Annotated in this window: 49 protein-coding genes and 1 tRNA gene (2 of these 50 running past the window's edge); 28 read left to right on the plus strand and 22 right to left on the minus strand. The window is 62.1% G+C overall.

Features of this window, described 5'->3' with window-relative positions:
- Together ACI5KX_RS11675 and ACI5KX_RS11680 are read left to right on the plus strand one after the other, a co-directional pair.
- Positions 1-100, plus strand: the 3' end of a protein-coding gene (locus tag ACI5KX_RS11675; RefSeq protein WP_406810831.1) for a GNAT family N-acetyltransferase. It extends 926 nt beyond the left edge of the window; only the last 100 of its 1,026 coding nucleotides appear in the window; the start codon falls outside the window, past its left edge; its stop codon occupies positions 98-100.
- Between the two features lie 42 nt (positions 101-142).
- Complete coding sequence (locus ACI5KX_RS11680) at positions 143-1,063, plus strand: acyl-CoA thioesterase (RefSeq protein ID WP_406810832.1); 921 nt, start codon at positions 143-145, stop codon at positions 1,061-1,063.
- Positions 1,064-1,069: 6 nt separating this feature from the next.
- On the opposite strand, the gene ACI5KX_RS11685 is transcribed toward ACI5KX_RS11680, so the two are convergent.
- Positions 1,070-1,690, minus strand: a complete 621-nt coding sequence (locus ACI5KX_RS11685; protein WP_406811367.1) for a DUF1190 domain-containing protein — start codon at positions 1,688-1,690, stop codon at positions 1,070-1,072.
- Positions 1,691-1,849: 159 nt separating this feature from the next.
- Here ACI5KX_RS11685 and ACI5KX_RS11690 point away from each other — a divergent pair, with 159 nt between their 5' ends.
- Positions 1,850-3,016 (plus strand): glutathionylspermidine synthase family protein, encoded by a 1,167-nt coding sequence (locus ACI5KX_RS11690; protein ID WP_406810833.1) that lies wholly within the window; start codon positions 1,850-1,852, stop codon positions 3,014-3,016.
- On the opposite strand, the gene ACI5KX_RS11695 is transcribed toward ACI5KX_RS11690, so the two are convergent.
- Complete coding sequence (locus ACI5KX_RS11695; protein ID WP_406810834.1) at positions 3,013-3,831, minus strand: universal stress protein; 819 nt, start codon at positions 3,829-3,831, stop codon at positions 3,013-3,015. The two genes, ACI5KX_RS11690 and ACI5KX_RS11695, sit on opposite strands and share 4 nt — an antisense overlap.
- 136 nt (positions 3,832-3,967) lie before the next feature.
- Here ACI5KX_RS11695 and ACI5KX_RS11700 point away from each other — a divergent pair, with 136 nt between their 5' ends.
- Together ACI5KX_RS11700 and ACI5KX_RS11705 are read left to right on the plus strand one after the other, a co-directional pair.
- Complete coding sequence (locus ACI5KX_RS11700; protein ID WP_406810835.1) at positions 3,968-5,461, plus strand: carotenoid oxygenase family protein; 1,494 nt, start codon at positions 3,968-3,970, stop codon at positions 5,459-5,461.
- 88 nt (positions 5,462-5,549) lie between these two features.
- A complete protein-coding gene (locus ACI5KX_RS11705) occupies positions 5,550-6,164 on the plus strand; it encodes a superoxide dismutase (protein WP_406810836.1) in 615 nt (204 codons plus the stop codon).
- Positions 6,165-6,534: 370 nt separating this feature from the next.
- On the opposite strand, the gene ACI5KX_RS11710 is transcribed toward ACI5KX_RS11705, so the two are convergent.
- Positions 6,535-8,826, minus strand: coding sequence for an EAL domain-containing protein (locus ACI5KX_RS11710; protein WP_406810837.1), 2,292 nt, complete (start codon positions 8,824-8,826; stop codon positions 6,535-6,537).
- A gap of 203 nt (positions 8,827-9,029) precedes the next feature.
- Entirely contained in the window at positions 9,030-10,973 is a 1,944-nt protein-coding gene (gene uvrC, locus ACI5KX_RS11715; RefSeq protein WP_406810838.1) for an excinuclease ABC subunit UvrC, read from the minus strand.
- 434 nt (positions 10,974-11,407) lie between these two features.
- Between uvrC and ACI5KX_RS11720 the strand changes: the two genes are divergently transcribed.
- From ACI5KX_RS11720 to ACI5KX_RS11730, 3 genes are all read left to right on the plus strand, one after another.
- Positions 11,408-12,598 carry an NAD(P)/FAD-dependent oxidoreductase gene (locus ACI5KX_RS11720; RefSeq protein WP_406810839.1) on the plus strand — a complete coding sequence of 397 codons (1,191 nt, stop codon included), beginning with the start codon at positions 11,408-11,410 and terminating at the stop codon, positions 12,596-12,598.
- Positions 12,599-12,762: 164 nt separating this feature from the next.
- Positions 12,763-14,352: a WS/DGAT/MGAT family O-acyltransferase gene (locus tag ACI5KX_RS11725; protein WP_406810840.1), complete on the plus strand. Its 1,590-nt coding sequence runs from the start codon at positions 12,763-12,765 to the stop codon at positions 14,350-14,352.
- Positions 14,352-15,170, plus strand: a complete 819-nt coding sequence (locus ACI5KX_RS11730) for an esterase/lipase family protein (protein WP_406810841.1) — start codon at positions 14,352-14,354, stop codon at positions 15,168-15,170. The genes ACI5KX_RS11725 and ACI5KX_RS11730 overlap by 1 nt, the downstream gene beginning before the upstream one ends.
- 22 nt (positions 15,171-15,192) lie before the next feature.
- On the opposite strand, the gene ACI5KX_RS11735 is transcribed toward ACI5KX_RS11730, so the two are convergent.
- Positions 15,193-18,192, minus strand: coding sequence for a hypothetical protein (locus ACI5KX_RS11735; RefSeq protein WP_406810842.1), 3,000 nt, complete (start codon positions 18,190-18,192; stop codon positions 15,193-15,195).
- Between the two features lie 310 nt (positions 18,193-18,502).
- Here ACI5KX_RS11735 and infA point away from each other — a divergent pair, with 310 nt between their 5' ends.
- From infA to ACI5KX_RS11780, 9 genes are all read left to right on the plus strand, one after another.
- Positions 18,503-18,748 (plus strand): translation initiation factor IF-1, encoded by a 246-nt coding sequence (gene infA / locus ACI5KX_RS11740; protein ID WP_007163491.1) that lies wholly within the window; start codon positions 18,503-18,505, stop codon positions 18,746-18,748.
- 15 nt (positions 18,749-18,763) lie between these two features.
- Positions 18,764-19,336 (plus strand): Maf family protein, encoded by a 573-nt coding sequence (locus tag ACI5KX_RS11745; protein ID WP_406810843.1) that lies wholly within the window; start codon positions 18,764-18,766, stop codon positions 19,334-19,336.
- On the plus strand, positions 19,329-20,300 hold the full coding sequence (locus ACI5KX_RS11750; RefSeq protein WP_406810844.1) for a ribonuclease E/G: 972 nt from the start codon (positions 19,329-19,331) through the stop codon (positions 20,298-20,300). Before ACI5KX_RS11745 ends, ACI5KX_RS11750 begins: the two co-directional genes overlap by 8 nt.
- Complete coding sequence (locus tag ACI5KX_RS11755) at positions 20,297-20,482, plus strand: DNA gyrase inhibitor YacG (RefSeq protein WP_406810845.1); 186 nt, start codon at positions 20,297-20,299, stop codon at positions 20,480-20,482. The genes ACI5KX_RS11750 and ACI5KX_RS11755 overlap by 4 nt, the downstream gene beginning before the upstream one ends.
- A 97-nt stretch (positions 20,483-20,579) precedes the next feature.
- A tRNA-Phe gene (locus ACI5KX_RS11760) sits at positions 20,580-20,655 on the plus strand.
- A 38-nt stretch (positions 20,656-20,693) separates the two neighbouring features.
- Positions 20,694-21,497, plus strand: a complete 804-nt coding sequence (purC, locus tag ACI5KX_RS11765) for a phosphoribosylaminoimidazolesuccinocarboxamide synthase (RefSeq protein ID WP_406810846.1) — start codon at positions 20,694-20,696, stop codon at positions 21,495-21,497.
- Positions 21,498-21,619: 122 nt separating this feature from the next.
- A complete protein-coding gene (locus ACI5KX_RS11770; protein WP_406810847.1) occupies positions 21,620-23,662 on the plus strand; it encodes a DUF3857 domain-containing transglutaminase family protein in 2,043 nt (680 codons plus the stop codon).
- A gap of 76 nt (positions 23,663-23,738) precedes the next feature.
- Entirely contained in the window at positions 23,739-25,076 is a 1,338-nt protein-coding gene (locus ACI5KX_RS11775) for a caspase domain-containing protein (protein WP_406810848.1), read from the plus strand.
- A gap of 73 nt (positions 25,077-25,149) precedes the next feature.
- Positions 25,150-28,071 (plus strand): M16 family metallopeptidase, encoded by a 2,922-nt coding sequence (locus ACI5KX_RS11780; RefSeq protein ID WP_406810849.1) that lies wholly within the window; start codon positions 25,150-25,152, stop codon positions 28,069-28,071.
- Between the two features lie 98 nt (positions 28,072-28,169).
- Here the strand turns inward: ACI5KX_RS11780 and ACI5KX_RS11785 are convergent, their stop codons facing one another.
- Complete coding sequence (locus ACI5KX_RS11785) at positions 28,170-30,392, minus strand: TonB-dependent receptor (RefSeq protein WP_406810850.1); 2,223 nt, start codon at positions 30,390-30,392, stop codon at positions 28,170-28,172.
- Between the two features lie 289 nt (positions 30,393-30,681).
- Between ACI5KX_RS11785 and purS the strand changes: the two genes are divergently transcribed.
- Both purS and purQ read left to right on the plus strand, forming a co-directional pair.
- Entirely contained in the window at positions 30,682-30,927 is a 246-nt protein-coding gene (purS, locus tag ACI5KX_RS11790) for a phosphoribosylformylglycinamidine synthase subunit PurS (RefSeq protein WP_406810851.1), read from the plus strand.
- Positions 30,927-31,631, plus strand: a complete 705-nt coding sequence (gene purQ, locus ACI5KX_RS11795) for a phosphoribosylformylglycinamidine synthase subunit PurQ (protein WP_406810853.1) — start codon at positions 30,927-30,929, stop codon at positions 31,629-31,631. The genes purS and purQ overlap by 1 nt, the downstream gene beginning before the upstream one ends.
- A gap of 30 nt (positions 31,632-31,661) precedes the next feature.
- On the opposite strand, the gene ACI5KX_RS11800 is transcribed toward purQ, so the two are convergent.
- From ACI5KX_RS11800 to ACI5KX_RS11815, 4 genes are all read right to left on the minus strand, one after another.
- Positions 31,662-34,025 (minus strand): putative bifunctional diguanylate cyclase/phosphodiesterase, encoded by a 2,364-nt coding sequence (locus ACI5KX_RS11800; RefSeq protein WP_406810854.1) that lies wholly within the window; start codon positions 34,023-34,025, stop codon positions 31,662-31,664.
- 117 nt (positions 34,026-34,142) lie between these two features.
- Positions 34,143-34,529, minus strand: a complete 387-nt coding sequence (locus tag ACI5KX_RS11805) for a GFA family protein (protein ID WP_406810855.1) — start codon at positions 34,527-34,529, stop codon at positions 34,143-34,145.
- Positions 34,526-36,361 carry a glutamine--fructose-6-phosphate transaminase (isomerizing) gene (gene glmS / locus ACI5KX_RS11810; protein WP_406810856.1) on the minus strand — a complete coding sequence of 612 codons (1,836 nt, stop codon included), beginning with the start codon at positions 36,359-36,361 and terminating at the stop codon, positions 34,526-34,528. The genes ACI5KX_RS11805 and glmS overlap by 4 nt, the downstream gene beginning before the upstream one ends.
- Before the next feature lie 100 nt (positions 36,362-36,461).
- Positions 36,462-37,376, minus strand: coding sequence for a DMT family transporter (locus ACI5KX_RS11815; RefSeq protein ID WP_406810857.1), 915 nt, complete (start codon positions 37,374-37,376; stop codon positions 36,462-36,464).
- Positions 37,377-37,545: 169 nt separating this feature from the next.
- On the opposite strand from ACI5KX_RS11815, the gene ACI5KX_RS11820 reads away from it, so the two are divergent.
- From ACI5KX_RS11820 to ACI5KX_RS11840, 5 genes are read left to right on the plus strand one after another with little or no spacing between them, the layout of a single operon-like run.
- A complete protein-coding gene (locus ACI5KX_RS11820; protein ID WP_406810858.1) occupies positions 37,546-38,571 on the plus strand; it encodes a glycosyltransferase family 2 protein in 1,026 nt (341 codons plus the stop codon).
- Position 38,572: 1 nt separating this feature from the next.
- The gene (locus ACI5KX_RS11825) at positions 38,573-40,249 is read left to right on the plus strand and encodes an ArnT family glycosyltransferase (protein ID WP_406810859.1); all 1,677 of its coding nucleotides are present in this window, start codon (positions 38,573-38,575) and stop codon (positions 40,247-40,249) included.
- Between the two features lie 56 nt (positions 40,250-40,305).
- Positions 40,306-41,331, plus strand: a complete 1,026-nt coding sequence (locus ACI5KX_RS11830) for a glycosyltransferase family 4 protein (protein WP_406810860.1) — start codon at positions 40,306-40,308, stop codon at positions 41,329-41,331.
- On the plus strand, positions 41,328-42,212 hold the full coding sequence (locus ACI5KX_RS11835; protein WP_406810861.1) for a hypothetical protein: 885 nt from the start codon (positions 41,328-41,330) through the stop codon (positions 42,210-42,212). The genes ACI5KX_RS11830 and ACI5KX_RS11835 overlap by 4 nt, the downstream gene beginning before the upstream one ends.
- Positions 42,205-43,086, plus strand: a complete 882-nt coding sequence (locus tag ACI5KX_RS11840) for a hypothetical protein (RefSeq protein ID WP_406810862.1) — start codon at positions 42,205-42,207, stop codon at positions 43,084-43,086. The genes ACI5KX_RS11835 and ACI5KX_RS11840 overlap by 8 nt, the downstream gene beginning before the upstream one ends.
- Here ACI5KX_RS11840 and ACI5KX_RS11845 read toward each other — a convergent pair.
- The gene (locus ACI5KX_RS11845; protein ID WP_406810863.1) at positions 43,068-43,769 is read right to left on the minus strand and encodes a class I SAM-dependent methyltransferase; all 702 of its coding nucleotides are present in this window, start codon (positions 43,767-43,769) and stop codon (positions 43,068-43,070) included. The two genes, ACI5KX_RS11840 and ACI5KX_RS11845, sit on opposite strands and share 19 nt — an antisense overlap.
- 237 nt (positions 43,770-44,006) lie before the next feature.
- Here ACI5KX_RS11845 and ACI5KX_RS11850 point away from each other — a divergent pair, with 237 nt between their 5' ends.
- On the plus strand, positions 44,007-45,536 hold the full coding sequence (locus ACI5KX_RS11850) for a CpaF family protein (RefSeq protein ID WP_406810864.1): 1,530 nt from the start codon (positions 44,007-44,009) through the stop codon (positions 45,534-45,536).
- A 305-nt stretch (positions 45,537-45,841) separates the two neighbouring features.
- Here ACI5KX_RS11850 and ACI5KX_RS11855 read toward each other — a convergent pair whose 3' ends face one another.
- Positions 45,842-46,084, minus strand: a complete 243-nt coding sequence (locus ACI5KX_RS11855; protein WP_406810865.1) for a hypothetical protein — start codon at positions 46,082-46,084, stop codon at positions 45,842-45,844.
- Between the two features lie 66 nt (positions 46,085-46,150).
- Here ACI5KX_RS11855 and ACI5KX_RS11860 point away from each other — a divergent pair, with 66 nt between their 5' ends.
- From ACI5KX_RS11860 to ACI5KX_RS11870, 3 genes are all read left to right on the plus strand, one after another.
- Positions 46,151-47,080: a DMT family transporter gene (locus ACI5KX_RS11860; protein WP_406810866.1), complete on the plus strand. Its 930-nt coding sequence runs from the start codon at positions 46,151-46,153 to the stop codon at positions 47,078-47,080.
- Positions 47,081-47,115: 35 nt separating this feature from the next.
- Positions 47,116-47,247, plus strand: a complete 132-nt coding sequence (locus tag ACI5KX_RS11865) for an Entericidin EcnA/B family protein (protein WP_406810867.1) — start codon at positions 47,116-47,118, stop codon at positions 47,245-47,247.
- A gap of 112 nt (positions 47,248-47,359) precedes the next feature.
- Entirely contained in the window at positions 47,360-47,491 is a 132-nt protein-coding gene (locus ACI5KX_RS11870) for a hypothetical protein (protein WP_406810868.1), read from the plus strand.
- Positions 47,492-47,500: 9 nt separating this feature from the next.
- Here the strand turns inward: ACI5KX_RS11870 and ACI5KX_RS11875 are convergent, their stop codons facing one another.
- The 10 genes from ACI5KX_RS11875 to ACI5KX_RS11920 all read right to left on the minus strand — a co-directional run.
- Positions 47,501-48,100 carry a DUF938 domain-containing protein gene (locus ACI5KX_RS11875; RefSeq protein ID WP_406810869.1) on the minus strand — a complete coding sequence of 200 codons (600 nt, stop codon included), beginning with the start codon at positions 48,098-48,100 and terminating at the stop codon, positions 47,501-47,503.
- Positions 48,101-48,115: 15 nt separating this feature from the next.
- On the minus strand, positions 48,116-49,696 hold the full coding sequence (locus tag ACI5KX_RS11880) for a fatty acid--CoA ligase (protein WP_406810870.1): 1,581 nt from the start codon (positions 49,694-49,696) through the stop codon (positions 48,116-48,118).
- Between the two features lie 69 nt (positions 49,697-49,765).
- Complete coding sequence (locus tag ACI5KX_RS11885) at positions 49,766-50,212, minus strand: ABA4-like family protein (RefSeq protein ID WP_406810871.1); 447 nt, start codon at positions 50,210-50,212, stop codon at positions 49,766-49,768.
- On the minus strand, positions 50,212-50,964 hold the full coding sequence (locus ACI5KX_RS11890; RefSeq protein ID WP_406810872.1) for an NAD(P)H-binding protein: 753 nt from the start codon (positions 50,962-50,964) through the stop codon (positions 50,212-50,214). The genes ACI5KX_RS11885 and ACI5KX_RS11890 overlap by 1 nt, the downstream gene beginning before the upstream one ends.
- Entirely contained in the window at positions 50,957-52,162 is a 1,206-nt protein-coding gene (locus ACI5KX_RS11895) for a deoxyguanosinetriphosphate triphosphohydrolase (protein ID WP_406810873.1), read from the minus strand. The genes ACI5KX_RS11890 and ACI5KX_RS11895 overlap by 8 nt, the downstream gene beginning before the upstream one ends.
- Positions 52,163-52,468: 306 nt before the next feature.
- Entirely contained in the window at positions 52,469-53,173 is a 705-nt protein-coding gene (locus tag ACI5KX_RS11900; protein WP_406810874.1) for an aspartate/glutamate racemase family protein, read from the minus strand.
- Positions 53,174-53,271: 98 nt separating this feature from the next.
- On the minus strand, positions 53,272-54,240 hold the full coding sequence (locus ACI5KX_RS11905; RefSeq protein WP_406810875.1) for an alpha/beta fold hydrolase: 969 nt from the start codon (positions 54,238-54,240) through the stop codon (positions 53,272-53,274).
- The gene (locus tag ACI5KX_RS11910) at positions 54,237-55,268 is read right to left on the minus strand and encodes an SO2930 family diheme c-type cytochrome (RefSeq protein WP_406810876.1); all 1,032 of its coding nucleotides are present in this window, start codon (positions 55,266-55,268) and stop codon (positions 54,237-54,239) included. The genes ACI5KX_RS11905 and ACI5KX_RS11910 overlap by 4 nt, the downstream gene beginning before the upstream one ends.
- Positions 55,265-56,467 carry a parallel beta-helix domain-containing protein gene (locus ACI5KX_RS11915; protein WP_406810877.1) on the minus strand — a complete coding sequence of 401 codons (1,203 nt, stop codon included), beginning with the start codon at positions 56,465-56,467 and terminating at the stop codon, positions 55,265-55,267. Before ACI5KX_RS11915 ends, ACI5KX_RS11910 begins: the two co-directional genes overlap by 4 nt.
- 58 nt (positions 56,468-56,525) lie before the next feature.
- Positions 56,526-57,220 carry the end of a hypothetical protein gene (locus ACI5KX_RS11920; RefSeq protein WP_406810878.1) on the minus strand. The gene runs 817 nt beyond the window's last position, so 695 of the gene's 1,512 nt are visible here — the last part of the coding sequence; the start codon falls outside the window, past its right edge; the stop codon is at positions 56,526-56,528.

A 57,220-nucleotide genomic window follows, 5' to 3' on the forward strand; every position in this document is an offset into this window, starting at 1 on the left:
GCGCCAGATGGGTGCGCACCAGGATTCGCCGGTGGCCGACCTGCTGTTCGTGCGTGGCAAGCTCTTGGCTGCGCTGTTGAAGCCGCTCTGGAGCCGCTGAGACCCGCTTGACCTCGCCGTCCGTCGCTCGCATGGCCGAAACATGAGCGACACTCCATCTCCCGAGCAACTGGTCGACGGGCTGGTCCGCCTGCTGACCGTCGAAAAACGCGCCGCCGACATCTACATGGGCAACCCGCAAAAGGGCGGCGTTGGACGGGTGTTCGGCGGGCAGGTGCTCGCGCAGGCGTTGCAAGCCGCGCAAGCAAGCGTCACGGACGGAAAACAGGCCCACTCGCTCCACGCCTATTTCCTGCGTGGGGGTAAAGAGGGCATTCCGATCGAATACCGGATCGAGCGCGACTTCGACGGGCGCAGCTTTTCGAACCGCCGCGTGGTCGCCGCGCAGGAAGACGAAGACGGCTCCTCGACTCCGATCCTCAACCTCACGGCGAGCTTTCAATCGCCAGAGGATGGGCTCGAGCATGCGGATTCGCCGATGCCCGACGTCGCCGGGCCCGAGGAACTCAAATCCGACATGGAGATGCGCCACCAGATGGCCGAGCGCATGGGCGACAAGCTTTCCGAAGTGCAACGCAAGCTGATGCTGCGTCCAAGGCCGATCGAAATGCGCACGCTCGACCGGTTGCACTGGATGAATGCCGAACCGCGCGAACCCCGGGCCCACACCTGGTTCAAGACCGCGGCACCACTGACCGACGATCCGGCGCTCCATCGCGCGGTCATCACCTATGCCAGCGACTTCACGCTGCTCGGCACCAGCGCGCTGCCGCACGGCCTGTCGTGGATGCGCGGTGAACTGGTCGGCGCGAGCCTCGACCATGCGATCTGGTTTCACCGCGAAGCGCGGGCCGACGAGTGGCTTCTCTACGCCACCGACGCCCCGTGGTCGGGAAGCGGACGTGGCTTCAATCGGGGCCGAATCTTCAATCGCGCGGGCGAGCTGGTCGCGAGCGTCGCTCAGGAAGGCATGATGCGGCGGCGGAAAGGCAAAAAGCCTTAATCGCGATCAACCGCCCTTGCTGCGCGACCCGTTCTTGCCGCTCGTAGAAGAATTGGAGGTGGTCGATGCACCATCGCGCGAGGCGAGGCTCCACGATCCGTTGCGCGTGCCAAAACCGCCGGCCTTGGCCAGCTTCGACGCCGCCTTGACCTTGGGCACGGACTTCACCCGCTCCATTGCGCGGTTCGATGCGAAATACTTGCCCGGCGCTCCGGCATAGCCCAGCCGCGCGCCATTGGCGGTCTGGTATCCGCCCGCCTTGCTCTTGAACAGCGGCGCACTGGAATTGCCCTTGCTCGAGAACCACGCGACGACGAAGGGCGAATAGTGGCGGCGGCCACTCTGCGCCTGTTCCTCGCCAACGCCGTTTTCAACGCATTGCCCGGCACCGTATTCGCTCTCGCAATCCTGCAGCGCTTCGAAACGCGGCGCTTCCTGTTCGGCGCGCGCGATCGCTTCGTCGCGCATTTCATCGCATTCCTCGCGCGATTTGCCGGTCACCTTGGCGCAAACAAATGCGTTCTCAAACACCTGGACCTCGGTCTTGTCCGAGTCCTTGGCGTTGGCGGAGGGCGCACCACCGCCACCGCAGGCCGACAGCATCGCGCCGCCGCCCAACGCGACCATCGTGGTCAAGGCGACTTTGGAAGAGCGCTTGGAACGCTTCGGCGAGACCGGTAATTGCATCAGATTTTCCCCCGTCCAGACGGATATGAAGGTTGGCTTAGGGAGAAATGGTTATCATTAGATGGACGCGGTCCGTTTTTGCCGCCGAAAGAGGGATTTATGCTGCGCAGATCGGTGAGCGAGCGCCCGGACTGGCAGGCCATTGCCGAAGCCAACGGTTTCATTTTCCACCACGTCGATGGCGAGATCTACTGGGACGAGCGCGCCTGCTGGCAGTTTACCCTGCGCGAGATCGAAGACGAAATCGAGGACCCCACGACCGAGCTTTACGCCATGTGCCTGCAACTGGTCGACGAGGCCTGCGGCTCGCAGGAGGTGATGGAACGGCTCGCCATCCCCCAGCCGATGTGGGACGTGATCGCCCATTCATGGCGCGGCGGCGAAGCCTCGCTCTATGGCCGGTTCGACTTCGCCTATGACGGCAGCGGCCCGGCCAAACTGCTCGAATTCAACGCCGACACGCCCACCAGCGTCTATGAAACCGCGTTCTTCCAGTGGCGCTGGCTGGAAGACATGATCGCGGCGGGCTTGCTTCCGGAAGAAACAGACCAGTTCAACCGGCTGCACGAGGCGCTGGTCGAACGATTCGGCCAGATGCTCGCCCCCGGGAGCCTGCTGCATCTCTCGGCGGTCGAGGACCATGTCGAGGATCGCGCGACGGTCGCCTATTTCGAGGACCTTGCGGGGCAGGCCGGTCTCGAGACGAAGTTCCTAGATATCGAGCGGGTCGGGATCGATGCAACCGGACAGTTCATCGACCCGGACGGCTACAAGATCGGAGCGATATTCAAGCTGTATCCGTGGGAAGACATGGTGCGCGAGGAATTCGCTGCACAGGTGGCAAGGTCGGATACGGCGTTCATAGAACCCGCATGGAAGGCGCTGTTGTCGAACAAGGCGATGCTGCCGCTGCTGTGGGAGCGCCATCGCGGACACCGCAACCTGCTACCCGCATTCGTCGCAGGATCGGATGGCGCGAAGGAATTGATGAAAGGGCCGCACGTCACCAAACCGTTCTTCAGCCGCGAGGGCGCGGATATCGAGCTGTTCGACGGCTCAGGCCATCACTCAGGTCCCGAGCAGGGCTATGGCGAGGAAGGCGGCATCGTCCAGGCCTATGCTCCGATCGCGCGGCACGGCGACAACCACGCGGTGATCGGCAGCTGGCTCGTAGGTGACGATCCGGCAGGCATGTCGGTGCGCGAGGATGCGAGCCCGATCACAAGGGACCTGGCCCGCTTCCTGCCGCATATCATTCTGGGTTAGTGGGCCAGAAATATTGGTAGCTGCGGATCGGTCAGCGACCGCCGGGTCACTCCGCCAAGCAGCATTTCAGCCAGCCGCGAATGGCCATAGGCACCCATCACCATCATCGAGCATTCGCGCATCTGCGCTGCCGAAAACAATGTGTCCGAAATCTTCGCTTCGCCGCGCGGAATCTCGACAATCTCTGCCCTGATCCCGTGGCGGCTTAGATATTCGGCAGCCTCGTCGGCACCGAAATCGGCGCGATTCTTGTCATTCGGCTCCGAAACGCTGGCGAGATAGACCTCGCTTGCGAGCGACAGCAGCGGCACCGCTGCGCGCAGTGCGACACAAGCTTCGGAGGAGCCGTTCCACGCGACGAGAATTGGGGCGCGAATATCGATCCGTTTGGTGTCCGCAGGGACGACCAGCACCGGCGCCGGAGCCTTGAGCGCAAGCTGGCCGACCATGGCCGAGGGGCGATGCATCCCGTCCTCGCCGACATCGTCGGGTCCGACGATGATGATATCGTGCAGAGCCGATTGTTCGAGTAGGCGGCTCTCGGCCATGCCGTAGAGGAACTTCCATTCCCAGTTGGCGTCCTCGTTGGCGAGGTCGGTCTCGGTCTTGGCGCGGAACTCCTCGGCCGCCTCCTTGATCTGCGGCAACGCAGCGGCCATCGCCGATCCGTAGAAATCGCCGGGCGCGAATACTTCGTAGCTCACCGATTGCAGGAAGGTGATGTGACCGCCCGACGCCCGCGCGATATCGAGCGCAACCTGCATACGCGCTTCCATCGAACTGTCGTCATTGGCGTGAACGAGAATCGATTTCATGGGGCTTCTCCTTATCTGACCCGGAGACGATGCGCGTGATGGTAAGTAGCTGCATTGATCCACGTCAATCTTTGAACGCATTCATACCCTTTGCTCCGGAACGGCGAACCGCTATCCTCGCGCTTGGGAGCAATTCATGCAGATCACACGCCAGCCGCCGGTCAAAACGACGCTCGAGCCGTCAAATCACCCTTATCTTTCGGGGCCGTGGACGCCGCTTCACGAGGAAGTCGACGTCGACGAGCTCGAGGTGATCGAGGGTCAGATCCCTACCGACATCGACGGGATCTACCTGAGAAACACCGAAAACCCGGTGCACCAGCCGCTCGGACGGCATCATCCTTTCGATGGGGATGCGATGATCCACCAGGTCAGTCTATCGGGCGAGAAGGCGAGCTACCGCAATCGCTTCGTGCGAACCCATTGTTTCACCGAGGAGCAAATTGCAGGCGGCGCGCTGTGGGGCGGCCTGATGGACCCGCCCGCGCTCTCGAAACGCTCCGGTTTCGGTGCCCATGGCTCGCTGAAGGACACCGGCTCGACCGACATCATCGTCCACGCCGGGATCGCCTACGCAACCTTCTACCAGTGTGGCGAGGCCTGGATGCTCGATCCGGTCACACTGGAGAATCTCGGCAAAGCCCCGTGGGGCCCGATCGACGGGGTTTCCGCCCATCCCAAGGTGGACGAAGCCACCGGCGAGCTGATGTTCTTCAATTACTCGAAGCATGCGCCCCACATGCATTACGGCGTGGTCGATCGCGCCGGCAAGCTGGTGCATTACGTGCCGATCCCCCTGCCCGGGCCGCGCTTGCCGCACGACATGGCGATTACGAAGAACTGGTCGATCCTCAACGACATGCCGCTGTTCTGGGACGAAGAACTGCTCAAGCGCGACATCCATGCCGCTCGTATCCATGAGGGCGTGCCAACCCGCTTCGCGCTGATCCCGCGTCATGGCCAGGCGCAAGACATCCGGTGGTTCGAAGCTTCGCCAACCTACGTTCTGCACTGGACGAATGCATGGGAAGAAAGCGACGAGGTTGTCCTGGAAGGTTATTATCAGGACAAGCCGATGCCAGATCCGATCAAGGAGGCGGGCGAGTACAGCCACATGATGGCCTATGTCGATGAACACTCGTTCCAGTCGCGGCTGCACCGTTGGCGCTTCAATCTCGCAACCGGCGAGACCATCGAAGAGCGTCTCTCGGACCGCATCGTCGAATTCGGCATGATCAATCCCGATTATCTCATGAAGAAGAGTCGCTACATCTGGTCGACTACGACCCGGCCCGGCTGGTTTCTGTTCAACGGCTACGTGCGCCACGACACAGAGACGGGGGAGGAGCAGGTCTACGAGCTGCCCGAAGGCGTCTACGCGAGCGAAAGCCCGATGGTGCCGAGCAAGGGCGCTTCGTCGGAGGACGACGGGTATCTGATCACCTTCCTGATCGACGAGAACTCGGGCACCTCCGAATGCGCAATTCTCGATGCTTCCGACATCGCGAAAGGCCCGATCTGCCGCCTTGCGCTCCCGCACAAGATTTCGAGCGGGGTGCATTCGACCTGGGTCGATCATGCGCTCCTTCGCGCGGACAGGGAATTGCAGCGGTCGCAAGTGGCCGTCTGACCGGCCTGCAAGCGACGAATATGCAACTTTTGTCGCCCCGACGCATTGTTACTATAGACATCGCAAATTCAACAGAAAGGCCCCGAAAATGGCATTCGAACTGATCGATCTTCCCTATCCCGACACCGCTCTCGAACCGGCGATCTCCGCCAACACGCTGTCGTTTCACCATGGCAAGCACCACAATGCCTATGTGTCGAAGATGAACGATGCGATCGAAGGCACGGCCCATGCCGATGCCTCGCTCGAAGCGATCATCGCGGCTGCCCGTGGCAGCAACCAGGGGCTGTTCAACAACGCCGCGCAGAGCTGGAACCACGGGTTCTACTGGCATTCGATGGCGGGTAGCGAAACCGCCCCGTCAGACGAGCTCAAGGCGAAAATCGACGCCGCCTTCGGCTCGGTCGACGCGCTCAAGGACCAACTCAAAGCACGCGGCGCAGGCCACTTCGCCAGCGGCTGGGTCTGGCTGGCCGAAAAGGGCGGCGAGCTTTCCATCGAGGAAACCCATGACGGCGATACGCTGGCAGATCAGGACGGCGTCAACCCGCTGCTTGTGATCGACGTCTGGGAGCATGCCTACTACCTCGACCACCAGAATGCGCGCCCGTCTTACCTCGATGCGGTCGTGGGTTCGAAAATCAACTGGGCATTCGCCAGCGAAAATCTCGCGCGCGGCACAACCTGGACCTATCCAAACTAATCCTCCAGAGAATCTTGCCCCTGGCAAGAAGAACGGCCCGGCCTGCATCTCGCAGCCCGGGCCTTTTCTTTGTAGAATCGCGCCGCGCCCAAGCGCCGCATGAGACAAATTTCAAGTAATTCGTTTCGCCAGCAAATATGGATCGCGCGCGTTAACCTTTTCAGGAAGTACTCACACGCGGCGATCCCAAGGAAACGTGCGCCGAAACGTAGCCTGCAACAAAAAAAGGCCTCCGCGAGGAGGCCTTTAATCGTTGTAGTCAATTAGCGTCTTACCGGAAAATCCAGTCCCAAATTGAACGCAGCATGATCCTATCTCCTGTTGCAAAAGGAGCATTAGGATTACGTTAAGAATAGGTCTTTGTAAAGTATTAACCTTGGCTGCTTCGCTGGATACCGCTACCCCTCTGTAAACGCATGGTTTCTTGGAAAAGCGAGAATGTCTGCGGTCGGGCGATGCAGAACCCCTGAGCAAGATCTCCGCCCATGTCGCGCAACATCTCGAAGGTCTCCATGTTGTCGATTCCCTCGGCGACCGATTCCATCCCCAAATCGCGGGCGAGTTGCAGCATGTTGCTGACGATCGCGCGGGCGCTCTTGTCCCTCGCAACCGAATTGGCAAACATACGGTCGATCTTCACTTCGGAGAACGGAAGATTGTACAGCGCGTCATAGTTCGCGCTGGCCACGCCGAAATCGTCGATAGAGAATCGGATTCCCGATTTGCCGATCTGTTCCATGATATCGCGCGCAACTGCGAAGTCCTCGAATCTGGCTGTTTCCGTGATCTCGATGAAGATCTGGCTCGGATCGGCATCGGTTTCGACCAAGGTGCGTTCGACGAGATCGGCAATCCGCTGGTCGACGAACTGGATAGCCGAAACGTTGACCGATGTCCGTGGCGGCAACCCTTCGTCTTGAAGCGAGCGCGACGCTTCAAAACTCAGCCGGAGGACTCGCTTGGTTAGCTCGTCGAGCCTTCCGACACGTTCGCATTGCAGGATGAAGCGCGCCGGCGAGATTTCGCCGCGTTCCTCGTCGACCCAGCGCGCAAGCGCTTCCGAGCCCACGAACAGGCCCGTTTGCAGATCTACCTGCGGCTGGAGCTTGATCCAGATTCGGTTGTCGGAGAGAGCGTTTTCCAGCCGCGATTGCAGCGAATAGTCCCAGGTTTCGCTATCAGCCTCGAAGTCGGTGATGATAAAAACCGGGCGATAGGCCTCGCGGGCCTGGTCCGCCGCAGCGATTGCCGAACTGATACGACTCGAAGGGGCCTTGTTGTCCGACTGGTCGACCCCGACCGTCAAGGATACATCGATCGCCCGCTTGCCGATCGTCACGGCTTGCGAAACGACAGCTCGCAAGCCTTCGAGGTGGGCTTGCAGATCAGGGTAGTCCACTTCGGCGAGCAGGAAGGAGAAGTACTTCCCGCCATCGTGGTAAACAGTAAGCGCGGCGTCGCCCAGCGTCAGCCGCGATGCGATCTGGCGCAGATACTGTCCCTGCTCATACTGGTTGAGGCTTGCGAGGATGGCATCGAGGCGGGCGATCTTGGCGACGACGATCGCAGTGCCATCAACTTCATCAGAAGATTCCAGATCACGGCGCAGCGCAGCAAAGTTGGGCAGGCGGCTGCGAGGATCGATGAAGAGATGGCGCCTGCGATAATTGTAGATCATGCGGGCGATCGCAAAGAAGATGGCCACGAACATCGGCTCGGCCAGCATGATCCGCCAACCGACAAGCGCGCTCATGACGAAGACCGCGCCGAAACTGCAAATCCAGAATGCGTAGAAGCGCCGACGGTTTGTCATACCGCGAAAGCGCATGAGACCAATCAGCAACAGCAATCCGAACGCGGGAATCGTGATCAGCGAACCGAAAAACTGGCCTCCTCCGCGTAGCGCGGTTTCCGCAGCGACCACCTGGATCAAACTCGCGGAAACATCGCCGTCATTCGCGTCCGGCGCCTTGAGCGAACGCCTGTCGCGCAGGAGACCGCCGATCACGACTGTTTTGCCGCGCACGGCATCCGCAATGTCGGGATCCAACGAGCCCAGCTCCGCCAGATCGATCCGCTTCAGTGCTGTCGTATCGATCGTGTAATCGGGATAAACCGCCTCGTCACCCTCGCCACGGTAGGCGAGCACGTTCCAGACTGCAGGGTAAGCGCGGCCGTCATCCTGGTAGATGGCCTCGATCCCCCAAACCAACCGAAGGAAATCGGGCTGGATGTCACTGCTGGCGATACGCATGCCGCGTTCGAAATAGGGGCTGCCCGCTTCGACCAGGTCGTTTTCGTCGATGTCATTGCGGACCGGTCGGCTGAGGTAAATCCGGTCTGCATTGCGTTCGAGCGCCGCCCGCAATTCGCGGTCGATTTCGTCGGAGCCGCTGCGCTGCAGCGAGGAATGGATAACAATCTGGTCGACCCCGTCCCGGTCGAGCTGGTCGAGAGCGCTGAGAAGCTGGCGATTGATGGCTTCACGCGAATTATCGTATTGCCCGGACTGGTTCTCGACCAGCACGATTTCCCCGCTCGGTGCTTTGCTGAAGAGCTTGGATTGAAGCGACCAGATCGCAACGTCGAGCGGACGCAAGATTGTGACGACAGCCAGCAGCGCCGCCACGACAATGGCGACGATTGCATGACGTATTCGCACATTTGCGAAGTCGCGTTGAACGTTATCCAGCAGCATTCAATCCTCAGCTGCGGAATTCCTACGACACGAAGGTAAATATGCCGTTTCCCATTGCCATTCATGCAAGTCGGGGATTTAAGTTTCATTATTTCAGCCACTTCGGACCGTGCGGCACGAACTTCCTTGACGCCCGAGACCTCCCGCGACGCCAACGATCAGGGGTTTCACCCGCTCGCGTGGTAAAAATCGTAAATTTGCCTGGCGACCTTGTCGCTGACCCCTGGGGCGCGCCGCAGGTCCTCCAATGCCGCCGCGCGGACCTTGCTGGCAGTTCCGAAATGGAGCAACAGCGCGCGCTTCCTCGCCGGACCGATGCCGGGGATCTCGTCGAGCGGCGATGCGGTGATCGCCTTCGACCGTTTGGCACGGTGCGCACCGATGACATAGCGGTGCACCTCGTCGCGCAGGTTCTGGAGGTGGAACAGCAACGGCGAATTGGTCTGCAGCGTCTTTTCGCGGCCATCGGGAAAGTGGAACACTTCGCGCCCCTCGCGCCCGTGGTGCGGGCCCTTGGCGATGGCGATAACCGGCACGTCGTCGATGCCGAGTTCGCCCAGCACCTCCTGTACGCTCGACAACTGCCCCTTGCCGCCGTCGACAAGCACCAGGTCGGGCCACACGCCCTCACGCTCGCGGTCGGGATCGTCCTTCATCGCGCGGGTGAAGCGGCGCTCCATCACCTCGCGCATCATGCCGAAATCGTCATTGGTCTGAGCGGACTTGATGTTGAACTTGCGGTATTGCGATTTTTCGAAGCCTTCGGGGCCTGCCACGATCATCGCGCCAACCGCCTTCGCGCCCTGGATGTGGCTGTTGTCGTAGACCTCGATCCGCTGCGGCGGGGCCTCGAGCTCAAGGAATTCGGCAAGCTCGCGGTTTATTTTCGCCTTGGTGCCGGTCTCGGCCAGTCTCCGGTCGAGCGCATCGACCGCGTTGCGGCTCGCCTGCGCCATCAGCTTGCGCCGATCGCCGCGCTGGGGGACCGAAAACTGCACCTTGCGATCCGCCAATTCGGTCAACGCCGCTTCGATCAGCTCTACCTCTGGCAATTCGCGGTCGACCAGCACGGTCGGCGGGGGCGGCACTTCCTCGTAGAATTGCAGGATCACATTCGCGAGCACCTGCGGCTCCTCCACGTCCTTGGTATGGCTGGGAAAGAAGGCGCGGTGCCCCCAATTCTGCCCTCCGCGAACGAAGAACGCCTGCACGCCGATATGCCCGCCCTTGGCCGCAAGCGCGAAGACGTCGGCATCGCCCAGACTCTTCGCATTGATCGCTTGGCTGCCCTGGATGAATGTCGCCGCGCGGAGTCGGTCGCGCAGGATTGCGGCGGTCTCGAAATCGAGTTCCTCGGCGGCCTTGGCCATCTGCTTTTCGAGATCGGCCTGAACCTGGCTGGACTTGCCCGCGAGAAAATCCTTCGCCTGACTCACAAGCGCGTCGTAATCGTCCACACTGATCCGGCCCACGCACGGCGCCGAGCACCGCTTGATCTGGTAGAGCAGGCAAGGTCGGTCGCGATTGTTGAAAAAGCTGTCGGTACAGGACCTTAAGAGAAAGAGTTTTTGCAGGGCGTTAAGCGTAGTGTTGACGCTCCCGGCGCTGGCGAAAGGGCCGTAGTAATTGCCCTTCGCCTTCCTCGCCCCGCGATGCTTGTGAATGCGCGGGAATGCGTGGTCTGCGCGAAGCAGGATGAAAGGGAAGCTCTTGTCGTCGCGCAGCAGCACATTGAACGGCGGGCGGAAGCGCTTGATCAGTTGCGCTTCCAGCAGCAGCGCCTCGGCTTCCGAATTGGTGGTGACGATCTCCATGCTGCGAGTCTGGCTGACCATCCGCTGCAGCCGATTGGTCAGCTGCGCCACCTGCGTGTAATTGGCCACCCGCGCCTTCAAGCTCCGCGCCTTGCCGACATAGAGCACATCGCCGCGCGTATCGCACATGCGGTAAACGCCTGGCACGGGCTTCAGGGTCTTGACCGTCTCCCGGATCGCATTGACTCCGACGTCAAGATTCGGCTGCGCACGAGCGACGGTATAGGCCGCGCGCTCCTCGTTGAAACGTTCGGCCCCTCTTGGATCGTGCGGAGAACCGGCGGGGGTTTTAGCCATAGGCTGACAGATAGGACGCACATCGGCGAGATGGAAGCGCCGCGATTGGCGGCACCAGAATCGCCGGTTCGCTATGAAATACAAGAAATGAACGGTCTCTTATCGGCAAAAATGCACAGTAAGTCGCAATCTTATCGCTGATTTCTGCACTATTTCATATTTACGTCGCGAACCGATCAATAACGGGTTGCACAGCGTTATCTAACGGCCTGTAATGTCGTAATATGATTATTTGCGCATTTCAGGTGAAGCGAAGCGGTCGCCTCCAGCATGGAGTGGCAGCAACTTCGCGGGATTGAGACGGTGGCACAGCCCTAACCGGCCACCGTCACATTGAGCGGAGCAGAGCCCACGTTCTGCCCCAACGCGGCTCTGCTCCGCCCTTTTTCGTCTCTCCCGTTGGCAAGACCGGGCCGCGGCCCTATCGCGGCACGATGGCCGATACACCTCAGAGCTATGACGCAATTGTCCTTGGCGCAGGAGCGGCAGGTCTGATGTGCGCGGCGATTGCCGGGCAGCGCGGCCTCAGGGTTGCGGTGCTCGAGAAGGCGGAGAAGCCAGGTAAGAAGATCCTGATTTCGGGCGGCGGGCGGTGCAATTTCACCAATATCGACGCCGGGCCGGGGAATTACCTCTCCGCCAACCCGCATTTCGCCAAGTCCGCGCTGGCACGTTACACCCCGCAGGACTTCATCGATCTCGTCGAGAAGCACGGCATCGCATGGCACGAAAAGACGCTCGGCCAGCTGTTCTGCGATGGCTCGGCGAAGCAGATCGTCCAGATGCTGCTCGACGAATGCCCCGACGGGTTCGTGGATGTCATCTGTAGCGCGGATGTGACGGCGGTAGCGAAAGACGGCGACCGGTTCGGCGTTTTGGCGAACGGTCAGGTCTACAGCGCTCCCAACCTGGTGATTGCGACCGGCGGCCCCTCGATACCCAAGATGGGCGCAACCGGTTTCGCTTACGAGCTCGCAAGACAATTCGGGCTCAAGGTTGTCGAACCGCGCCCCGCCCTTGTCCCGCTTACCCTCGGCGGAGAGGATGTCTTGTTCCGCGAATTATCGGGCGTTTCCACTCCGGTGCGGGCGCGCGCGGGAAAAGCGAGCTTCGACGAGGCCGCGCTCCTGACACACAAAGGGCTCTCTGGTCCGGCGATCCTGCAAGTCTCGTCCTTTTGGCGACCGGGAGAAGAAATCGGCATCACCTTCGTCCCGCAGGCCGAGACCGACTGGCTGCTCGATCTCAAGCGCGACAATCCGCGCGCTACCGTGCGCAGCGCCCTGCGCGAGCACCTGCCCGACCGCCTGGCCGACGCGCTTGCGGAAAAGCTGGGGATTGAGCGCGAGTTGGGGAATGTTCCCGACAAAGCTTTGCGGGACGCGGCTAAAAAGCTCGCCGACTGGCGCTTTTCGCCCACAGGCACCGAGGGCTTCGCCAAGGCGGAAGTGACGATCGGCGGCATTTCCACCGCAGAGCTTTCCTCGCAGACGATGGAGGCCCGGAGAGTTCCGGGCCTCTATGCCATCGGTGAGGCGGTGGATGTCACCGGATGGCTCGGCGGCTACAATTTCCAATGGGCATGGGCCAGCGGCGTCGCCTGCGCGCAGGCGCTCGCAACGTAATAAAGTTGCGCAAGACCCTTCCGTAGCGGCAATGCCTCACGCGCGCGTGAGGTTGTTTTGTCAATGAAATGTGCCTACCTCGGCTGACAGAGCCCGAAAACGGGCCGAAGCGAGCCAGCTTTCCGGTTCGCCTGCGGGAGAGAACCTTGCGGCAATTGCAGGGCATGGATTCCTCGTTCGTCGCGATGGAATCACCGAATTCGCCGATGCATATCGGCAATCTGTTGATTTACAATCCGGCCACCGCCCCGGGCGGATTTGTGCGGTTCAAGGACATCCTGAACTTCATGGAAAGCCGGATGCAGCTTTCGCGGACGATGCGCCAACGTCTCGTCCGGGTCCCGCTTGATCTCGATTATCCTTACTGGATCGAGGATCCCGATTTCGATCTCGAATACCATGTCCGCCACGTTGCTCTGCCGAAGCCCGGCGACTGGCGCCAGCTGTGCATCCTTACCGCGCGCATTCATGCGCGACCGATGGACCTGACCCGACCGCCTTGGGAGTTCACCGTGGTCGAAGGGCTGGACAACGTCCGCGATTTTCCGCCGGGTTGCTTTGCGTTCGTCACCAAGGTCCACCACTCGGCGATCGACGGAATGAGCGGCATCGACCTGATGGAGGCGCTGCATACGATCTCGCCCAACACCGCGCCTCCGAACGAACCCGATGACTGGAAGCCCGAAAAGGTGCCCAGTGCGGTCGAGTTGCTAGGGAAATCCTATGTCAATTCGCTGCTGAACCCGCTCAAGCAGGCGCAGGTGGCCGCGCAGGCGGTCCCCGGCGTGGCAAAGGCGATCCGCGGGCTCTTGTCGCGCGATTTCAAGCTTACGACCGATTACGTCCCGCCGCGCACTCGCTTCAACCAGTCGATCTCGCCGCACCGCGTGGTCGAAGGACGCAGCTTCTCGCTGACCGAACTCAAATCGATCCGCGCCCTGCTGCCCGAAGCCAAGGTCAACGACGTTGCGCTCGCGATCATCGGCGGAGCTCTGCACAAATATCTTGCCGCGAAGGACGACCTGCCCAAATCGACCATGACGGCGATGGCTCCGATTTCGGTCCGCTCGAAGGACGAAAAAGGCGACATGGGCAACCAGGTTGCGGCGATGATCGCTCCGCTCGGAACCCATATCGCCGATCCCAAGGAACGGCTCGAGTATGTTTACGGCCAGACGAGCAATTCGAAGGCGCTGACCAATGCGCTCGGCGCGCGCACCATGACCGAAGTGAGCAAGGTCAACCCGCTGCTCTACATGGCCTTGGGCGCACAGCTCTTCAGCCGTGTCGGCCTCGCGCACAAATACGCGATGCCTTTCAACACCGTCGTCACCAATGTGCCCGGCCCGCCGGTGCACATCTACTCCGCCGGCGCGCGGATGGAGAGCATGGCGCTTTCGCTCATTTGCCTTACCGACGGTCTGGGGCTCGCGCACATCGTCCAGAGCTATGTCGACGAAGCGATCATCAGCTTCACCGCATGCCGCGACATCATGCCCGATCCCGAATTCTATTCGCAGTGCATTCAGGACAGCTTCGACGAGATGCTGGCCGCGGCAAAAGCGGTCGATGCGAAACCTGCCGCGAAGAAACCCGCCGCGAAGAAGGCTGCGACGGCAAAACCGGCGGCGAAGAAGACCCCGGCCAAAAAGGCCGCCACTGCAAAGACAACGACGAAAAAGACCACCGCGCGCAAGACACCGGCGAAGCGGAAGCCAACGACAACGATCGGTCGCAAGAAGGAGACGAACTGATGGCAAGCATCGCACCGAGCCCCCATGCCAATGGGCACGACCTGCCAGCGGCGGTTCCGCCCAACCGGTTCTGGACCTTTGCCGAAGGCCGGGCCTTCTTCGAACTCGGCGCCTTCTACGCAATGCGACCGCTGCTTTCCGGGCTGACCAAAGGCGACGGCCACTCTGTGGTCGTCCTGCCGGGCTTCATGGCTTCGAACAATTCGACCGCGCCAATGCGACGGTTGCTGAGCGAGCTCGGCTACGACGCGCATGGCTGGGATTCGGGACGAAATGTAAGAGTGAACGAAGCGCTTATCTCTCGTCTCGAAGCGCAGCTGGAGCGGCTCCGCGACGACAGCGGTCGCAAGATCTCGTTGATCGGTTGGAGCCTTGGCGGTGTGCTCGCGCGCGAGATTGCCAAACTCAATCCAGACCTGATCCGCATGGTGGTGAGCCTCGGCAGTCCGATTTCAGACGATCGCAATCACACCAATGCGGCGCGGCTGTTCAAGTTCTTCAACGGCGACGAGCCCGAACGGTTGCGTGACGGACAATTCAAGGGTCTCGACATCGCGCCGCCCGTACCAACGACCTCGATCTTCACCAAGACCGATGGCGTGGTCCACTGGCGTGGCAGCGTGCAGCATCCCCACAAGACCCCTGCCAAGCATCCGAGCGAGAATATCGAAGTCTATGCCAGCCACTGCGGGCTCGGGGTCAATCCCAGCGTGATGATCGCGCTCGCAGACAGGCTTGCGCAAGACGAAGGCGAATGGATGCCGTTCGAGCCGAAGCCGCACCAGCGCCTGCTGTTTCCGCGGCCCAGCCTGAACTAGGCACACCGCTGCTGCCGGTTCGCTAGAACAGTTTCCGAATATCGATCCCGACGTACCGACCTGTCGGGTCGATCAGGAACGGCTGGTAATTGACCGGTGTGTCGCCGTTTTCGTCGGTGACGCTGCGCCGCGCGTCGAAGATGTTGTCCGCGCGCAGGCTGACGCGCAGGTTCTTCAGCACGCCCTCGTTCTTGTCGAACAGCTCTCCGAGGTTGGAGAAGACCCTGAGGTCGAAAGTCACCAGATCGTCGAAAAACAGGTCGGTGCTTCCCGGCAGCCCCGATCCGTTGAGCCTGGTCGAACCGGTGTAAACGCCCGACAGCCGCACGCCCAAACCCTGTCCGAAGAGACCGGCCTCCAGGCGGGAATTGTGTCGCGGAAGGCCGAAAGCGTTCAGCGCGTCGCCCTCAAGCTCGTCGATTGGTTCCAGGCCCGGCGCGATCAGGATTTCGCTTTCAAGATTGATGTTGTGGGTGAGGCTGACGAAGTAGCCCCAGCCCGGCCGGCGGCCCTGCGCAAAGGGATTTCCACCCCCCAACGGGCCTCTGACCGTGTCGCTGCCCTGGCCGCCTTGCGCCGAGCAAACACGCTCACGAAACCGGTCGAGCGCTTCGGGCGAGATTGTTCCGTCTTCGCCGCGAGCACGATCGAGCATGCGCTTCAGTATCTCCGGATCCATCCTGGGAAGCAGTTCGGACAGATCCTCGCCGTTCTCTATCGCGGAGACGATCTTCGCCAGCTGATCGGCACCATCATCGCCGCAGATCTTCTCTCGCAATCCCGCAAAGGCCTGGCGCATGCCGCTGCCCGGCCCTTGTTCGCTATCCGGACGCGAGCCAGCGCCTGTGCCCGGCCCACCACGCCCGCCGAACATCGCCGGATCAATGCTGCACAGGCGCTCGCGGAAAGCAGCAAGGCGTTCGGGAGAGATGTTGCCGTCCTCGTCGCGAGCCCGAGCAAGCATGCGCTCGAATCGCTCGCGGTCGAAGCCCGGCACTTCACTCGAGACGTCTTCTCCCGCTTCGACGCGCTCCATCAGGCGGGTGAGGAAGGCGAGCCCGTCATCGGCGCAGATGCGGGTGCGGAACTGCATGAATTGCTCACGCTGCTCGCCGCCGGGAGGTCCACCGCTACCCGCGCGACCGCGCTGCGGCGCACCATTGCCGCCCCGCTCGCTCTCTCCGCGTTCGGGCCTCCCGAAATTGCCGCGGGTGAAGAGGTTGAACTGCAAACGGTCGGACTTGGTCTCGGCATAGGTGACAAAGCGTCGATCGAGCTCGGTCAGTCTGCCGCCAGCGTCTCTCGTAACGCGATCCGGGAACGCGGCCTCGATCTCGGGTGTGATCTGCGGAAACCCCCGTGTGACGTCTTCCGAACGGTTGCGGGTGTATTCGACCGTGAAGCGGGTGTTGTCGATAAACGGGAGTTGCCAGTTGGCCGCGAAGCGCCAGTCACGCTGCGTTTCAGCGAGCAGGTCGGGATTGCCGCCCGAAGTCACTGTCGCAAGAACCGTCTCGCCGGTGGTGAAATCGAACACTGGGACATTGAAATCGATCACCTGCGGATCGCCCAACGCGCTTAGCGAAGGCGCGACTTCCCGCACGATGTAGTTGGCAGTGAAATTGAGCCGGTCGGTCGGCGCCCAGTTCAGGGCGACGTTGTAATCGCCGAGCATGCCGAAGTCGGACAGGTCCTCGAAACCTGCCTGCAGGGTAAGCGTAAAGCTCCCCAGTGCATCGGCAAAGCCCTCGCGGCGGCTGGTGATCGGGATGATAAGGTTTGCGCCGGATGAGAGACGTCGGCGGGTGAGCCGGGTTTCAAGCAGCGTGCGCGTATCGGCGCTTTCGATCCGGCGCCAATCGGCCCCGATATCGAAGGTTGCGTTCAGTGCGCCCGCCGGAAGGTAAGCGATCGGACCTCGTAGGGTCGTCTGCGAAACACCTGTAATCGTGCGCCGGTTGGCGACATCGAACCCGGCATCGACCGCGTTGGGCAACGGAGCATCAAGCGCCAAGAGGCCCGCCGCTGCATCGGCCTCCAACCCGCTCGTGTCGAAACGGCGATCGATTTCGGTCTCGGTCTCGCTGAAATTCGCGTCGAACGTGCTGGTGAACTGGTAACCGTTGATCGATTTGCCGAGCGAACCCGAAGCAGACAGAGCATCCGTCGAACTGCGACGCTCGAGCGGAGACTCCTCCGCGAAGGTCCGGATTGCGCTATCGCCTCCCGCGTCGGTCAGCGTCACCGTATTCAGGCCGGACAGGCTCAGGCTGTCATTGCGGTCGTAATTGAGGTTGGCAGAGACCGAGGTCCCGCTGTCGAGGAAGGCTTTGGCCCAGCTGAGATTGGCCTCGAGCGAGCGGCTATCTCCCACTAGCGTTCGATATTCCGCCTGGTCGGGGTCATCTTCCAGATCGGAAACCGAACCCGGGGTCTGGATGAGATCGCGCTCGGACTCGAGCAGCGGCGAGGTGTCCCGCGCCTCGAAATTGAAATTGATCCGGCCCCCGTCCTTTATCTGGAGATACCCGAGCTCCTGTTCGTTCACCGAATAACCGCCCCGCGTCGGCCCTTCGAATTCGACTTCGACTTCGCGGCTGGCGAAGTTTTCCTTGAGGATCAGGTTGACGACCCGCTGGTCCGGCGAAAAGCCGAAACGCTGCGCGACTTCCTCGGGGAACACTTCGACCCGTTCGAGTGCTTCGGGCGGATACTGGAAGAATTCGCGGAAGGAGCCGACGCGGATGCCGTTGATGAGGATCACCGGGCGACCACCCTCGCCGCGTCCGCGCGAGGATCCGGTCTGGTTGGTAATCTGGGTAATGAGTTCCTGGATCGACGATACGCCCTCGGCTGCAATCTGGTCCGCATCCAGCTCCAGCAAAGGCGGGACATCAACATCAAGCTGCCCCTTGAGTCTCTCGCCCTGGACCACGATCTCGCCGCCCCGCGCCGGAGGAGGAGGTGCGGGTGCGGGGCGTTCGGTATTGTCCGCATCCTGCTGCGCGGCGGAAAGGGGCATCGCCGCCAGGCAAGCCAGGAGCGAAATGGCACCAACACCGGTGCGCAGGATCGCGCGGGGACTGGGGGAGAGGATCATCTGTGCCCTTTTGAGCGTTTGGATCAGGCGGACAACCACCTGAATTGTATCGAATTGCACCGGAGTGTACGGTTTGGGATATGAACCGGACGCATCGGTGCCGGTTCCCGTCTTGCAGGCACATAACGCTCAAGACTTCCAATTTGTTCTCGGCATCGCTAAATGCCCGCCCAGAGCCGACGAGCGGCTTTTATCCGGTGCAATTTTGCACATTCATTCGCAAAGGAACTACATGGCCAAGGAAGAACTCCTCGAAATGCGCGGGCGCGTCGTCGAGCTGCTGCCCAATGCGATGTTCCGGGTCGAGCTTGAAAACGGTCACGAAGTTCTGGGCCACACGGCGGGCAAGATGCGCAAGAACCGCATCCGCGTGCTGGTCGGCGACGAAGTGCTGTGCGAGCTTACCCCTTACGACCTCACCAAGGCACGTATTACCTATCGCTTCATGCCGGGCCGCGGCGGTCCCGGCCCGCAGTAAACCGCAGCGCCGCTGATGGGCGCGCCGCACCTCACCCTTGCATCCGCAAGCCCTCGCCGAAGGGAATTGCTCGCGCGGCTGGGCATTGCGCCTGACGTCGTGACCCCCGCCGATATCGACGAGACGCCGCTCAAGGGCGAACGTCCGCGCGATTATGCGCTGCGCATGGGCGAAGAAAAAGCCGCTGCGATCGAAGCCCTCGGGTTCGTGCTGGCGGGCGACACCGTGGTTGCTGCCGGGCGCCGAATCCTGCCGAAGACCGAAAGCGTCGAAGAAGCGCGGGCCTGCCTCGAACTTCTTTCGGGGCGACGGCACGATGTGCTGTCCAGCATCGTCCTGCGCGCACCGGACGGCTCGATGAAGACGCGGCTCAGCCAAAACGTGGTGCGCTTCAAATCCCTCAGCCGCGAGGAGATCGACGCTTATCTCGCCAGCGACGAATGGCACGGCAAGGCGGGCGGATATGCGATCCAGGGGTCCGCCGAAGCGCTGATCCAGTGGATGCGCGGTAGCCATTCGAGCGTAATGGGTTTGCCGCTTTACGAAACGCGTGCGCTGCTCAGGTCGGCGGGGTTTGCAATTGCGTGAAGCTGAAGCAGAGGACTGGATTATCGAGCGCGGCATTGGCGAAGACCGTGCGCTTCTGACGATAGACGGGCGGGTTCTCGCCGCCAAAATCCATTGGCCAGGAGAAATGGTCGCGGGCGAGCTTGTCGAAGCCCAGCTCACGGTAAAACGGGGCGGGAAACGCCGAGGGACTGCGACGACAGCGTCAGGGCAAGAGATACTCGTCGATCACCTGCCAGAGGAGCTGACCGAGGGTCAGCACTTCACCGTCGCAATTGTCCGTGCGCCGATTGCCGAAAAAGGCAGGTTCAAGAAGGCTCAGGGCCGTTACGCGCCCCAAACTGCGTCGCAAGCCCCGTCATGGCGTCACCATGGGCAGAGTGTCCGCGAGTTCGCCAGCGGATGTTGGGAGGATATCTGGGACGCCGCTGCGGCCGCTGTAGTCGAATTCGGGGGCGGATCGCTGGTCTTCAGCGTCACGCCCGCCATGACGCTGATCGATGTCGACGGAGATGGATCGCCTCGTGAGATCGCGCTTGCGGCGGTCCCTTGCATTGCATCGTGGCTCAAACTGTTCGACCTCGGCGGCAACATCGGGATCGACTTCCCGACGATCGAGGCAAAGGCGGATCGCAAGGCGATCGATACAGCGCTTGGCGAGGCTCTGGCCGATTGGCCGCACGAACGCATCGCGATGAACGGCTTTGGCTTCGTCCAGATCGTCGCGCGGCTGGAAGGGCCATCGCTGCTCCACCGCTTCGCCACTTCACGCACCGGGATGTGCGCCCGTATGGCGCTGCGCCGGGCGGAAATGGTCGAAGGCACAGGCGCGGTGCTGCTGTTGACAGTCCACCCAGCAATCAAGGCAAAGCTCAAGCCGGAATGGATCGAGGAACTCTCCCGCCGCACCGGCAAACAGGTGCGGATCGAGACCGAACCCGGCCTTGCGCTGGAAGCCTCTCAAGCCCAGTTAGTCGCACTATGACCAAACCTGCGAAGCCCTGCCCGATCTGCAAGAAACCGCGCGTGCCCGAATTTGCGCCCTTCTGCTCCTCGCGGTGCAAGGATCGCGATCTCGCGCAGTGGTTCGGCGATGGCTATGCCGTGCCCGGTCGCCCCGCCAACCCGGAAGAAATCGCGCAATCCGATTGGGATGCACAAGAGTAGAATTTACCCGGATTTCCCCTTGCCAAGCGGGCGGCCTTTCGCCATAGGCCCGCACTCGTTCGCTTGCCGGTGCGCGCTGCACCGGAGATGGCGCGTTGCCTCGGTAGCTCAGTTGGTAGAGCATACGACTGAAAATCGTAGTGTCGGTGGTTCGATCCCGCCCCGAGGCACCACTTTCCCTACAGCGAACCGGCTTTGAAGGATCGTTGCCATGTCCCGTCGCCGCCAGATATACGAAGGCAAGGCCAAGATCCTCTACGAGGGTCCTGAGCCGGGCACGATCATCCAGTATTTCAAGGATGATGCGACTGCGTTCAACGCGGAGAAGAAAGGCACGATCAACGGCAAGGGCGTGATCAACAATCGCATCAGCGAACACGTCTTCACCCGCCTTTCGCATATCGGCATCCCGACGCACTTTATCCGCCGCCTCAACATGCGCGAGCAGCTGGTGCGACAGGTCGAGATCATTCCGATCGAAGTGGTTGTCCGCAATGTCGCTGCAGGGTCGATCTGCAAGCGGCTGGGCCTCGAAGAAGGCGAACCGCTGCCCCACACGCTGATCGAGTATTACTACAAGGACGATGCGCTGGGCGATCCGCTGATCGCCGAGGAGCACATCGCCTGCTTCAATTGGTGCAGCCACGAGGAGATGCACGACATCTCGTCGATGGCGATCCGGATCAACGATTTCATGTGCGGCATGTTCGCCGGGATCGATATCCGTCTGGTCGATTTCAAACTCGAATTCGGACGACTCTACGATGGCGACTACAGCCGCGTGATCCTTGCCGACGAGATCAGCCCCGACGGCTGCCGTTTGTGGGACATGAAAACGGGTGAGAAGCTCGACAAGGACCGCTTCCGGCGCGATCTCGGCGGCGAAAGCGAAGCCTATCAGGAAGTCGCCCGCCGGCTCGGCCTGCTGCACGATGAAGACAGCGGCCCGGGCGAAGTGTTCGATCTTTCGCACCACCGCTCGCGCTTGCGTGGCACTCCCCCGCCGAAGAAATAAGGCCGTTTCTCTTGTGGCGCTCGGGCGCTGCAGGAAAGAAAAACCCAGCGAACAAAACGGTTTGTTCACCGCTCGTCCCTCTATAGGAATAGGGGATCAAGAGTCGCACACCGGGGTAATTCATGCGTTTCAAACGGGGTTTCACAGCCATCCTGATGGCTACAGCGGCGCATGCCGCGCACGCTTCCAATTCGGAGATCGCGATCACACCGACGCCCGAATGGGTGACGCCGACCGAGGCGCTGCCCGTTCCCGATGGCGCTCAGGGAGGGATCTTTTTCCGCAAGCAGGCCTCGATCGTGCGCCTCACCGAAGACGGCGAGCGCGCCTACCAGGCGCAGGTCGTGCGCATCCTCCAGCCGCAGGCGCTCGAAGCGGGCAATGTCGCGATCAGTTGGAACCCTGCAGCGGGCGAGGCGGAGGTCCACTCGCTCAAGATCTATCGCGGCAGCCGCGTGATCGATGTGCTTGAAAGCACCGAATTCGAAATCCTCCGCCGCGAGGACCAGCTTGAGGCGGCGATGCTCGACGGGATGCTCACAGCAGTCCTGCAGGTCCCCGATCTGCGCGTCGGCGACGATCTCGAACTCGCTTTCACCGTTCCCTCGCACGATCCGACGTTGCGCACGACAAATCACGGATTGTTGTTCCTAGGCGAATCTCCGCCGAGCGGTCGCTTCCATCTGGAACTGCAATGGGCGGAGCAGCAGAAGCCGACCATCCGGCTCACCCCCGAATTCGCCAAGGTCGCCAAGCGTGATGACAACCGCATCGCGCTCACCTTCGACAATCCGGAGGTGCTCAGCCCCCCGCGCGACGCACCGCCGCGTTTTGGCTGGTCACGCATTCTCGAATACTCGGACTTCGGGAACTGGCCGGCCGTCTCGCGCCGTTTTCACGCGCTCTTCGACGAAGCGCGCGCTCTTCCACCGAAGTCTCCCTTGCGCGACGAGGCCGCGCTGATCGCGGAAACCCACACCGACAAGCTCGCGCAGGCGCAGGCCGCGCTCAAACTCGTGCAGCAGCAGGTGCGCTACATCTACATCGGGCTCAACGGCGGCAACTTCACGCCTGCAACCGCCGAGCAGACGTGGGAACGCCGCTACGGAGACTGCAAGGGCAAGACGGCGATGCTGCTTGCGTTGCTCGACGAGTTGGGGATCGAGGCTCAGCCTGTGTTGGTCAACAATTCCGCATCGACCGATGGGCTCGACGATCGCCTCGCCAATCCGGGCCTGTTCGACCACGTGCTGGTGCGCGCGCGGATCGGCGGAGAATGGATCTGGCTCGACGGCACGCTGCCCGAGGTGATCGAGGGACGCGGCGCCCCCTTCCTGCCCTACAAATGGGTCCTGCCACTGACCGAGACCGGAGCCGAGCTTGAACAGCTCCCGCAAAAGCCATTCGAATTTCCGCAGGACATGGGCCTTTACGAAGTCGATGCCCGAGCCGGCTTCGAAGCTCCCGCGAGACAGGTCTACACCACGATCAAGCGCGGGCCTGCCGGACTGGAGGAGTATTTTGCCTTCTCCGCAGTCGCACCGAACCAACTTGAGACTGCGTTCCGCAACCAGCTGGCCGGAAGTCAGGGATGGGACACGGTGGAAGACGTCACCTACCGCTACGATCGGGAAACCCAGGCGAGCATCCTGACCATCGAAGGGACCGGACCGGTCGAATGGGAGGAAAACGGAATTGACGGTCGGTATTTCTTCCTGCCCGGCGGCGGCTTCAGCCCGCCCACGCGGCGCCAGCGCAGCGAAGAAGCCGACAAGGACATCCCGTTCTATCAGGAACCTATCTACACTTGCTACGTGACCACGGTCCGGCTGCCTGACAACACTGCGCTCGAAAACTGGGGCTTCAACTCGACCTTCGACACGATGCTTTTCGGCGAAGTGTATTATCGCATGATGGAACGGCGAGACGATCGCACGCTTCGTATGGTCCGCGGCAACCGGGTAGAAACCTTCGAGATCGATCAACAGCGCGCCCAGCGCGACAACGGGCGGCTGGCCGATTTCGACAATTCCAAAGCGATCCTGAGCTACGATCCGAACGAGACCATGGAGCCATGGGGCAACCTGAGGCCCGTGCCCGCCACCGACGAGATCGACTGGACCGCGAAGGACGTCCCCTGCCTGCCGCCCGACATGCTCGATTAGGACAGCGGAGCCGGATCAAGCGCATTCGTTGATGTTTCTCGCCAACGGGTTACTATCGCGCCGGGAGGGGCACTGCATGGCGCGCTTCATACTGTTGATCGCGATAGGTTTCGGCCTCGTCCTCGCCCCTGCCGCACACGCGAGGCAGGTCGCGCTGGTTATCGCGAATTCTCAATACGCCGCCACAAAATCGCTCACCAATCCGCCGTCCGACGCGCAACTGGTTGCCGGGGCGCTTGAGCAGGTGGGCTTCGAAACCGTGACGATCGCCAACGACCTTGGCTTTGACGAGTTCGTTTCCCAACTGCGAAACTTTCGACAATTGGCCGAGGGTGCCGATACGGCGGTGGTCTATTTTGCCGGGCACGGCATAGAGGGTAAAGGGCGCAACTGGCTGCTGCCGGTCGATGCCGCGCCCAGCCAGGAAGAGGATCTCCCCTTCGAAGCGATCGAGCTTCAACTTGCGATGGAAGCGCTGTCGGGCGCGCGGCTCAAGATCGCTCTGCTCGATGCGTGCCGCAACAACCCTTTCGCCAATAATTGGTCCTCGACGACTCGCAGCACGACGCAAGGTCTCGCGCCGGTCGAGGTGGACGACGTGCTTGTGATCTATGCCGCGGCGCCCGGTGCAGTCGCCTATGACGGCAAAGACGGCAATTCGCCCTTCGCCAAGGCCCTTGCCCGCCGGCTGATACAGCCGGGGCTGCCGGTGCAGATGCTCGGCGGGATGGTGCGCGACGACGTGCTGGCCGAGACCAAGGGCAGGCAGCGGCCGTTCATATCCGCTTCCATTACCGGGCAACCGCTTTACCTGGTGGAGGGTCCGCAGGAGGCTGGGGCTGTTGCAGCGCCCGACAGCGCAGCCGATCGCGCGGCATGGGACGCTGCCCTCGCGCTCGATTCGATTGCCGGTTACCGCACCTATCTGCGCCAATGGCCGACCGGCCTTTTCACCGAATATGCCCGAGCCAATGTCGCACAGCTGCTCGACCCCACAGCGCACGGCGGCAAGGTGACCGGCTCGAAACGCGGGCTAATTTCTGCCCGCTCCGCCCTGGCGGATCGCTACGATGTCCCGCGCAGCGACCCACTCGCTATCGACGGGATTTGGACCATCACCTCGATCGACAAGCGTATCCGCATCGAAGGCGGCCGGGCCTTCGCGGTCGACGGCTGGAACCACCTCGGCGTCCTGCGGGTCGAACCCGATCAAGTCGTGCTGACCGATCTCAGGAGCGGAGACGATGGCGCCTTTGTCGGCTTTGATCAGGTCCTTCAGGCCAAGATGACCCTCAAGATCAGGAGCGATGGCAATCTCGACTATCGCGCGTCGACCTTTCCCTTTCCCACCAAGCTCGTCTTCAACCAGATCGGGGTGGACGATCCAGACGCTTTCGCGACGCTGGAACCCTAGAAAACACCTGACACGTCCGGTTCATCCGCTAAGCTGTCTGATACATGAGGATGCAAGAAGTCAGCCTGAATAGATGAAATCCATTGCTTATTCCTGGGCGGCAGGGCTTGCCCTCGCCCTGCCCAACATCGCCATCCCCGCCCATGCCTCAGAGGAACGCGAACCGGTAGCGGTCGTCACGGCTGAAGCGACAGAACCAGTCTGGCCATTCCAAGAAAGCGATCTCGAAGTCGATTCCAGCTATGTCTTCGGGCAGCTCGATAACGGCATGCGATACATCCTGCGGCAGAATGGGACCCCCGAAGGCACCGCCCTTGTCCGGATGCGGATCGATTCCGGCTCGCTCGACGAGACGGAGTATGAGCGCGGGCTGTCACATTATCTCGAACACATGGCCTTCAACGGATCGAAGGGCATTCCCGAAGGCGAAATGGTCAAGCTGCTCGAACGCGAAGGTCTGGCTTTCGGCGCCGATACCAACGCCTCGACCGGCTATCAGGCGATCACCTACATGCTCAACCTTCCGCGCAACGACGAGGCTCTGCTCGATACAGCGCTGATGTTGATGCGCGAAACCGCAAGCGAGCTCACGCTTGATCCCGACGCCATCGACCGCGAGCGGGGCGTGGTGCTTGCCGAGCGCCGCGACCGCGCCGGTTATGCCCAGCGCGCCCGCGAGGACAGTCTCGAATTCACCGCTCCGGGTGCGCGTTTTATCGAACGTTTGCCGATAGGCACGCTCGAGAGCCTCGAAGCCGCAGATGCCGACAAGCTGCGTTCGCTCTACAAACGCACCTATACGCCGGCCAATACGGTGCTTGTGATCGTCGGCGATTTTCCCGTCGAGGTCGTGGAAGCGGCGGTGCGTGCAAAGTTTTCCGACTGGGAAGCCGCCCCCGCCCCGGTCGATCCCGAGACCGGCCCAATCGACGTCACACGCAAGGGGCTGACCAGCATATACCTCGATCCCGCGCTGTCCGAAGCCGTCAGGGTTTCCCGGCTCGGCCCGTGGATCGACAGACCCGATACGATCGCCAATCGGAACGCGCAGGTTCTTCACGGGATCGGTTACGCGATCATCAATCGGCGCCTGTCCCGGCTCGCACGCGAGGCCGATGCTCCGTTCCGCGGCGCCAGCTTCGGCACGGGCGACCTCTTCGAAAACGCGCGGAGCACGAGCATTTCGGTGAGCAGCGTCGATGGCGAATGGCGCGAGGGGATGATGGCCGCCGTGCAGGTGGTCCACGAGGCACTCACCCACGGCTTCACCGAGGCCGAAGTCGAGGAGCAGGTGCGCAGCCGCCGCACCGCTGGCGAGAATGCCGTTGCGGGCTATGCGACCTTCAGCAACAATTACTTCATGGGTCAGGCGCTCGGCCTGGTTTCAATCGATCGGGTGCCGGTGACGCCGTCCTATTCGCTCGCACGGTTCGAAGAACTTGCGCCTTCGATTACGCCGGAAGCGGTGTTGGCGGCCCTGCGCGAGCACGCCGTCCCGCTCGACGATCCGCTTATCCGCTTTACCGGGCGAACCGCTCCGGAAGGCGAGGAGGAAGCGCTGCGGAGCGCCTTCATCGAAGCCATGGCGCTGCCGATTTCACCACCGGAGGAATCCGGCCCGATCGAGTTCGGATACGGCGATTTCGGCGAACCGGGAGTGATTGTCGCCGATGATACCGACGAGCGACTCGGTATTCGCATGCTGACATTCGCCAACGGCGTACGGCTCAATCTGAAGCAGACCGATCTCGCCGCCAATCGCATCCGTGTTTCGGTGAATGTCGATGGGGGGACTTTGATGCAGACCCGCGAGGACCCTCTCAAGGTCCGGCTCGCCGGGTCCTTGCTCGCAGGCGGGCTTCAAAAGCACAGCTCCGACGAATTGCGAAGCGCCCTGGCCGGTCGCAGCGTGGTCTATTCCTTTGGCGCCAGCTCCGACCGTTTCACGATGGGCGGCAACACCACTCCGCGCGATCTCGATCTGCAAATGCGGGTGATCGCCGCAATCCTTACCGATCCCGGCTATCGCAGCGAAGGGGTGGAGCGGTTTCGCAAGGGCATCGACAATTTCTTCGAGACGCTCAAATCCTCACCCAGCCGGGCCTATAGCTCCGTTTCCGGCGCGCTGCTATCAAACGGCGACCCGCGATTTTCGCTGCAGCCCAAGGAAGCCTACCTCGCGCTCGATTACGACAAGCTGGAAGCCGCAATCGGAGACCGGCTGGACACCGGCGCAATCGAGGTGGCGATGGTCGGGGATCTCGATGAAGACGCTGCGATTGCAGCGGTCGCTTCGACGCTGGGAGCCCTGCCCCCACGCGAGACGGACTTCCTGCCGCGCGAGGACGCCCGCAAGCGCAGCTTTACCGACAAGCGCGGCCTGACCGTGATCGAACACGAGGGCGAAGCCGATCAGGCGCAGGTGCGGATGATCTGGCCGACCACCGACGACGAGGATTTCGCCGAGGCGCTGCGTCTGGCGATCCTCGCCCGTTTCGTCCGGCTCGAACTGACCGAGCGCGTGCGCGAGGAATTGGGACAGGCCTATTCTCCGTCGGCATCAAGCTCGACCAGCAGCGTTTACGAGGGCTACGGCACCTTCCGTATTCTCGCCTCGGTCGACGTCGGCCAGGTCGAAACGGTGCGCGGTGCCATCCTCGACCTCGTGGAAGACCTGCGCAGCGCGCCGGTTGATCCCGACGTGCTCGAACGCGCACGCAAGCCGCTGCTCGAATCCTATGACAATGCGCTGAAGAGCAATGGTGGCTGGATGAGCCTTGCCGTGCGTGCCCAGAGCGAACCGGAGAGGCTCGACCGCTGGTTTGCCGCGCCCGATCTTCTTACCGCGATTACGCCCGACGATATTCGGGAGGAGGCGCTGCAATATCTCGATCCGGCAGCTGCAGTCGAGGTGCATGTCGTCCCCGGTCCGAACGCACGGGCGACCGGTGACGTTCGGGCCGAGCCGGAGGAGGAATCCGAAACCGAAGAGTAGGTTTGCCAAGAAAAGGGGGCTGGCAGGTCGCCTCCTGCCAGCCCCGATCTTCAATCCCGGTTATGTTTTCGCGTTAGCCGGGCCCCCTTGGATATCCGTCAGTAATTGAAACCGAGCGAAACGCCAATAACGCGCGGCTCGTTCACGAACGCCGTGTTGTTATTGAAGTCGACCACGCCCAGGACGTTGTCCTCATCGGTGATGTTGCGGGCGAAAACGGCGATCTCATACTCGCCGTCGTTGCCGCGATACCCGACCCGCAGGCCGCCTTCGATGCGGCTGTCGGCGTTGAATTCCACGCTTTCGTAAAGCAGGAAGTTGGTCTCGCCGAGATAGGTCCAGTCGGTGAAGATGAAGAATTCGTCGTTATCGCCGATCGGCAGCGTGTACTGCGCGGTCAGATCGCCGCTCCACTTTGGTGCATTGGGGAACGGGTTGCCGTCCACCGCCGCAAAAACGACCGGGCCGAAGGGGCCCGCGATGGTGCGGGTCGGATCGGTAACGGTGCACTGCGCACAGGTGCCCACTTCAAGCGCTGTGTCGTTGATCTGCGTATCCGCGTAAGCAACGCCCAGAGAAATCTCGAAGTTCGGCGTGATCTGGAATGCACTGTCGAGCTCGAAACCGAACGCCTCGCCTTCATTGGCGTTGATCAGCTGGACGAGGTTGCCCGTTCCGCCGACAGCGGTGAATTGCGGATCGTCGACCGTGTAGTAGAACACCGACCCGTTGAGGCGCACCCTGCGATCGGCAAGCTCGGTCTTGAAGCCTGCTTCATAGGACATGATGTTCTCGGATTGAGCGACGCTTGGCGGATTGAAGAACGCGACGTCGCGGCCCTGAATGGTCGGCCCGCGGAATGCGTCGGCGACCTTGGCGTAGACGCTGAAATCGTCGGACAGATCGACAAACAAACTCACATCCCAGTCGAGCTGGTCATCCTGGACGCTTACCGGTTGCGGGGCCGCACCCGAAACGACGATAAAGTTCTTCTCGTCATCGGTGTAGCGCAGACCGCCGGTCAGCCGCACGGCATCGGTAAGCTGGTAGCTCGCCTGTCCGAACACGGCCCATGCTTCGTTGGTGTGGTTGACCGTAACGGGAGGCGGGAAGGTGAAGCCGACCGTGGTCACGTCGAAATCGCTTTCGAAGTAGAACGCGCCGACCTGCCAGGTCAGCGGACCGTCGGTGTTCGAAGCGAGCCGAACTTCCTGCGTGAACTGCCACAGATCGATCGAGTCCTGCGTGTCCGACGGGAACGGGATGAAGCCCGGTCCGGTCACGAGGTTACCGCCGTCTACGTCGCCGCGGCTCGATCCCTGGCTCTCGTAATAGCTGGTGATCGAGGTGAAGGTTGCACCGCCGAAATCGTGGCTGATGTTCAGTGTCGAACCCCATTGCTGGTAATCGGCGCGGTTGCCGCCTCCGGCATCGTAAAACACGGTATCGCGATCGTAGTTGCCGTTGAGCTCGTTGGTCGGGCCAAGCACGTTGGCGCGGAAGAAGGTCGAACTGCCATCGAGATCGCGGAACTGGACCTGCGCGAGAATGTCGGTGTTGTCGCCCGGGGTGAGCAGCAGCTGGCCGCGGATCGCAAAGTCGGTGTAGCCGCCAAGGACGTCTTCCTGACCGGTAAATCCGTTGTCGATCCAATCGCTGCGACGCTGCAACTGGGTCGAGACGCGGAACGCCAGGATGTCGTCGACGATCGCGCCGCCGACCGCGCCATTGAGCGAGATCGTGCCGTATTCACCGGCGGACAGTCCCATGCGAATATCGGTTTCCTGGCTCGGCTTGACCGTGTCGATCTTGACGATACCGGCCGGGGTGTTGCGGCCGAACAGCGTGCCCTGCGGCCCGCGCAGAACCTCGATACGCTCGACGTCGAAGATCGGGAAGCTCTTGAGCGTCACGTTTTCGAGCACGACATCGTCCATTATCACCGAAACCGGCTGCGATGCGGCAAGGTCGAAATCGGTGTTGCCGAGACCGCGGATGTAGAAACGCGGTGCGACGCGACCGTTCGAGCTTTCCACGTTGAGGCCAGGGACCGAGCCTGCGAGCGCGGTCGTGTCGGCGGCGGCGGCAAAAATGTTGTCGATCCGGCCCTGGTCGAGGATGTCGGCCGAAACGGCGACGTCCTGCAGGTTTTCCTCACGCCGGTTGGCGGTGACGATAATCGAGGGCAACTGGCCGCTAGCGGCCTCCGCTGCGGTTTCACTGTCCTGCGCGGCGGCAGGCGTTGCAAGTCCGAATGCGGCTGCGGCGAGAATGGTCGAGCTTGCGAGCAAGCTGCGAGCGGTGAGGAAGCGGTATGACATCGAACGGGGTCCTTGTCTGGTCGCGGATAGGAAAGGGTGCAAAGCTTTGAAGCTGAGCAGCGCGTGGCAGATTCGAACGATTCTCGCGAGTTTGCAGGTGCGAAATCCGGCGGCACTCGCGCGCTTTTGTCGCGCGCGGCACGCAATTGTTGCGGTTTGGATACACAATGTGAGGGGAAACCGACCGCGGCGAGGGTTGCGGAAACCGCCGCGACAGCGATTGCACCAGGTTTCAGGGCCGCTATAGCGGCGACGAACACCCTGTACCCACAGCATCGGGAACCCGACCATGAAAGTCCGCATCCTCGTCCGCCTCAAGCCCGGTGTACTCGATCCGCAAGGCCGCGCGGTGCATCACGCACTCGAAGGTCTCGGCTTTGACGGGGTCGAGGACGTGCGGGTCGGGCGGATGATCGAAATGGATGTCGCGGACGACACCAGCGACGAGGCGCTCAGGACCATGTGCGAGAAACTCCTCGCCAACATGGTGATCGAAGACTTCGCCATCGAGAAGCTCGAGCAGGAGCCCGCCTGATGGCTTTCCCGTCCAACAATTTCCGGGCGGGGGTCATCACCTTCCCGGGATCGAACTGCGATCGCGACATGGCGGTCGCACTGGAAGCGGTTTCGGGCGAACCCGCGATCCGGATCTGGCATGGCGACGCCGACCTTCCCGAAGGTCTCGATTTCCTCGCCCTGCCCGGCGGCTTTTCCTACGGCGACTATCTCCGTTCGGGTGCGATGGCGGCAAAGAGCCCGATCATGCGCGCAGTCGTTAAGGCGGCAGAGCGCGGTGTTCCGGTGCTGGGCGTGTGCAACGGCTTCCAGGTCCTCACCGAAAGCGGATTGCTGCCCGGTGCGCTGATGCGCAACGCCGGACAGACCTTCATCTGCCGCACCGTCCCGCTGACAGTCGAAAACACCGACTCGATCTTCACCCGCGGCTTCGAGAAGGGCGAAACGCTGCGGGTGCCTGTGGCCCACCACGACGGCAATTACTTCGCCGACGAAGATACGCTCGACCGGCTTGAAGGCGAAGGCCGTGTTGCCTTCCGCTATGCCGAAAACTGCAACGGATCGCGCCGCGATATCGCCGGGATCCTGAGTGCAAACGGCCGGGTGCTCGGCATGATGCCGCACCCTGAACGTGCGATGGAACCTGCCGCGCATCCCTCGCTGGGCAGCGCGGATGGCAGGCGCCTGTTCGAAAACGTGGTCGGAGCGCTGGTCGACGCGTAAACGGGGTACGCGCCACGCCGACAACTCTCGTCAACTGGCCTTTAGTTGCCTTCCGTCGGCTGCGAACAGCCTGCGCGCCTCTTCCTTCGACATCGGGCGCCCGAAATAGAACCCCTGGATCTTGTCGCAACCGAGCCTGCGGATCAGATCGGCTTCTTCGGCAGTTTCCACCCCTTCGGCGGTGGTCGTCATCTCGAGGCTTTTCGCCATTGCGACCACGGCGTTGATGATCGCCAGGCTCTCATTGCTCTGTTGCGCGGCCCCCTGCACGAAGGTCCGGTCGACCTTGATGGTCGAGAACTTGAGCTTGCGCAGGTAACCGAGCGAGGAATAGCCGGTACCGAAGTCGTCGAGTGCGACGGAACAGCCGAGCGCCATGATCCGCTCGAGCGCGGTGCGCGCGGTGGTCGCGTCGCGCAGGAAGATGCTTTCGGTCACTTCGACTTCGAGTCTCTCGGGCCGCAGCGCGGCGGCGGCGAGCGCATCGACCACTTCCTGCGGAAAATCGGGCTCAAGCAACTGCTCGGGCGAGACGTTGACGTTGACCTTCACATGTTCGGGCCAGGTGCGCGCCTCTTCGCAGGCCTGTTGGAGCACCCACCTGCCGATCGGAACGATCAGGCGTGTATCTTCCGCAAGTGGGATGAATTTGCCGGGACTGACGAAACCGTGTTCGGGGCTGTTCCAGCGCACGAGAGCTTCGAAGCTGACGATTTTTTCGCTGCGCGCATCCACCACCGGCTGGTAATGCAGCACGAATTCGTCAGCGGGAACCGCCTTGCGCAGCGACACCTCGAGCTGGCGGCGCTCCTCCGCGGTAGCATGGAGAACCGGCTCGAAGCGGCAATGCTCGCCGCCGCCAACATCTTTCGCCTGGTAGAGCGCGAGGTCGGCGTTGCGCATCAGTTCCTCGACCGTGTTGCCGTCGCGTGGTCCGACTGCGGAGCCGACGCTGGCCCCGACATAAAGCGTATGGTGATCGACTTCGTAGGGTTCGGACAAGGCGGCGATAACCCGACGCGCAATCGTGTCGATTTCCGGACTGTCGCTGGCATCGCGGATGACGATAGCGAATTCGTCCCCGCCGAGCCGTCCACAAAGGTGTTTTTCGCCGACAATCGATTGGAGACGGGAAGAAACCTGCGCCAGCATCTTATCGCCGGTCATATGGCCGAGCGAATCGTTGACCGCTTTGAACCGGTCTAGATCGACCATCAGCAGGGCGCAGCGGCCTTTCCATTGTTCGGCATAGCGGAGGGCCTCGCCGAGCGCTTCGTTTAGCTGGAGCCGGTTGGGCAGCGATGTGAGCGTGTCATAGCGCGCGAGATAGGCAATCTTTTCGCTCGATTCGCGCTGCGTGGTGACATCGGAACCGACCCCGCGAAAGCCGATGAACTTGCCGCGCTCGTCGCGCATCGGTGTGCCCGAAAGTTCCCACCAGCGAGCCTCTCCGCGGATCGAGACCTGCACGAGCAGGTTCGAGAAATTTTCGCGGTTCTTCAATCGCTCCGCGAGTTCGCGCAGGCTCGGAGGGTATTTCTCGGGCGGAGAATTCTTTTTCGCAATCATTTCCAGCAGCGGCTTGCCTTCCGCTTCCGACTGGTTGGCCGCAAGCGCAAAGGCAAACCGGGGGCTCACCGATCGCAAACGGCGCATCGTATCGATTTCCCACAGCCAGTCGGCCTCGTTCTCCTCGAACTCGCGCAAAAGAAGGGAAACCACCTCTTCCTTTTCGAAGACGGTTTCTTCGGCAATTCGCGCGACGAGGCGAACGCGCCCCACTTCGATGGTGCCGAGCAAGGCGGAGACAACGAAGACGCCCGTTGCCGCGAGCAGTACCCAATGCGCGTTGACGGCCAAATACCCTAGCGTCGCAATCCCGAGCACGACCGAAAAGGAAAGGGCCCTCATTGGAGCCGACGAGAGGAAGAATACCGAGCCGGAAATGAGGATCGCGTTGATCATGAGGAGCGCCGCAAGGTCGAACGTCGATCCCAGCGGTGCGAATACAAGGATGGGTATCGTCCAGAAGGCTCCGGCAAGCGCCGACGAGCGCGTCTGCCTGGAGATCTCATCACGTGAGACCTGGCGACTGTCGGCGTTGACGAGCTTGCGATCGGCAAAGAAGTTGTGCGCCTGTACCAAGGCGAGAGCGAGCACCCAGGCCGCCAGCCAGGTCAGCGCGATCACATCCATGTAGATGCGGGCAACGAGCAGGCCGAGGACCGGGTGGGAGGCAGCGCGCGCAAAGCTGATCTGGGCCGCGCTCGAATATTGCAGACCGCGCAGGCGCGACCAATCGACGCTGTCCCTGTCCGATAGACCAAGAACTGCGGAGACCGACAGACCGGATGGGGGGGTCTTCGGGGGAGAGGAACGAACCGGCTTGCTCACAGTGAAAGCGAATTAACCGGTAAAGGTTAGGGCGACGTAAAGCGGAGGGGCCGATCGCGAAATTTCCGGCACGTCGCGACCGCTAGTATTTATACCTATGTTTCAGGCATTTGTAACTTAACCCAGACCCTTTTCCGCTGCCGCTTCGTCCCAGCTTCGACCATCGAATTTCATGACGCTCGGCCTTAACGCATCAGGCTGGTCGAGACAGGCGAAATGGACGCTCCAGCAATCCGGATGCGAACGGGGCTGGTAGAAGCTCTTGATACCGCAGGTATTGCAGAACAGATGCTCGGCCTCGCCACTCCCGAAACGATAGGACGTGAGGTTATCGCCGCCGCTATCAAGCGTGAAACGCTCATGCGGAATGAACAGGTGAAGGTAGCCGGTTGCCGCGCAGATCGAGCAGTTGCAGTCGAGCATCTCGGGTTCGGGATCGGAAAGCGCGGTAAACCGCACCGCCCCGCAATGGCAGCCACCTTTGACGGTGACGAAATCGCTCATTCCACCGTCACCGATTTGGCGAGATTGCGCGGCTGGTCGACATCCGTGCCCTTCACCACGGCCACATGGTAGGCGAGCAGCTGAACCGGTATGGCATAAACCAGCGGCGCAATAAGCGGGTGAACCACGGGCATCTCGATGGTGGCGATGCACCCCTCTCCCGCCTGCGCGATCCCGTCGGCATCGGAGATGAGCACCACCTGGCCGCCGCGTGCGCGGACCTCTTCCATGTTCGAGACGGTCTTCTCGAACAGCGGACCGGATGGCGCGATCACCACCACCGGCACCTCATCGTCGATCAGCGCGATGGGGCCGTGCTTCATCTCGCCCGAAGCATAGCCCTCGGCGTGAATGTAGCTGATTTCCTTGAGTTTCAGTGCGCCTTCGAGCGCAAGCGGGAAATCCTGCCCACGCCCGAGATAGAGCACGTCGCGCGCCGGCGAAATCAGATGTGCCATAGCCGCAATATCGTCGTCATGATCGAGCGCGGCGTTGAGCGCGGCGGGCGCTTCGAGCAGGTGCTCGACCACCCTGATCTCTTCCTCGCGGCTCATAAGGCCCTTCTTGACCGCCATGTGCGCAGCGAGCGCGGCGAGCACCGCCAGCTGACAGGTAAAGGCCTTCGTCGAAGCGACGCCGATTTCGGGGCCGGCATGGGTCGGCAGCAGCAAGTCCGCCTCGCGCGCCATCGTGCTCGTAGGCACATTGACGACCACGCCGATGGTCTGGCCCTCTTCCTTGCAATGGCGCAGCGCCGCGAGGGTATCGGCCGTCTCGCCGCTCTGAGAGATGAACAGCGCTAGGCCGCCATCCTCGAGCACCGGCTCGCGATAGCGGAATTCGCTGGCGACATCGATGTCCACCGGAACGCGCGCGAACTGCTCGAACCAGTACTTGGCGACCATCCCCGCGTAATAGGAGGTGCCGCAGGCGACGATCGTCAGCCGCTTCACCGAGGAAATATCGAAATCGAATTGCGGCAGCGCGACCGAGTTGTTGTCGCGCCTCAGATAGGACGTGAGCGTCTGCGCCACGACCGTCGGCTGCTCGAAAATCTCCTTCTGCATGAAGTGGCGATAGTTGCCCTTTTCGACCGCCGCCGCCGATGCTCCCGAGGCCTGGATTTCGCGAGTGACTTCGTTGTTCTCGGAATCGAAGATCTGCGCCCCCGAACGGCCAAGCACCACCCAGTCGCCTTCTTCGAGATAGGCGATCCGCTGGGTCAGGGGGGCAAGCGCGAGCGCGTCCGAGCCGAGATACATCTCCGCATCGTCGCCTTCCGGACCGTAGCCGACCACCAGCGGAGAACCGAGCCGCGCGCCGATCAGCAGATCGGGATACTCGCGGAATGCGATTGCGAGGGCGAATGCGCCACGCAGGCGCGGAAGCACCTCGCGCACCGCCGCGACCGGATCGAGCCCGGCTTCGATCTGGTGTGAAACCAGATGCGCGATCACCTCGCTGTCGGTTTCGCTTTCGAAGGTGCGTCCCTCGGCAGCAAGCTCGGCGCGCAATTCCTTGAAGTTCTCGATAATGCCGTTGTGCACGATGGCGACTTCGCCGGTCGCATGCGGGTGCGCGTTGCCGGCGGTCGGTGCGCCATGGGTGGCCCAGCGGGTGTGGGCGATCCCGACGGTCCCTGGCGCGGGCTCATTGGCGAGCACGCCTACGAGGTTGGCGAGCTTGCCTTCCGCGCGGCGGCGCACCAGCTTTCCATCGTGAAGCGTGCAGATTCCGGCGCTGTCATAGCCGCGATATTCCATGCGCCTGAGGCCGTCGACCAGACGATCGGCGACTTCTTCCTTCCCGACAATTCCGATAATTCCGCACATGCTCGAACAAATCCCCCTTTGGTGCGCAGCAACTGTTCCCGCCGCCCCTTACGCGAGACCTGTGAACACAGGCTTGCGCAGCATCGCGCTGCTCTACTCTTCAAGGGCCTTCGGACACAACCGGCTGCGGCGTTGAAACCCGCAGGCCGTCGCGCCAGAGATAGAGCCCGGCTGCGATGATGAGAGCCGCCCCCGCCAAAGTCAGCGCATCAGGGCGTTCGTCGAAGAACACCCACCCAAGCGTGATCACGACCAGCATCTGCACATAGATCGCCGGTGCGACCTGCGCTGCGCCCGCCTTGGTCGTACCGATATAGGCGAGCCAGTGCGCCGTGCTGGCGGTCACTGCGACGATGGTGCAGCGCATGACCACGTCCCAGCTGGGCCAGCCGAAATCAAGCCCGGGCACGCCGCTCGTCTTCAACCCGAACGAGATCACGATCAGGATCGGCGCGCAGGCGGCGGCGACGAAAACCTGCATCGAAAGCGCACTGCCCTGCCCTGCGCTCGCACGGTTGGCGACCATCATCAGCGCGAAAAACACTGCGGACACGAGCGGCAGGAACGCCGCCCAGCCGAGTTCGGCGACGTTGGGGCGCAGGATGATCGCGACTCCTGCAAGCGCGACCAGCGAAACGCCGTAGACCGCCGGACGCACTTTCTCGCCCAGCAAAGCGCCAGCCAGTAGTTGCGTTAGGACCGGCGCGAGAAAGGCAATTGCCATCGCATCGGCAAACGGCATCAGGTACAGCGCCGAGAAAAAGCACACCGACGCCATCGCAAGGCAAACCCCGCGGCCGACCTGGAGCCACGGCTTTTGCGGTTTGAACGCACGCGGTCCTTCGCTCTTGAGCAGCAATAGCGACAATCCGAGCGCACCGATCGTAAAGCGCAGCGCGGCGACCGCATAGGGCGGCCAATCGCCCGCCATGCTCTTCACCACGGCATCGCCGACCGAAAGCGTCGCGAACCCCGCAATCGCATAGGCCAAGCCTGCACGTTCCTCACCCGTCATCGGACACTCTCGATCATCGAACCTGCCGCGCCCCGTGAACCTAAGCCCGATGAAACGCAAGCCAAAGCCTGGGGCCGTTTGTCATGGTTTACGATTGCTTAAACCCCAGCCGGTAACGAGGCATCAAAGACGTGCATCTCCTGCGCGTTTCGGGGGCAAGCCGAACAGAATGACCAAACTGATCATCCAGATCCCGTGCCTGAACGAAGCCGAGGTGCTGCCGGAGACACTCGCCAAGCTGCCGCGCAGCCTGCCCGGCGTCGACGTGATCGAATACCTCGTGATCGACGACGGCTCGAGCGACGACACGTCGGGCGTCGCGCGCCGCTGGGGCGTGCATCACATCGTCCGCCATCGGCGCAATCGCGGCCTTGCAGAAGCTTTCCGCAACGGGATCGACAAGTGCCTCGCCGAAGGTGCCGACATTATCGTCAACACCGATGCCGACGGGCAGTATGCGGGCGAAGACATCGCCACCATCGTCGCACCGGTCGTCGCCGGTGAAGCCGACATTTGCATCGGCGATCGCTCGGTAGCCGACAACGCGCATTTCGGCCCGTTCAAACGGCTTTTGCAGCGGCTCGGATCCTATGTGGTGCGCACCCTCTCCGCGACCGATATCACCGACGCCGTAAGCGGTTTCCGCGCAATGACCCGCGACGCGGCACAGCGGATCAACATCACCACCGATTTCAGCTACACCACAGACATGCTGATCCAGGCCGGGCGCAAGCGGCTGGCGATCACTTCGGTGCCGGTACGCACCAACGCGGCGACCCGCCCTTCACGCCTGTTCAAGTCGATCCCGCGCTTCATCGTCAACACGGGGATCACGATCACCCGGGCTTACACCACGTTCAATTCGCTGCGCGTGTTCGTCCTGCTCGGCGCGGCGCTGACCCTGATCGGACTGATGCCGATCGCGCGCTTCGTCTGGTTCTTCATCCAAGGCAATGGCGACGGGCACATACAGTCGCTGGTGATTGGCGGAGCATTGCTTACCGTAGGCGTGCTGGTGGCCACGCTGGGCATCCTCGCCGACCTGATCGCCACCAACCGCAAGCTCATGGAAGCGAGCATGCTCAAGCTGCGCAGGATCGAAGAAAAGCTCGATACGCTGGAAGCGATCGCCGCCCCAGACGCTCCCTCTGTCGCCGTTCCGACGGCACGCGCGTCAAAACGCAGAGCCTCCTGAAATGAACGCCAACGCTGTGTCCGCCGATATGCGTGCTTCGCGCCCGGCATCGGCTGCACCGTCGTCCGTTTCGCTGGTTTGGATCTACGCGCTGCTCGCCGTGCTGGCGGCGATGCACCTGTCGATGGTTCTCGGCCGATCGATCAACTGGGATGAGTTCTGGTTCTATTCCCAGGTGGAAACCGCCGCGCGCGGGGAATTTCTGAGGCCCCTGCAAACAATCCATACGCGGTTCTTCTATTGGTGGCTTCCCGCGATGCCGGGGACCGAGGTTACGCACATTCTCATCGCGCGCTTCTTCATGCTGGCGTGCCTGGTGGTCACTTCGGTAGGAATATTTCTCGCAGCGGAGACCTTTTCTGACAAACGCACCGCGCTGCTTTCGGTGGCGGCCTTTCTCTGCGCGGGCTACGTATTGCAGCACGGCACATCGTTTCGCGTCGATCCGATCGTCACCGCTTTCCTTGCGACAGGTTTCGCAATAGCGGCCAGGACGCGCCTCACGCTTCCCTCAATCCTCGCTCTCGGCGCGGTCATCGGCATCGCGGCGATGGTCACCATCAAGTTCGTCCTTTGGGCTCCCGCATTTGCCGGTATTGCATTGTGGCGCTGGCAGGACGAGGAATGGGACTGGCATTACCCCTTGCGATGGATTGCCGCCGGGACGGTCGCAATCGGGGTCTTCGGGCTGCTTTACGCCTGGCACGGGATGGACATCGCGGGCGAAGCCGCGTCGGAAGAAGCCGCGGCCACGCTTTCGCGCTCGTCCGGCAAGATGTTCGGACTGCTCGCCAATCCCAACTACCCGCTCGTTCTCAAGGGACTGGCCACTGCTTTGCCGCTGGCCATCGCCGCTGCTCTCGTTCCGTGGCATGCCCTGAAAATGAATGCGCCCTGGACCCGCAAGGTCGCCTTGATCGGGATCTGGTTTCCCGTCCTTACTCCCATCTATTACTATAACGCCTATCCGTATTTTTACAGCTTCATCCTGCCCCCGGTCGCGGTAGCCTGCGCATTCAGCATTCCGGCGATGGTCCGCCGCTATGGACAGCTGACGTTCGCCGGCATCATCCTGCTCAGCGCGCTTGCCGTGTGGATCGTCGATCCCCGGGGCGTGACCGCAAAGCAGCAGCATCTGGTCGAAACAGTCCACGAAATCGTGCCCGAGCCGGTCAACTATTTCGACTGCTGCGGGATGATCGGCAGCTACCCGAAGTCAAATCATTTTCTCACAAGCTGGGGGATCGAAGCCTACATGGCCGAAGACCGCCCGGTGCTGCTTGAAACGATGCGCGAAGTGCCTGTCCCGCTCTTGATCGACAACAAGTCCTGGTTCCAGCCTGCCTTCGGCAGCGAGGAAAAGACCGGAATTCATCCTGAGGACGCGGCCGCGATCGGCGACACCTTTATCCACTATTGGGGTCAGGTTTACCTCGCCGGGCGGGAATTGAGCCCGGGCGAAACGCTGGAATGGGATGTGCTGGTTCCAGGCACGTACACGGTGCGCGGCGAGATCGCGATCGAGGGCGATACCTATTCGAACGGCGATCTGATCGCGCTTGACCGTGGCAACGCGGTTCTTCGGAACACCGGACAAACATCCGCGACCCTGGTCTGGGGGAAGAACCCGCACATCGCTGAAACAGTCCCGCCCGAAAAAATCTGGACCGCGTTCTGATGCAGCCGAGCCGCGTCCTTTTCATAACGCGAAAATGGGCACCCGCTATCGGCGGGATGGAGACCTATTGCCTCAAGTTGGCCGAATATCTTCGGAAGGATAGGCCGGTGGACGTAATCGCGCTTCGCGGTCGGATCGACGGGCGCCCGCCATCGCTGATCGCGCTGTTGCTCTTCCCGTTTACAGTTTTGCGCAAATGGTTGGCCCTGAGCGACGCTCCGGCGATCATTCATATCGGCGATCTCGCAGTTTGGCCGCTCGCTCTGCCCGGATGGCTGCTCGCCCCCAATGCGAAGATCGTGGTCTCGGCTCACGGGACCGACATTTCCTATGCATTGCGCCCTACCGTCAGAGGAAGGCTTTATCGTGTCTACCAGCGGATCGGCGCGACGCTGCTTTCGAGCGCTCGTATCATCGCCAATTCCGATGCGACGGCCCAGGCATGCCGCAACGTCGGCTGGCGCGGCGTATCGGTGTGTCCCCTCGCCACAGATATGGAGCTGCAGGCCGGAGCCCAGCTGCGGACCAACACCATCCTGTTTGCGGGCCGCCTGATCCGGCAAAAGGGGCTTTCGTGGTTTGTAGAAGAGGTCTTGCCGCTGGTTCCGGACCAAATCGTTCTCGAAGTTGCCGGCCCCGTGGTCGATGCCGACGAAGGTGCGGCACTGGATTCCGAGCGTGTGCGGTATCTCGGAGCGATTCCGCAGGATCGTCTGGCGCGCCATTACGCGGAGGCGCTATGCGTCGTCGTTCCCAATATCGATCTCGGGGACGGGAGTTTCGAAGGCTTTGGCCTTGTCGCTTGCGAAGCGGCGGCTGCGGGCGGCATAGTTTTCGCCTCCGATTACGGCGGCCTTTCCTCCGCCGTGCGCGATAAGAAGACTGGCTTCTTGTTGCCCCACTCCAATTCACGGGTTTGGGCGGAAAAAATCTCCGAGATTGCAGGATGGACAGCCCTGGAACGCGCGGACTTCGCCAGCGAGGCATCTCGAAATGCTCGCAAATTCTACAACTGGACGCGTGTTTCGGAACAGACCCAGGCCGAATATGCTTCGCTTACGACCGAACGGGGGCTTGCGTGAACGCCGCGCTGACATTCGCCGGGAAAGCTGCGCTGCGCCTACGCGCAGTTACCAAGCGATATTCTCGCCTGCTGATGATCCTTGCCGCGCTCCTGTTCACGGGAGGCATCATTGCCTCTATCCTCACGCTCGACGTCACCTGGACCGACCTTGATCCGGCCTATTTCGCGCTGCTCGCACTCGTTCTTGCACCGCTCGGAGTGCTGCTTGGGGCGCTCAACATGGTGGTGCTTGCCCGTAGCACGAACATTCCGATGAGTTTGCGCGACGCAACCTACTATTGCGTATTTGCTCAATTGGCGGAGATATTGCCGATCCCCGGCGGAGCAATCGTCCGCGGTGGAGCGCTTGTGGCGCGCGGGGCCGGTGCCAGCATGGCGACCACCCTAGTTTTGACAAACGCCCTGCTCTGGGTTGGCTGCGCGGCTCTGGCTGCAGGTTTCAGCCTCGGCATCGCTTCTCAGGCAGGAGCAATCTTGGGCGCGAGTGGCGCCTTGGGCGTATTCCTGTGTTGTGCCATTCTTGCAAAAGCTGCCGGGATACGCTGGATGCTGGCCGCGCTCGGCATTCGCATCGCCGGATTGGTGCTGGTCGGACTTAGGCTTGCTGCTGCCTTCCTGGCCCTTGGGGTCGCGATGTCGCTGTTGCAGGCTTATCCCTTCGCTCTCGCTTCCATACTCGGCTCCGCATCGTCTATCGCCCCGGGAGGCCTTGGCATCAGTGAAGCGCTGGCCGCCGGCATGGCGACGCTTTCCGCGGTTACACCGGGAGCGGCATTCCTTGCGGTTGCGATCAATCGCATCGTAAGTTTTGCGGTGAGCGGCGTCTTCTTTGCAGCTTTCCAATTGGCTGACGGCTATCGCGCACCTTCTCATGGCTGACAATTTCACCTTCATCATTTCGACCGGGCGCACCGGCACGCAGTTTCTCGGCGACCTGATGAGCCGCGCGATAGAAGATTGCCACTCCGAGCACGAACCCGATGTCTTTCACGGATTCGATGCCGTCTCCTTCCAACGGCTGAGGGAATTCGGGCTTTGGCATATGCTGATAGGCCGTGCGCTCGGCCAATCCGGCGTGCGGGTGCTCGGCACCCGCTACCTCAACGGTCAGATTTCTCTCGATCGAGCAACCGGCAAGTTGCGCGATCAGCGGGCCAGGTTTCATGCCTCCGTTCCGCAGGGGCTGCTCATCGAAAGCTATGGATCGTGGTGGATGTTCGCCAGGGAGCTAGGCGATATTTTCCCGGGCTCAAAGTCGATCGGGCTCATCCGCGAACCCCATGCCTGGATCGAGAGCGTCCGCAGCCATCTCGCCGGCTTCCACGGCCGACCCGGCGGCGTACTCGCGCATCGCCTTCCGCCGGGCCCGCTCACAGCAGAATCCGTCGGCGATGCACGCTGGGCGGACAAGTGGGACAAGCTTAGCCAGATCGGTCAGCTCGCATGGCAATGGAGCTATGCCTATTCGGTGATGGATGACGCCGTGCAGATGGGCAACATGACGATGTATCGGTTCGAGGAGGTCTTCGATCCGAAAACCGATGCGTTGTCCCGACTGTGCAACGACGCATCCAGTTTTCCGGACAAGAGCTACACCGTGGGATCAACCGAAGGGCTGCTGTCAAACCGACGAAATGCCAGTTCCGCGCAAAAGGACGCATGGCAAAACTGGTCCGACGACGATTTAGCCTTGGTCGAGGAAATGTGCGCGCCGTTGATGGCCCGATATGGGTATCAGTCGGTGCGTTCGTAAAAGTAGAAATCCGCGAACGAAGTGTTGTCGGGATCAGATCGATCGAAGGGATAAGCGTTCGGGATCGTCTTGATCAGAGCGAAATTCTTGCGATTCGCCTCGACCCAGTCGCTGAATTTGCGATGTCGGACATGGACGCTGTCGGCCAACTCGTCGGTATTGCTGGCATAGATCACGACATAGCGGGTGCTTCGCTCGAACAATTCCCGCATATGCGCGTCGAACACTGCGTCCTCGATCAAATGGTAAATCACATCGAGCGACATGGTGAGGTCGGCTCGTTCGTCGGTCAGGTCGCCCAGCAGCACGAAGCTCTTGCTGTCATCGCCCGCATACCTCGCCCGCGCTTGCTCGATTATCGTCGGAGACACATCGACGCCGGTGTATTTCGGATACTCCGCCAAAGCGAGCTGCGCCCCGTCGCCACTGCCGAATTCGAGAACGCTTTGAACCTTGTGGCTCTCGACGAAAGCGTTCAGCACTTCGGCCTTGAATTCGGCGAGACGGTTGTAGGACCCCGGGCCCGAATTTCGCCCCTTGGAATACCGGTTTTCCCAGTATTCGGCCGAATTGAAATCATCTCGCCCCAGCGCAGCAAATCTGGTCGAAGCCCAGCGCGCGACATCGCGCACGAGCGGTATCCGTTTAACTGTTTCGCGCAGGACAGACATCGATATTCCCATTCGCTGCGCGCAATGCGCACCGTTCCGTTTATCGATTACATGGCAATGGCCGCAAGGAGGGGTCTTGAAGGAGGATTATCACCAGCTTTCGAGCGACCGCCACAAATCGATGATTCCGATAAGCATTCGTTGCGGAGAATGTGCGGAGTTTCCTCATTGTTAACCATTCCCGGATAGGGATCATTCTGCATGGGGCGTCGAAGCCCTTTTTAAGTGATCTGACCCTGGGGGCTACGAATGAGCGCATTCGGCAAAAAAGGCGGCGCTGGCGGCATGAAGACGGGCGGAAGGCCGGCTTTCGGCGTGGCGCGCCCGATGAAATCCGGAAAACCCTCCGGCGAGGAATCGAAGGGTGGCGAGCAATTCCCGCCGCTGCCGGACCAAGGCGAAAAGGCCGAATCCAAAGCGCCGCCGCCCTCCTCCAAGCCAAAAGACACAGCCGATGCGATGGACCGCCTCGCCGAGCGCATGAATTCGGTCCACACCCCGGAAGAAGCCGGCGGCTTCGAAGCTTCGGTCCACAAAATCAAGGAACAGGTGCTGCCGCGCCTGCTCGAACGCGTCGATCCGGAAGCCGCAGCGACCCTGACCAAGGAAGAGCTGTCGGAGGAATTCCGTCCGATCATCATGGAAGTGCTGGCCGAGCTCAAGGTCACGCTCAACCGCCGCGAACAGTTCGCGCTCGAAAAGGTCCTGATCGACGAGCTGCTGGGCTTCGGCCCGCTCGAAGAGCTGCTGAACGATCCGGACGTGTCCGATATCATGGTCAACGGCCCCGACCAGACCTACATCGAAAAGAAGGGCAAGCTGGTTGTCGCGCCGATCAAGTTCCGCGACGAACAGCACCTGTTCCAGATCGCGCAGCGCATCGTGAACCAGGTCGGCCGCCGCGTCGACCAGACCACGCCGCTTGCCGACGCCCGTCTGAAGGACGGCAGCCGTGTTAACGTTATCGTGCCGCCGCTCTCGCTGCGCGGGACCGCGATCTCGATTCGTAAGTTCTCCGAGAAGCCGATCACCTTGGACATGCTCAAGGAATTCGGTTCGATGTCCGAAAAGATGTGCACCGCGCTCAAGATCGCGGGCGCATGCCGGATGAACATCGTCATCTCGGGCGGTACCGGTTCGGGTAAGACGACCATGCTCAACGCCCTGTCGAAGATGATCGACCCGGGCGAGCGCGTGCTGACCATCGAGGACGCCGCCGAACTTCGCCTGCAGCAGCCGCACTGGCTGCCGCTCGAAACGCGTCCGCCGAACCTTGAAGGCCAGGGCGCGATTACCATCGGCGACCTCGTGAAGAACGCCCTTCGTATGCGTCCTGACCGCATCATTCTGGGCGAAATTCGTGGCGCGGAATGTTTCGACCTTCTCGCCGCGATGAACACCGGCCACGACGGGTCTATGTGTACGCTTCACGCCAACTCGCCGCGCGAGTGCCTTGGCCGTATGGAAAACATGATCCTGATGGGCGATATCAAGATCCCGAAGGAAGCCATCTCGCGCCAGATCGCGGAATCGGTTGACCTGATCGTTCAGGTGAAGCGCCTTCGCGACGGTTCGCGCCGCACCACCAACATCACCGAGGTGATCGGGATGGAAGGCGACGTGATCGTGACGCAGGAGCTGTTCAAGTTCGAGTATCTCGACGAGAGCGAGGACGGCAAGATCATGGGCGAATTCCGCTCGTCGGGCCTGCGCCCCTACACGCTCGAAAAGGCCCGTCAATTCGGCTTCGACCAGGCGTATCTGGAGGCGTGTTTGTAACACGCCTGCGCACGCCCATCCGGGCGTGCGATATCCTCGCTCATGCGGCCTGAAGGCCGCGTCGCTGCGGGCGCGCCGTCGCGCTTGCACTCGCCTTCGGCTCGGGGTGGGTCTTCGCGCAAAGGTGACGAAGTTGACACCGTGTCAAGCGGCGAATTGACATAATATCCTTTTATTTAGAGGATCTTGCTTCGAAAAATCGAAGTTGACACTTTGCCGAAAAGATTTTTCGACCGATGGTGGAATTCGACTGTCAAAGAACGCCATCCTGATCGCACGGACGGTACCGTGTAGGAAAGCGGCCTTCACAAACTCCCCAGGACCACTGGCAGGCTCATCGCGAGCATGCCGCCGCCGATCACCGCGAACAGCACGAACAAGGTCGTCCATGGCATGAAACCCACGCGTTCGAGACGCGCGACATCGCGTGTGCGGTTCCGGCGTCGTTCCATCAGTGCGCAGAAAGCAGCGAGCACCCAGAATGCGCCACCGGCGATCGCGAGCTGAGCGGCATCGCTCAGGAGTTCGAACTGGAGCCACAGGTGCATGATGACGGGCATGTAGACCGCAGGGCGACTTGCGCAATCCCCCCTCCTGCGCCAAGCGCTCGGTCGATGGACGGTTCGATCGCCTCCCCCCGCCCGTTTCTCGCGCTCGGCATCAGGCTCGTGACCGCCTTCGCGCTGGCGACCATGGGCATGCTCGTGAAACTCGGCGGGGAGCGCGGGGTCCACCTGTTCGAGATGATCTTCTGGCGGCAGGCGATCACTCTGGTGCTGATCGGAGGCGGCCTTTTGCTGCTGGGCAAGCTGGCCACGGTTCGCACCACTCGGCTCGGCGCGCATTCACGCCGTGCGGCGCTCGGGCTGGTGGGCATGATGTTCACCTATGGCACCGTCCTGCTGCTCCCGCTCGCCGAAGCGACCACGATCAACTTCACCACGCCGTTCTTCGCGGTATTCCTCGCGGTCATCCTGTTCGGGGAAAAGGTGGGGTTTTATCGCTGGGCGGCGGTCGCCGTCGGTTTCTGCGGCGTCATCGTGCTGGTGCAGCCGGGATCGAGTGCAGGGGTCAACATTCTCGGCGTAGTGGTCGGGCTCATCGCCTCGGCGATGGTCGCGCTCATCAGCTTCCAGATCCAGGATCTCAACAAGACCGAAAGCCCTTGGGCGATCATTTTCTGGTTCACCCTGCTTTCTACGCCGGTGATCGCATTGGCCCTGCCATTCGTCTTCACCGCGCACACCGCCGAAACATGGGCGATCCTGGTCGCCATGTCGGTGTGCGGCGCAATGGCGCAGATCCTGCTGACGACTTCGCTCCGCTTCGGATCGGCGGCGGTGATCCTGCTGATGGATTACACATCGCTGCTGTGGGCGACATGGTATGGATATGCGGTGTTCGACCGCGCGGCTCCGGCCAGCCTGTGGCTGGGAGCCCCCTTGATCATCGGCGCAGGCGTGCTGATCGCGTGGCGCGAGCGGCAACTCGCCCGAGCCAGGATGCAGCCCGTCGCAGAACCGGAACCCCCCGCCCGCGCCTGAGTCGATTGATTATAACCATCTGAAGAGGAACACTTATGATCCGCAAGACCATGATCGCACTCGCCCTCGGCGCAATGACCCTCTCTGCCGCCGCCTGCAACACCGTCAAAGGTCTGGGCGAAGACGTCAAATCCGTCGGCGAGGCCGGTGAAGAGGCTATCGACTGACGGTGCAAATCCCCACTCGGAAAAGGCCTGCCCTCCACGGTGCGGGCCTTTTTTATTGCCAAGTTAACCGGGAGCGGCGATCTTGGGCCATCAACCACGAAGGGTTACCGACATGAGTCGTAAAGTTCTGAATGCGGTCCTGATGGGCGCGCTGCTCGCCTCGATCTCCGCATGCAACACCGTCAAAGGGCTCGGCGAGGACATCAAGTCCGTCGGCGAGGCCGGCGAAAAGGCGATCGACTGAGCAGAGAGCTCAACCCGGGCGATAGACCAACATCAGGTTATTCGCCGGCATTTCGCGGCGTGCTGTACGGGTGAATCCTTCGGCGTCCGCGAGAGTGTCCAGATCCTCTACATTACGCAGGCCCCAGCGCTCGTCGCGAGCCCGCAGACTGGCGTCGAACGCGACGTTCGACGGTGCCGGTTCGCGTCCGCGCTCGAAGTACGGACCGTAGAGGATCAGCGGAGCCTCGCTCTCGCTCAGGATTCGCGCTGCTCCGGCAAACAGTCCCTCGGTCGCTTCCCACGGGCTGATATGGACCATGTTGATGCACACAATCGCGTCGGCGCGATCAACCTCCCAGTTTTCGGGACGCGACGCATCGATCACCGTCGGAAACCGCAAGTTGGCGGCGCCGTGATCTTTCTGCCAGGCAATGATCGAAGCGAGCGCTTCTTTCTGGCAATCGCTCGGCTGCCATGTGATCTGCGGGAAACGGTGGGCGAAATACACCGCGTGCTCGCCCGAACCGCTCGCCACCTCCAGCACTGTGCCTGAGGGCGGCAGTTCGTCCGCAAGCACCTCGGCAATCGCTTCGCGGTTCCGCTCGGTAGCGGGGGCGTGTTTCTTCATTCGCGAAGCCGCCTGTCAGTTGACCTGCCGTTCCTGCCCTTCCCAATAGGGCGCGCGCAGTTCCCGCCGCAGGATCTTGCCCGAGGCATTTCGCGGCATTTCGGGGATCACGTCGACGCTCTTGGGGCATTTGAATGCCGCGATGCGTTCGCGGGTGTAGGAGATGATCTCTCCCTCGTCGATTTCCTGCCCCGGCTTGCACACGACGCAGGCTTTCACCTCTTCGCCCCACCGTTCCGAGGGCACGCCGATCACCGCGACTTCGGCGACCGCAGGGTGGCCGAACACCGCATTCTCGACCTCGGCCGGATAGACGTTCTCGCCGCCGGAGATGATCATGTCCTTGATCCGGTCCTGGATATAGACATAGCCGTCCTCGTCCATGATCCCGGCATCGCCGGTGTGGAGCCAGCCGTCCGGATCGATCGTGCTCGCGGTCGCTTCGGGCAGTTTCCAGTAGCCTTCGGTGTTGGACGGCGATTTGATGCAGACCTCCCCGATCTCGCCGCGTGGGACTTCCTTATTGTCCGGCCCGCGCACTTCGATCTGGGCACCCGGCACCGCCTTGCCTGCCGAGCGCATGCGCTGATTGCCTTCGAGCGTGTGGTCCTCGGGCGGCAGCAGCGAGATCGTCCCGCTCGTCTCGGTCATGCCATAGGCCTGCAGGAATCCTGCGTTGGGCATGGTCTTGACCGCTTGCTTGAGCAGTTCGAGCGGCATCGGTGCGGCGCCGTACATCAGGTATTTGAGATGGCTGAAATCGGTCTCCGCCGCTTGCGGGTGCTGGACGACCATTTGCAGTGCAGCGGGCACGATGAACATGTGCGTCGCGCCGTTCTCGATCGCTTGAAGCACGCCGACGGGTGTGAATTCCGCCTGCACAAGGCAGCGGACACCGTTGGCGATGGCGATATTGATCAGTCCGGTGCCGCCGATATGCGCGCACGGCATCGCGACAAGGAAGCAATCGTCGGGCTCGAAGAAGTTCCACGCCAACCCGGCTTCGTTGCCCGGATTGCGCAGGCCCAGCAGGTTCGCGTTGGACAGAACAGCACCCTTCGGATTTCCGGTCGTGCCCGACGTGTAGAGTTGCAGGATCGGCTCCCCCGGATCGGGCGGATGGTAATCGCCGGGCTCGCTTTCGGCCATCGCCTTGCGCGCCTCGGCCTCCTCGATCACGGTCGGCTTCGCGGGCAGGTCTGCGGCGACTGTGCGCGCGGTTTCGGCAAACTGTTCTTCGACGAACACCAGCTTGGCACCCGTATCCTTGAGGATGTAGGCGACTTCCGGCGCGGCGAGCCGCCAGCCGATCGGAACCATCACCGCACCCATCCGCGCGGCGGCGAGATAGATGTGGCAATAAAGATCTGAGTTCTTCCCCAGCCACGCGATCCTGTCTCCCTTGGCAAGACCAAGCGACTGGAAGAAACCGATCAGCCGACGCGTGTTTGCGTCGAGTTCGGAATAGGTGGTGATCCTGCCATCCTGTTCGATCGCCGGGCCATCGGGGCGCTCTGTAGCCCAGAAGTCCAGGATCTCATCGAAGGTGACGAAGCTGTGATGCGGATCGCCCGCGACCGTGCCTTCCCACGTCATGCATTCTCTCCCAATGCGCGTTTACAGAGGGATAAAGCATGCCGCGCAGTGGCGGTCCAGAGCTTTACGCTACTGCCAGCGGCCCGAAGCGCGCGCTCTCGGCTCGCGCACGAGCAGCCAGATGAACAGGCCGAGCGGCCCCGCCATAAAAGTCACCAGCAGGATCGGTGCCTGCAGCCAGCGCGAGAAGAACTTGGCATCGGCATCGCGCGCGATCCACAGCCCGACAAACAGGTCGAATGCGAGGTAATGCGTCCATCCGATCGCAACGCCCGCATCGCTGGAGAAAATCGAGCGCACGCCTTCGATGGTGGTGAAGTCCGCCCCGCCCTCGCCCGCCGGGACCAGCCCGGAGAGCACCGCGATCAGTCCGCCGGAATAGATCAGGCATAACAGCCCCACGCCGAGGTAGAGGATGCCCGAGAGCAGCGCGGGCCAGCGCGGCAAGGCGATCAGCGCTATCCACGCAACGAGAGCGAGCAGGTTGACCGCGTTGAAGACAAGGGACCAGTCCATCATTCCTCCAGCGTCGCATCGGCCTTGGCGCGCCATTCGCGCGCGGCGCGCTTCATCGCCTCGTTGTCGTGCGTAAAGCGCCCCGCCGCCCGTCGCATCGCCAGCCCGAGCGCGGCCTCGGCGACGAGGTCCGCATCGATCGAATGGTACATCTCGTATTTCGACGGCAGCAGCGGTTCGACCAGCGGTGCGACCGTCATGGCCATTTTCTCGGCAAAGCGGAAATCGCCCTCGCGTGCGCCGCGCAGCAGGCCGGGGCGCAGGATATCGAGCCGCTTGAAACCGATCTTCGACACCGCCTGTTCGGTCTCCGCCTTGACCTTGAGATAGAAGTGCTTCGACTTCGGATCGGCACCTGCGGCGCTGATCAGCACCATGTTGAGAACCCCCGCATCCCTCGCCGCCTGCGCGGTTTCGACGATCAGGTCGTAATCGACCTCGCGGAAGGCCGTCTCGTCGCGGCCCGCTTTCTTCCAGGTTGTGCCAAGCGCGCAGATGAAGGACCGCGGCTTGATCGCTTCGAAGACCTCGCCCCATTTCGACGGTTCGGCGACGAACATCTCCATTCGTGCGCCTTCGGGCAACCTGATCTCGCGCCGGGCGATGCCGACGATACGGGTGTAATCGCTCGCGCTCGAAATCTCGATCACGCGGCGTCCGATCAACCCGGTGGCGCCGACCATGCCGATCCGCTCGACCGTCTTGCGGCCCATCGTGCGCCGGTTCGCTGCGGGCCTGTGCAGGTTAGACATTGCTAAGCCCCTTCGGCCTTTCGCCATAGATTTCCTCGCAGGCGCGAATCGCGAAGCGGTCGCTCATGCCGGCGATGAAATCGGCGATCACCCGCGATCGCTGCGGGTCTTTCTCCGGCAGACGCGCCTGCCAATCGTCGGGCATCAGCGACGAATCTTGCGAGTAGGCGGCGAACAGGCGGGCGACCACATCGCGGGCGCGCTCGGCCCCTGCGACCTGGTCCGAATGGTAGTAGAGCTTGTCGTACATGAATTTCTTCAGCGTGCGCTCGTGCGCCGCCATCTCCGGCGAGAAGCCGCCGAGTTGGCGGTTCGCATTGCGGACATCATCGACCGATCCCATACCTACGACCTGCTTCGCGGTGTGGTCGATCACGTCGTTGACCATCAGCCCGATCTGGTCGCGCACCAGCTCGCGCAATTGCCGGTCGCGCGGGGCGTTGGGAAAACGCCGCTCGACGACGCGCCACTGGTCGGCAAGGAAAGGAAGCTCGAGCAGGTCGTCGAGCTCGAGAAAGCCCGCGCGCAGCCCGTCGTCGATATCGTGATTGTCGTAGGCGATGTCGTCCGACACGGCCGCGATCTGCGCTTCGAGCGAGGGCCAGGCTCCGAGGTCGAGCGGAAACGCCTCGTCGAGTTCGGCGAGCGCCCAATTGGGCGCCCCCACCGGCCCGTTGTGCTTGGCCAGACCTTCGAGAAGGTCCCAGGTGAGGTTGAGCCCCTCGTTTTCGGGATAGGGGCTTTCGATCCGCATCACCGTGCGCAGCGCCTGCGCGTTGTGGCAGAACCCGCCATGGCGTTGCATCGCCTCGGCCAGCGCATTCTCCCCCGCGTGGCCAAAGGGTGGGTGGCCGAGATCGTGCGCCAGGCACAGCCCCTCGGTCAGGTCCTCGTCGAGACGCAGCGCACGCGCCAGCACCCGCCCGATCTGCGCGACTTCGAGGCTGTGCGTCAGCCGGGTGCGGTAATGGTCGCCTTCGGGCGCGATGAAGACTTGCGTCTTCGACTTCAGCCGTCGGAAGCTCATCGAATGGATGATCCGGTCGCGGTCGCGCTGGAACTCGCTGCGCGGCCCGCGCGTCTCCCCGGCGATGTCGGGCGGGCCACCGCTCTCGCCCGCACGCCGCTGGGGGCCGAATTCGCGCCCGCCATGGCGGGCCGGGTCGGCAGCGTAAGGAGCGCGGGTAATCACCATCATGCGATTAGGTGAGGCAGCCTAGCCGCTCAACAGGAACAGATCGGCAACCTGCATGGATTGCCGTGGACAGCGACCGTTTCGCCGCCGAATTGATATGTAAGGAGCGAAGCGGGGCCGCTTTCCGGGTGCATTGGGGGGGTGGAAAGCGGCCCCGAGGGCCTCCGGCTTAGCGACCCGAGGACCCGGAATCTGCATGTTACTAATCCATGACAAATTCGCCGCGCACTTAGGCGGCTCGTTAACGAGATGCACCACCTTTTATGTTGCATTGCGCTCAACCGTGGCGCGCAAGAGGTGAGTCGCCGGTTAGTCCACCAATTCCTGCTGCAGGATCCAGTCGGCAGCGGCTTCGCAATGGATTCTGGTGGAATCGAACACCGGCAGGATATTGGCATTGACGTCGACGACGAGGTCCAGCTCGGTGCAGGCGAGCACGATCGCGTCGGCGCCTTCCTGTGCCTTGTTGGTGATGATCGTCTTCATCTTGCGCTCGGCATCGCGGCTGACCTTTCCGACCATCAGTTCGTCGTAAATAATCCGGTCGAGCGTCTCGACATTGCCCATGTCGGGCGGCAGCAGGTCGATCCCGTGCGCGACCAGACGCTTGCGATAGAAGCTTTCGGTCATGACGTTGCGCGTGCCGATCAGCGCCGCGTTCTTGTGCCCCGCTCGCTTGAGCGCCACTCCGACGTAATCGGCGATGTGCAGGATCGGAACATCGACAGCATCGGCGACATCGTCATACAGCTTGTGCATCGAATTCGCGCCGATGATGATGGCCTCGGCCCCTGCCTGTTCGAGCCGCTTCGCACTGTCCGAAAGCACGCGAGCGGCTTGTTCCCACTCGCGGTCTTCGCGCAGCGCATAGAGCTGGCAGAAATCGAGGCTCTCGATCAGCATCGGCGCGCTCGCCATCGGGGCCGCGCGTTTCTGGACGATCCGGTTGATCCGGTCGTAGTAGATACCGGTCGACACCCAGCTCATGCCGCCGATCAATCCCAATTTGCGCAAAGGCATTTCCCTGATTCTCACACACAATTCACCCGAGAACTACGCGGGAACCGTGAACCGCGTCCATAGGGTGGTATTCAGGCCGAGATTTTCGTGGGTTAAGTGGTGAATTCGAGGTTAATCAGCCACTTTTTCAGGTCTGTAAGCGTCGCTTCGGGCGCTTCTTTCTGCGGCAGGTGACCGATTCCCTCGTAAACGACAAGCGTGCTGTTAGGCATCGTCCGGTCGAGCCATTCTCCCGCCGCGAGCGGGATGAGGCGGTCCTCGCTCCCCCACATGATCAACGTCGGCGCGGCGATGTCGGCGATTTCGCCTTCGACCAGCGGATCGTATCCGGTCGAAAAGCGCTTCATCGTGGCCCGCCGATTTCCGGGGTAGCGCAGGAGCTCCCAGTAACGATCGATCATTTCATCGGTCACCACCGCCTTGTTCGAGACCGACTGCATCAGGCTCCGCTCGATCAGGCTGCGCGGGGTAATCTGTTCGGCGAGCGAATTGACGATCGGCGTGCGCGCGATGGTGAAGCCGAGATTGCCGCCATCCTGGTCTTCTTCGCTCCGCAGGTCCGGTGGACCGCTCGCATCGACAAGGACCAGTCCCTCGACCTTTTCCGGGAAGGCCGCTGCGAAAGCGAGAGCGTGTTTGCCCCCCATCGAGTTGCCGCCGAGCACGAAGCGCCTCAACCCGAGTTTATGCGTCAGCGCGCGGATATCCTCGGTGAAGCTGGCCCGGCTGTAATCGTCGTCCGGATCGGGCCCGGTAAGGCCGTGGCCGACCTGGTCGAACCGAACCACCCGGTACGTGTCCTTCAATCCGTAAGCCCATTCGTCCCAGGTGCGAAGATCGGAGTTCGATCCGTGCAGGAGAACGATGGCCGGTGCATCCTCCGGTCCCTCGTCGCGGACATGGAACAGCTGGCTATCGCCAAGGAGGACGAATTGCGACGGCGCCGTGCCGTATTTTGCGCGCATCTCCGTCGGATCGGTGTCGGGCGTGCGGAATACGACGAATGCGATCACCAGCGCGGCGAGGACAAGGAAGACGCCGCGGATCAGCCATTTCTTCATGGTGCGCCGGGCCTTTCGTCCATCTCTTCGATCCAGCGCCGCACCACCGCGACGCCGTCATGGTCGATGGTGGATTTGCCCAGTTCGGGCATCGCAATCCCGGGCTCGGCCGAGTCCATCCGGTAGACAAGGATCGAGGCATCGGGATCGCCCGGTGCGATCGATACGAGGTGCCCGCCCGCTCCGCGCCCGGCGGCGACCGGCGGCTTGCGGATACCGAGCTTGTGCGGATCGTCCTGCTCCCAGCGCAGGTCCAGCCCCGAATTCGAGGCTCCGCCGCCCGGCTGGTGACAATGCGCGCAATTTACGTCGAGATAGGCGCGCGCGAGCGCTTCGGTATCGTCGATCGAGCCGCGCTCGGTCCAGACGGGGAGCGGATCGGTGGTCTCGGGGAAACGCTCGATCCGTCCGCCTTCGCCCAGCGATCTGAAGAATATCCCGGGCAGGTTCCGCACTTTCGGACCGATCGGGATTACCTCGCCATCCTTGCTGTGGCAGGTCTTGCACTGGTTCTTGTTGGGAATGCGGTAGCTGATTTCCTCACCTTCGGGCGTGGTGACCGGCAGACGCGCCCCTGCGAGCGCTAGCGTGGCCGTGGTCTGGTCCTCGTTCCAGCGATAGGGCAGCGCGACCCAGCCATCGGCGCGGTGGAGCAGCACGCGGGTTTCGATGTAGCGCTGCTCCGCGCCCTCTCCGAAGGCAAAGGTCTTGATGATCGCGCTGCCGACCGGGAATTGCAGCAGACCGTCGCCGTCGGCGACCACCCGCGTGCCCTCGGGAATGTAGACGTAGCGCAGCTTGTCCGCCATGTCCGAATAGAGCGGAGTGCGCAGCTCGTACCCGATCACACCTGGCGATCTCTCCCGCGCCGATACATCGAGGAAAAACCCGAAATTGGCGAGTTCTTTCGGCAGGCTGTCGCCCGCAATCAACGTGTCGTTGACCTTCGGCGGAGGCAATGCGCGGCTCGCCATTGCCCCGCCAAGCGCCAGCGCGGACGCGGCCAACAGGGCGAGCGGGAGCTTCACTTGAGGCGCGCTTCCAGTTCTGCGGGAGCCCCGATCCCGCTTATGTCCCATTTCTCGATTGCGCTCGGCGCGGTCATCGGGCCGGGCTGCGCATCGGCCATCGACTGGCCCTGCTTGGTCAGGTTCAGCGACACGCCGGGTATTTCGGCAGTGACGAATAGTGGCGGTGCGCTGTCGTCGGAAAGGCCATCCCACAGGATCGGCGGGATCGCCCCGCCGAAGGCTGCAGCGAACTGCTCGCCGCCCGGCAGGTCGGGCTTGGTCCCGCCATCCTCGGCGATATTCTCCCCGATCACGACATTGCGCGGATAAGGGTTGTAGCGCGGGTCGTCATAGGCCTGCGTATAGGCGACGATGATGAAGGGAGCGGTCGCGTTGTCGCTCGCGATGTTGTTCTCGATCCAGACGTTCTCGTTGGCCATCACCATGATGCCCGTTCCGCTCGGTACCCCGGCGACGATATTGCCCGGAGGCGCGAAATTGGGCGTGTTGTTGTCGCTGACGATGTTGTTGCGCACGATCACGTTGCCGCCGCCCATCACCGGGAGGCCCGGCAGGTCGAACACGAGGATACCGCCGGTGTTCTCGGTCGCGATGTTGTTCTCGACGATCGCGTCGCGGCTGTTCTCGATCTCGATCCCGGCGACGTTCTCCCTGGCGATCGAGTTGCGCACCGTGATCTTGCTCGACTGGCCGACATAGATCCCGGCATCGGACGCGCCCGAAACGATCACGCCATCGACCAGCACGCCGGTGCTTTCGACCGGATAGATCGCATATGCCCCGTTCGATGCATCGGGGCCGTTGGTCCAGGTCACGATGAGCCCGGTGTAAACGATGTTGTCCGCACCCTTGGACTTGATCCCGTCTCCCTTGGGGTTTTCCATCCGGAAATCGCGCAGGGTGACGTTGTCCGAGGTGACGAGCAAGCCTTCGCCCGCACCCTGCTGATTGGTGAAATCCAAAACCGTATCATCCGCGCTGGCGCCGCGCAGCGTTACACCGTCGACATCGAGGCTGAGCCCATCGGTCAGTTCGTAACGCCCCGCTTCGAGGACGATCTCGTCGCCCGGTTCGGCGAGGATCAGCGCTTCCTGCAAGCGCTCCTGCGCGCCCTCGCCGGGTGAAATCGTGTGCGTTTCGGCCAGTAGCGGCGATGCACTCGCCAACAGCAGCGCGGCAGCGGTAATCCTGATCATGCGTGTCTCCCTCTCCGGCGCGCATTGTGGCGCAAGTCGAAGTGATTGCAAGGGGACTTCAGAGGCCCCCCGCCGCTTCCAATCCGGCCAGGGAAAGGCGACGCCCGGGCGCGAATTCGAGCGACCTGCGAAACGCCTCCGCGGCCTCTTCCTTGCGGCCCAGCGCAAGCAATTGCTCGCCCAGCAATTCGTAGCTCGGCTTTGCGATCCGCGGCGGGCCGAATGCCTTGGGCAGAGCCATTTCCGCCTCCGCAGCGGCGCGCAGCATGGCGAGGCCCGCGTCGACATCGCCGTTCGAAAGCGTCAGGACCGCTTCCGCCTGAGCAACGGCCCGATCGAGCCAGTTGATGCTTGTCCGGTTGTCGGGTTCGACCTGCGGCAGGATCTCGGCATAGTCGGCGGCGAGGCTCTTCAGATCCGATAGCGCGGCTTCGACTTCCGTCTCGTTGCCGAAACTCGCCAGCGCTCGGCCATGCGCCAGCTTCGTTCGCGCCAGGATGAATCCGTCGCCGGTCCCCGCCAGAGGATCGGGCCAGTTGCCCGTGTCGACGCCTTGCCAGGTGGAAATGACCGCGTAACTCGACGATGCGCCCCAACCGAGCCGGTTATCCGCGCCTTGCGCGATCTGCGCTTCGGCCTGCTTGCGGCAAGCCGAGACAATGCCGCTCGCATCCTTGCCCTGTTGCAGCAGCGCGTAGACGAGCCACTCGTTGTAGTGCCCGCAATCGGACGGGTCACGCCCTGCCGCGGCGC

The organism is Erythrobacter sp. GH1-10 (assembly GCF_045363165.1).
Lineage (GTDB): Bacteria > Pseudomonadota > Alphaproteobacteria > Sphingomonadales > Sphingomonadaceae > Erythrobacter.

Bases quoted from the DNA above. Each gene is read 5' to 3' on its own strand.
- ACI5KX_RS11905 (WP_406810875.1), bottom strand. From the start codon at position 54,240: ATGAAGAAATGGCTGATCCGCGGCGTCTTCCTTGTCCTCGCCGCGCTG.
- purQ (WP_406810853.1), top strand. From the start codon at position 30,927: ATGGCTTTCCCGTCCAACAATTTCCGGGCGGGGGTCATCACCTTCCCG.
- ACI5KX_RS11895 (WP_406810873.1), bottom strand. From the start codon at position 52,162: ATGATGGTGATTACCCGCGCTCCTTACGCTGCCGACCCGGCCCGCCAT.
- ACI5KX_RS11855 (WP_406810865.1), bottom strand. From the start codon at position 46,084: ATGCACCTGTGGCTCCAGTTCGAACTCCTGAGCGATGCCGCTCAGCTC.
- ACI5KX_RS11870 (WP_406810868.1), top strand. From the start codon at position 47,360: ATGAGTCGTAAAGTTCTGAATGCGGTCCTGATGGGCGCGCTGCTCGCC.
- ACI5KX_RS11915 (WP_406810877.1), bottom strand. From the start codon at position 56,467: ATGATCAGGATTACCGCTGCCGCGCTGCTGTTGGCGAGTGCATCGCCG.
- ACI5KX_RS11785 (WP_406810850.1), bottom strand. From the start codon at position 30,392: ATGTCATACCGCTTCCTCACCGCTCGCAGCTTGCTCGCAAGCTCGACC.
- ACI5KX_RS11850 (WP_406810864.1), top strand. From the start codon at position 44,007: ATGAGCGCATTCGGCAAAAAAGGCGGCGCTGGCGGCATGAAGACGGGC.
- ACI5KX_RS11875 (WP_406810869.1), bottom strand. From the start codon at position 48,100: ATGAAGAAACACGCCCCCGCTACCGAGCGGAACCGCGAAGCGATTGCC.
- ACI5KX_RS11830 (WP_406810860.1), top strand. From the start codon at position 40,306: ATGGAGACCTATTGCCTCAAGTTGGCCGAATATCTTCGGAAGGATAGG.
- ACI5KX_RS11865 (WP_406810867.1), top strand. From the start codon at position 47,116: ATGATCCGCAAGACCATGATCGCACTCGCCCTCGGCGCAATGACCCTC.
- ACI5KX_RS11780 (WP_406810849.1), top strand. From the start codon at position 25,150: ATGAAATCCATTGCTTATTCCTGGGCGGCAGGGCTTGCCCTCGCCCTG.
- ACI5KX_RS11730 (WP_406810841.1), top strand. From the start codon at position 14,352: ATGGCAAGCATCGCACCGAGCCCCCATGCCAATGGGCACGACCTGCCA.
- ACI5KX_RS11735 (WP_406810842.1), bottom strand. From the start codon at position 18,192: ATGCCCCTTTCCGCCGCGCAGCAGGATGCGGACAATACCGAACGCCCC.
- ACI5KX_RS11885 (WP_406810871.1), bottom strand. From the start codon at position 50,212: ATGGACTGGTCCCTTGTCTTCAACGCGGTCAACCTGCTCGCTCTCGTT.
- ACI5KX_RS11890 (WP_406810872.1), bottom strand. From the start codon at position 50,964: ATGTCTAACCTGCACAGGCCCGCAGCGAACCGGCGCACGATGGGCCGC.
- ACI5KX_RS11745 (WP_406810843.1), top strand. From the start codon at position 18,764: ATGGGCGCGCCGCACCTCACCCTTGCATCCGCAAGCCCTCGCCGAAGG.
- glmS (WP_406810856.1), bottom strand. From the start codon at position 36,361: ATGTGCGGAATTATCGGAATTGTCGGGAAGGAAGAAGTCGCCGATCGT.
- ACI5KX_RS11860 (WP_406810866.1), top strand. From the start codon at position 46,151: ATGGACGGTTCGATCGCCTCCCCCCGCCCGTTTCTCGCGCTCGGCATC.
- ACI5KX_RS11755 (WP_406810845.1), top strand. From the start codon at position 20,297: ATGACCAAACCTGCGAAGCCCTGCCCGATCTGCAAGAAACCGCGCGTG.
- ACI5KX_RS11825 (WP_406810859.1), top strand. From the start codon at position 38,573: ATGAACGCCAACGCTGTGTCCGCCGATATGCGTGCTTCGCGCCCGGCA.
- ACI5KX_RS11725 (WP_406810840.1), top strand. From the start codon at position 12,763: ATGGATTCCTCGTTCGTCGCGATGGAATCACCGAATTCGCCGATGCAT.
- ACI5KX_RS11695 (WP_406810834.1), bottom strand. From the start codon at position 3,831: ATGAAATCGATTCTCGTTCACGCCAATGACGACAGTTCGATGGAAGCG.
- ACI5KX_RS11690 (WP_406810833.1), top strand. From the start codon at position 1,850: ATGCTGCGCAGATCGGTGAGCGAGCGCCCGGACTGGCAGGCCATTGCC.
- ACI5KX_RS11775 (WP_406810848.1), top strand. From the start codon at position 23,739: ATGGCGCGCTTCATACTGTTGATCGCGATAGGTTTCGGCCTCGTCCTC.
- ACI5KX_RS11720 (WP_406810839.1), top strand. From the start codon at position 11,408: ATGGCCGATACACCTCAGAGCTATGACGCAATTGTCCTTGGCGCAGGA.
- ACI5KX_RS11770 (WP_406810847.1), top strand. From the start codon at position 21,620: ATGCGTTTCAAACGGGGTTTCACAGCCATCCTGATGGCTACAGCGGCG.
- ACI5KX_RS11685 (WP_406811367.1), bottom strand. From the start codon at position 1,690: ATGGTCGCGTTGGGCGGCGGCGCGATGCTGTCGGCCTGCGGTGGCGGT.
- ACI5KX_RS11815 (WP_406810857.1), bottom strand. From the start codon at position 37,376: ATGACGGGTGAGGAACGTGCAGGCTTGGCCTATGCGATTGCGGGGTTC.
- ACI5KX_RS11680 (WP_406810832.1), top strand. From the start codon at position 143: ATGAGCGACACTCCATCTCCCGAGCAACTGGTCGACGGGCTGGTCCGC.
- ACI5KX_RS11840 (WP_406810862.1), top strand. From the start codon at position 42,205: ATGGCTGACAATTTCACCTTCATCATTTCGACCGGGCGCACCGGCACG.
- infA (WP_007163491.1), top strand. From the start codon at position 18,503: ATGGCCAAGGAAGAACTCCTCGAAATGCGCGGGCGCGTCGTCGAGCTG.
- purS (WP_406810851.1), top strand. From the start codon at position 30,682: ATGAAAGTCCGCATCCTCGTCCGCCTCAAGCCCGGTGTACTCGATCCG.
- uvrC (WP_406810838.1), bottom strand. From the start codon at position 10,973: ATGGCTAAAACCCCCGCCGGTTCTCCGCACGATCCAAGAGGGGCCGAA.
- ACI5KX_RS11700 (WP_406810835.1), top strand. From the start codon at position 3,968: ATGCAGATCACACGCCAGCCGCCGGTCAAAACGACGCTCGAGCCGTCA.
- ACI5KX_RS11845 (WP_406810863.1), bottom strand. From the start codon at position 43,769: ATGGGAATATCGATGTCTGTCCTGCGCGAAACAGTTAAACGGATACCG.
- ACI5KX_RS11820 (WP_406810858.1), top strand. From the start codon at position 37,546: ATGACCAAACTGATCATCCAGATCCCGTGCCTGAACGAAGCCGAGGTG.
- ACI5KX_RS11805 (WP_406810855.1), bottom strand. From the start codon at position 34,529: ATGAGCGATTTCGTCACCGTCAAAGGTGGCTGCCATTGCGGGGCGGTG.
- ACI5KX_RS11705 (WP_406810836.1), top strand. From the start codon at position 5,550: ATGGCATTCGAACTGATCGATCTTCCCTATCCCGACACCGCTCTCGAA.
- ACI5KX_RS11880 (WP_406810870.1), bottom strand. From the start codon at position 49,696: ATGACGTGGGAAGGCACGGTCGCGGGCGATCCGCATCACAGCTTCGTC.
- purC (WP_406810846.1), top strand. From the start codon at position 20,694: ATGTCCCGTCGCCGCCAGATATACGAAGGCAAGGCCAAGATCCTCTAC.